The organism is Methylobacterium sp. EM32 (genome assembly GCF_040593685.1).
GTDB lineage: Bacteria > Pseudomonadota > Alphaproteobacteria > Rhizobiales > Beijerinckiaceae > Methylobacterium.
This window is the reverse complement of sequence record NZ_JBEXZS010000072.1, coordinates 1-54,209: the sequence shown is the minus strand read 5'-3', so window position 1 is coordinate 54,209 and position 54,209 is coordinate 1. Positions and strand designations below refer to the sequence as shown.

The 54,209-nt window shown below is 71.1% G+C and carries 54 protein-coding genes and 2 pseudogenes (1 of these 56 running past the window's edge); 29 read left to right on the top strand and 27 right to left on the bottom strand.

What is annotated here, in order from left to right:
- From cobN to cobJ, 6 genes and pseudogenes are all read left to right on the top strand, one after another.
- Positions 1-1,974: the 3' portion of a cobaltochelatase subunit CobN gene (cobN, locus tag ABZT49_RS10755; RefSeq protein ID WP_355286051.1), read on the top strand. 1,302 nt of this gene lie to the left of the window's left edge; 1,974 of the gene's 3,276 nt are visible here — the last part of the coding sequence; its start codon lies off the left edge, out of view; the stop codon is at positions 1,972-1,974.
- A pseudogene (locus tag ABZT49_RS34270) lies at positions 1,971-2,231 on the top strand (precorrin-3B synthase); the annotation flags it as partial. The gene cobN and the pseudogene ABZT49_RS34270, both read left to right, overlap by 4 nt.
- Positions 2,232-2,744: 513 nt before the next feature.
- Positions 2,745-3,539: a hypothetical protein gene (locus ABZT49_RS34265; protein ID WP_407943485.1), complete on the top strand. Its 795-nt coding sequence runs from the start codon at positions 2,745-2,747 to the stop codon at positions 3,537-3,539.
- Positions 3,536-4,168, top strand: coding sequence for a precorrin-8X methylmutase (locus ABZT49_RS10745; RefSeq protein ID WP_355286049.1), 633 nt, complete (start codon positions 3,536-3,538; stop codon positions 4,166-4,168). The genes ABZT49_RS34265 and ABZT49_RS10745 overlap by 4 nt, the downstream gene beginning before the upstream one ends.
- Positions 4,168-4,959: a precorrin-2 C(20)-methyltransferase gene (locus tag ABZT49_RS10740; RefSeq protein ID WP_355286047.1), complete on the top strand. Its 792-nt coding sequence runs from the start codon at positions 4,168-4,170 to the stop codon at positions 4,957-4,959. The genes ABZT49_RS10745 and ABZT49_RS10740 overlap by 1 nt, the downstream gene beginning before the upstream one ends.
- The gene (gene cobJ / locus ABZT49_RS10735; RefSeq protein ID WP_355286045.1) at positions 4,956-5,711 is read left to right on the top strand and encodes a precorrin-3B C(17)-methyltransferase; all 756 of its coding nucleotides are present in this window, start codon (positions 4,956-4,958) and stop codon (positions 5,709-5,711) included. The genes ABZT49_RS10740 and cobJ overlap by 4 nt, the downstream gene beginning before the upstream one ends.
- Here cobJ and ABZT49_RS10730 read toward each other — a convergent pair.
- Complete coding sequence (locus ABZT49_RS10730) at positions 5,684-6,439, bottom strand: cobalt-precorrin-6A reductase (protein ID WP_355286043.1); 756 nt, start codon at positions 6,437-6,439, stop codon at positions 5,684-5,686. The genes cobJ and ABZT49_RS10730 overlap by 28 nt on opposite strands.
- Here ABZT49_RS10730 and cbiE point away from each other — a divergent pair.
- Genes cbiE through cobM form a run of 3 tightly spaced genes read left to right on the top strand, consistent with a single transcriptional unit; the run spans position 6,438 to position 8,967 of the window.
- Complete coding sequence (cbiE, locus tag ABZT49_RS10725; RefSeq protein ID WP_355286041.1) at positions 6,438-7,682, top strand: precorrin-6y C5,15-methyltransferase (decarboxylating) subunit CbiE; 1,245 nt, start codon at positions 6,438-6,440, stop codon at positions 7,680-7,682. The two genes, ABZT49_RS10730 and cbiE, sit on opposite strands and share 2 nt — an antisense overlap.
- Before the next feature lie 50 nt (positions 7,683-7,732).
- Positions 7,733-8,167: a cobalamin biosynthesis protein gene (locus tag ABZT49_RS10720; protein ID WP_355286079.1), complete on the top strand. Its 435-nt coding sequence runs from the start codon at positions 7,733-7,735 to the stop codon at positions 8,165-8,167.
- Positions 8,164-8,967, top strand: a complete 804-nt coding sequence (gene cobM / locus ABZT49_RS10715) for a precorrin-4 C(11)-methyltransferase (protein ID WP_355286039.1) — start codon at positions 8,164-8,166, stop codon at positions 8,965-8,967. Before ABZT49_RS10720 ends, cobM begins: the two co-directional genes overlap by 4 nt.
- Before the next feature lie 36 nt (positions 8,968-9,003).
- Here cobM and ABZT49_RS10710 read toward each other — a convergent pair whose 3' ends face one another.
- The gene (locus ABZT49_RS10710) at positions 9,004-9,822 is read right to left on the bottom strand and encodes a transglutaminase family protein (protein ID WP_355286038.1); all 819 of its coding nucleotides are present in this window, start codon (positions 9,820-9,822) and stop codon (positions 9,004-9,006) included.
- 230 nt (positions 9,823-10,052) lie between these two features.
- Complete coding sequence (locus ABZT49_RS10705; RefSeq protein ID WP_355286036.1) at positions 10,053-11,156, bottom strand: cobalt-precorrin-5B (C(1))-methyltransferase; 1,104 nt, start codon at positions 11,154-11,156, stop codon at positions 10,053-10,055.
- A 68-nt stretch (positions 11,157-11,224) separates the two neighbouring features.
- Between ABZT49_RS10705 and ABZT49_RS10700 the strand changes: the two genes are divergently transcribed.
- Complete coding sequence (locus ABZT49_RS10700) at positions 11,225-12,550, top strand: cobyrinate a,c-diamide synthase (RefSeq protein ID WP_355286035.1); 1,326 nt, start codon at positions 11,225-11,227, stop codon at positions 12,548-12,550.
- Between the two features lie 38 nt (positions 12,551-12,588).
- Here ABZT49_RS10700 and ABZT49_RS10695 read toward each other — a convergent pair whose 3' ends face one another.
- Complete coding sequence (locus ABZT49_RS10695; RefSeq protein ID WP_355286033.1) at positions 12,589-13,005, bottom strand: helix-turn-helix transcriptional regulator; 417 nt, start codon at positions 13,003-13,005, stop codon at positions 12,589-12,591.
- 658 nt (positions 13,006-13,663) lie between these two features.
- Between ABZT49_RS10695 and ABZT49_RS10690 the strand changes: the two genes are divergently transcribed.
- Positions 13,664-13,984 (top strand): antibiotic biosynthesis monooxygenase, encoded by a 321-nt coding sequence (locus ABZT49_RS10690; protein WP_355286031.1) that lies wholly within the window; start codon positions 13,664-13,666, stop codon positions 13,982-13,984.
- Between the two features lie 52 nt (positions 13,985-14,036).
- On the opposite strand, the gene ABZT49_RS10685 is transcribed toward ABZT49_RS10690, so the two are convergent.
- On the bottom strand, positions 14,037-15,314 hold the full coding sequence (locus ABZT49_RS10685; RefSeq protein ID WP_355286028.1) for an MFS transporter: 1,278 nt from the start codon (positions 15,312-15,314) through the stop codon (positions 14,037-14,039).
- Positions 15,315-15,596: 282 nt separating this feature from the next.
- Here ABZT49_RS10685 and ABZT49_RS10680 point away from each other — a divergent pair, with 282 nt between their 5' ends.
- Positions 15,597-17,108, top strand: a complete 1,512-nt coding sequence (locus tag ABZT49_RS10680; RefSeq protein WP_355286027.1) for an undecaprenyl-phosphate glucose phosphotransferase — start codon at positions 15,597-15,599, stop codon at positions 17,106-17,108.
- A gap of 412 nt (positions 17,109-17,520) precedes the next feature.
- On the opposite strand, the gene ABZT49_RS10675 is transcribed toward ABZT49_RS10680, so the two are convergent.
- Positions 17,521-18,048 (bottom strand): Fur family transcriptional regulator, encoded by a 528-nt coding sequence (locus ABZT49_RS10675; protein ID WP_355286026.1) that lies wholly within the window; start codon positions 18,046-18,048, stop codon positions 17,521-17,523.
- 167 nt (positions 18,049-18,215) lie between these two features.
- On the opposite strand from ABZT49_RS10675, the gene ABZT49_RS10670 reads away from it, so the two are divergent.
- The 3 genes from ABZT49_RS10670 to ABZT49_RS10660 are packed head-to-tail and all read left to right on the top strand — an operon-like array spanning position 18,216 to position 20,112.
- Positions 18,216-18,368: a hypothetical protein gene (locus ABZT49_RS10670; RefSeq protein WP_355286024.1), complete on the top strand. Its 153-nt coding sequence runs from the start codon at positions 18,216-18,218 to the stop codon at positions 18,366-18,368.
- A 35-nt stretch (positions 18,369-18,403) separates the two neighbouring features.
- On the top strand, positions 18,404-19,249 hold the full coding sequence (locus tag ABZT49_RS10665) for an ABC transporter ATP-binding protein (RefSeq protein ID WP_355286078.1): 846 nt from the start codon (positions 18,404-18,406) through the stop codon (positions 19,247-19,249).
- A gap of 38 nt (positions 19,250-19,287) precedes the next feature.
- Positions 19,288-20,112 carry a metal ABC transporter permease gene (locus ABZT49_RS10660; protein WP_355286077.1) on the top strand — a complete coding sequence of 275 codons (825 nt, stop codon included), beginning with the start codon at positions 19,288-19,290 and terminating at the stop codon, positions 20,110-20,112.
- A 1-nt stretch (position 20,113) separates the two neighbouring features.
- Here the strand turns inward: ABZT49_RS10660 and ABZT49_RS10655 are convergent, their stop codons facing one another.
- A complete protein-coding gene (locus tag ABZT49_RS10655; RefSeq protein WP_355286022.1) occupies positions 20,114-20,299 on the bottom strand; it encodes a DUF2256 domain-containing protein in 186 nt (61 codons plus the stop codon).
- 4 nt (positions 20,300-20,303) lie between these two features.
- Positions 20,304-21,170, bottom strand: a complete 867-nt coding sequence (locus ABZT49_RS10650) for a formyltransferase family protein (RefSeq protein ID WP_355286020.1) — start codon at positions 21,168-21,170, stop codon at positions 20,304-20,306.
- A 172-nt stretch (positions 21,171-21,342) separates the two neighbouring features.
- On the opposite strand from ABZT49_RS10650, the gene ABZT49_RS10645 reads away from it, so the two are divergent.
- Positions 21,343-22,875, top strand: a complete 1,533-nt coding sequence (locus tag ABZT49_RS10645; protein WP_355286018.1) for a cryptochrome/photolyase family protein — start codon at positions 21,343-21,345, stop codon at positions 22,873-22,875.
- Here ABZT49_RS10645 and bcsS read toward each other — a convergent pair.
- Positions 22,864-23,643: a cellulose biosynthesis protein BcsS gene (gene bcsS, locus ABZT49_RS10640; protein ID WP_355286017.1), complete on the bottom strand. Its 780-nt coding sequence runs from the start codon at positions 23,641-23,643 to the stop codon at positions 22,864-22,866. The genes ABZT49_RS10645 and bcsS overlap by 12 nt on opposite strands.
- Before the next feature lie 300 nt (positions 23,644-23,943).
- On the opposite strand from bcsS, the gene ABZT49_RS10635 reads away from it, so the two are divergent.
- Both ABZT49_RS10635 and ABZT49_RS10630 read left to right on the top strand, forming a co-directional pair.
- The gene (locus ABZT49_RS10635; RefSeq protein ID WP_355286015.1) at positions 23,944-24,213 is read left to right on the top strand and encodes an usg protein; all 270 of its coding nucleotides are present in this window, start codon (positions 23,944-23,946) and stop codon (positions 24,211-24,213) included.
- 374 nt (positions 24,214-24,587) lie between these two features.
- Complete coding sequence (locus ABZT49_RS10630; RefSeq protein WP_093569551.1) at positions 24,588-25,211, top strand: exopolysaccharide biosynthesis protein; 624 nt, start codon at positions 24,588-24,590, stop codon at positions 25,209-25,211.
- A gap of 176 nt (positions 25,212-25,387) precedes the next feature.
- On the opposite strand, the gene ABZT49_RS10625 is transcribed toward ABZT49_RS10630, so the two are convergent.
- The 10 genes from ABZT49_RS10625 to ABZT49_RS10580 form a co-directional block, all read right to left on the bottom strand.
- Positions 25,388-25,984, bottom strand: a complete 597-nt coding sequence (locus tag ABZT49_RS10625) for a nucleotidyltransferase family protein (RefSeq protein ID WP_355286013.1) — start codon at positions 25,982-25,984, stop codon at positions 25,388-25,390.
- The gene (locus tag ABZT49_RS10620; protein ID WP_355286011.1) at positions 25,974-27,008 is read right to left on the bottom strand and encodes a molybdopterin-binding protein; all 1,035 of its coding nucleotides are present in this window, start codon (positions 27,006-27,008) and stop codon (positions 25,974-25,976) included. The genes ABZT49_RS10625 and ABZT49_RS10620 overlap by 11 nt, the downstream gene beginning before the upstream one ends.
- Complete coding sequence (locus ABZT49_RS10615; protein ID WP_355286009.1) at positions 27,005-27,703, bottom strand: XdhC family protein; 699 nt, start codon at positions 27,701-27,703, stop codon at positions 27,005-27,007. Before ABZT49_RS10615 ends, ABZT49_RS10620 begins: the two co-directional genes overlap by 4 nt.
- On the bottom strand, positions 27,700-28,023 hold the full coding sequence (locus ABZT49_RS10610) for an XdhC family protein (protein ID WP_355286007.1): 324 nt from the start codon (positions 28,021-28,023) through the stop codon (positions 27,700-27,702). Before ABZT49_RS10610 ends, ABZT49_RS10615 begins: the two co-directional genes overlap by 4 nt.
- Positions 28,024-28,069: 46 nt before the next feature.
- A complete protein-coding gene (locus tag ABZT49_RS10605) occupies positions 28,070-29,278 on the bottom strand; it encodes a VWA domain-containing protein (protein ID WP_355286005.1) in 1,209 nt (402 codons plus the stop codon).
- Entirely contained in the window at positions 29,275-30,177 is a 903-nt protein-coding gene (locus tag ABZT49_RS10600) for a MoxR family ATPase (RefSeq protein ID WP_355286003.1), read from the bottom strand. The genes ABZT49_RS10605 and ABZT49_RS10600 overlap by 4 nt, the downstream gene beginning before the upstream one ends.
- A gap of 282 nt (positions 30,178-30,459) precedes the next feature.
- Positions 30,460-31,260 (bottom strand): xanthine dehydrogenase family protein subunit M, encoded by an 801-nt coding sequence (locus ABZT49_RS10595; RefSeq protein WP_093569558.1) that lies wholly within the window; start codon positions 31,258-31,260, stop codon positions 30,460-30,462.
- Between the two features lie 20 nt (positions 31,261-31,280).
- The gene (locus tag ABZT49_RS10590) at positions 31,281-33,650 is read right to left on the bottom strand and encodes a xanthine dehydrogenase family protein molybdopterin-binding subunit (RefSeq protein WP_355286002.1); all 2,370 of its coding nucleotides are present in this window, start codon (positions 33,648-33,650) and stop codon (positions 31,281-31,283) included.
- A 297-nt stretch (positions 33,651-33,947) separates the two neighbouring features.
- Positions 33,948-34,442: a (2Fe-2S)-binding protein gene (locus ABZT49_RS10585; RefSeq protein ID WP_355286000.1), complete on the bottom strand. Its 495-nt coding sequence runs from the start codon at positions 34,440-34,442 to the stop codon at positions 33,948-33,950.
- 242 nt (positions 34,443-34,684) lie between these two features.
- A complete protein-coding gene (locus ABZT49_RS10580; RefSeq protein ID WP_093569561.1) occupies positions 34,685-35,164 on the bottom strand; it encodes a CoxG family protein in 480 nt (159 codons plus the stop codon).
- Positions 35,165-35,393: 229 nt separating this feature from the next.
- Here ABZT49_RS10580 and ABZT49_RS10575 point away from each other — a divergent pair, with 229 nt between their 5' ends.
- From ABZT49_RS10575 to ABZT49_RS10530, 10 genes and pseudogenes are all read left to right on the top strand, one after another.
- Positions 35,394-36,314, top strand: coding sequence for a branched-chain amino acid ABC transporter permease (locus ABZT49_RS10575; RefSeq protein WP_093569562.1), 921 nt, complete (start codon positions 35,394-35,396; stop codon positions 36,312-36,314).
- The gene (livM, locus tag ABZT49_RS10570) at positions 36,314-37,732 is read left to right on the top strand and encodes a high-affinity branched-chain amino acid ABC transporter permease LivM (RefSeq protein ID WP_355285998.1); all 1,419 of its coding nucleotides are present in this window, start codon (positions 36,314-36,316) and stop codon (positions 37,730-37,732) included. The genes ABZT49_RS10575 and livM overlap by 1 nt, the downstream gene beginning before the upstream one ends.
- Positions 37,732-38,592 carry an ABC transporter ATP-binding protein gene (locus tag ABZT49_RS10565; protein WP_355285997.1) on the top strand — a complete coding sequence of 287 codons (861 nt, stop codon included), beginning with the start codon at positions 37,732-37,734 and terminating at the stop codon, positions 38,590-38,592. Before livM ends, ABZT49_RS10565 begins: the two co-directional genes overlap by 1 nt.
- Positions 38,589-39,371 (top strand): ABC transporter ATP-binding protein, encoded by a 783-nt coding sequence (locus tag ABZT49_RS10560; RefSeq protein WP_355285995.1) that lies wholly within the window; start codon positions 38,589-38,591, stop codon positions 39,369-39,371. The genes ABZT49_RS10565 and ABZT49_RS10560 overlap by 4 nt, the downstream gene beginning before the upstream one ends.
- Positions 39,371-39,718 (top strand): DUF6867 family protein, encoded by a 348-nt coding sequence (locus ABZT49_RS10555; protein ID WP_355285993.1) that lies wholly within the window; start codon positions 39,371-39,373, stop codon positions 39,716-39,718. Before ABZT49_RS10560 ends, ABZT49_RS10555 begins: the two co-directional genes overlap by 1 nt.
- 160 nt (positions 39,719-39,878) lie before the next feature.
- Positions 39,879-41,006 (top strand): branched-chain amino acid ABC transporter substrate-binding protein, encoded by a 1,128-nt coding sequence (locus tag ABZT49_RS10550; RefSeq protein WP_355285991.1) that lies wholly within the window; start codon positions 39,879-39,881, stop codon positions 41,004-41,006.
- 255 nt (positions 41,007-41,261) lie between these two features.
- On the top strand, positions 41,262-41,540 hold the full coding sequence (gene infA, locus ABZT49_RS10545; protein WP_048429304.1) for a translation initiation factor IF-1: 279 nt from the start codon (positions 41,262-41,264) through the stop codon (positions 41,538-41,540).
- A gap of 80 nt (positions 41,541-41,620) precedes the next feature.
- Entirely contained in the window at positions 41,621-42,304 is a 684-nt protein-coding gene (gene rpe / locus ABZT49_RS10540; protein ID WP_355285989.1) for a ribulose-phosphate 3-epimerase, read from the top strand.
- Between the two features lie 48 nt (positions 42,305-42,352).
- The gene (locus ABZT49_RS10535) at positions 42,353-42,760 is read left to right on the top strand and encodes a hypothetical protein (protein ID WP_355285987.1); all 408 of its coding nucleotides are present in this window, start codon (positions 42,353-42,355) and stop codon (positions 42,758-42,760) included.
- Between the two features lie 88 nt (positions 42,761-42,848).
- A pseudogene (locus ABZT49_RS10530) lies at positions 42,849-43,052 on the top strand (hypothetical protein); the annotation flags it as partial.
- Positions 43,053-43,369: 317 nt separating this feature from the next.
- Here ABZT49_RS10530 and ABZT49_RS10525 read toward each other — a convergent pair.
- The 7 genes from ABZT49_RS10525 to ABZT49_RS10495 all read right to left on the bottom strand — a co-directional run bounded on the left by ABZT49_RS10525 (position 43,370) and on the right by ABZT49_RS10495 (position 50,727).
- A complete protein-coding gene (locus tag ABZT49_RS10525) occupies positions 43,370-43,567 on the bottom strand; it encodes a hypothetical protein (RefSeq protein ID WP_355285985.1) in 198 nt (65 codons plus the stop codon).
- The gene (locus ABZT49_RS10520; protein WP_355285983.1) at positions 43,564-43,854 is read right to left on the bottom strand and encodes a hypothetical protein; all 291 of its coding nucleotides are present in this window, start codon (positions 43,852-43,854) and stop codon (positions 43,564-43,566) included. The genes ABZT49_RS10525 and ABZT49_RS10520 overlap by 4 nt, the downstream gene beginning before the upstream one ends.
- 18 nt (positions 43,855-43,872) lie before the next feature.
- Entirely contained in the window at positions 43,873-46,119 is a 2,247-nt protein-coding gene (gene parC / locus ABZT49_RS10515) for a DNA topoisomerase IV subunit A (RefSeq protein WP_355285981.1), read from the bottom strand.
- Between the two features lie 205 nt (positions 46,120-46,324).
- On the bottom strand, positions 46,325-47,065 hold the full coding sequence (gene recO, locus ABZT49_RS10510; RefSeq protein ID WP_355285979.1) for a DNA repair protein RecO: 741 nt from the start codon (positions 47,063-47,065) through the stop codon (positions 46,325-46,327).
- Between the two features lie 136 nt (positions 47,066-47,201).
- On the bottom strand, positions 47,202-47,852 hold the full coding sequence (locus tag ABZT49_RS10505) for a DUF2867 domain-containing protein (protein ID WP_355285977.1): 651 nt from the start codon (positions 47,850-47,852) through the stop codon (positions 47,202-47,204).
- A gap of 209 nt (positions 47,853-48,061) precedes the next feature.
- Positions 48,062-49,630: an ATP-binding protein gene (locus ABZT49_RS10500; RefSeq protein ID WP_355285975.1), complete on the bottom strand. Its 1,569-nt coding sequence runs from the start codon at positions 49,628-49,630 to the stop codon at positions 48,062-48,064.
- Between the two features lie 386 nt (positions 49,631-50,016).
- A complete protein-coding gene (locus ABZT49_RS10495; protein WP_355285973.1) occupies positions 50,017-50,727 on the bottom strand; it encodes an SGNH/GDSL hydrolase family protein in 711 nt (236 codons plus the stop codon).
- A 217-nt stretch (positions 50,728-50,944) separates the two neighbouring features.
- Here ABZT49_RS10495 and ABZT49_RS10490 point away from each other — a divergent pair, with 217 nt between their 5' ends.
- Positions 50,945-51,970 (top strand): chemotaxis protein CheA, encoded by a 1,026-nt coding sequence (locus ABZT49_RS10490; RefSeq protein ID WP_355285972.1) that lies wholly within the window; start codon positions 50,945-50,947, stop codon positions 51,968-51,970.
- Positions 51,971-52,096: 126 nt separating this feature from the next.
- Here ABZT49_RS10490 and ABZT49_RS10485 read toward each other — a convergent pair whose 3' ends face one another.
- Entirely contained in the window at positions 52,097-53,833 is a 1,737-nt protein-coding gene (locus ABZT49_RS10485) for a calcineurin-like phosphoesterase family protein (RefSeq protein WP_355285971.1), read from the bottom strand.
- Between the last annotated feature and the right edge of the window lie 376 nt (positions 53,834-54,209).

Genomic DNA, 54,209 nt, shown 5'->3' with positions numbered 1-54,209 from the left:
CTTTCGGCCTACGAGGCCTGGCGCGCCCAGCTGCCGGCGGAGGCCCGCGCGGCTCTCGCGGCCGAATGGGGCGAGCCCGCCGACGATCCGGCCGTGCAGGATGGGGCCTTCCGGTTCCGTGCCGTGCAGGTCGGCTCCGTGCTGGTGGCGCTCCAGCCGGATCGCGGCCACAAGGGCGACCGCAAGGCGGGCTATCACGATCCCGACGCGGTGCCCTGCCACGCCTCCCTCGCCTTCCACCTGGCGTTGCGCGAGGGTTACGATGCGCTGATCCATCTCGGCACCCACGGCACCACCGAGTGGCTGCCCGGCAAGGCGGTGGCGCTCTCCCCCGCCTGCTGGCCGGCGCTCGCGATCGGGCCGCTGCCGGTGATCTATCCCTTCATCGTCGACGATCCCGGCGAGGCGGCACCGGCCAAGCGCCGGATCGGCGCCGTCACGATCGGGCACCTGCCGCCGGAGACCGCCGCGGCCGGCCTCGATCCGGAGGCCGCGACCTTGCGCGAGCTGGTGGAGGAATATTCCGCCGCGACCGTGCTCGATCCCCGCCGGGCGACGCTCATCGCCCGGGGTATCCTGGAGCGGGCGGAGGATGCCGGCCTCCTCGCGGCCGCCGGAATCGACCGCGCGACGCCGATGCCGGACGCGCTCGCCGCCCTCGACGCGCATCTGTGCGACCTCGGCGAGGTGACGATGCGCGACGGGCTGCACGTCTTCGGCGAGGCACCGGACGCCCATCCCGCCTGCGGCCCGGCCGAGCGGGCGGGGCTGCTGAAGGGCCTCGACGGCCGCTTCGTCGAGCCCGGCCCCGCCGGCTCGCCGGCCCGCGGCCGGGCCGACGTGCTGCCGACGGGGCGCAACCTCGCCACCCTCGATCCCCGGGCGCTCCCGACCCGGGCCGCCGCGATGCTGGGCGAAAAAGCCGCCGCCGAGGTGGTGCGCCGCTACCTCCAGGACGAGGGCGAGTATCCCGCTCGCCTCGTCATGGATCTCTGGGCCTCGCCCACCTTGCGCACCGGCGGCGAGGACGTGGCGCAGGCCCTCGCGCTGATGGGCGTGCGCCCGGTCTGGGACCATGCCTCGACCCGAGTGACCGGCTTCGAGGTGCTGCCCCTCGCCCTTCTCGACCGGCCGCGGATCGACGTGACCGTCCGGGTCTCCGGCGCCTTCCGCGATACCTTCCCGGAGACGCTGGCCCTCCTCGACCGCGCCGCCCGGGCGGTCGCGGCGCGGGAGGAGGAGGATGCCGACAACCCGCTCGCCGCCGCCCGCCGCCGGGGCGAGGCGCCGGCGCGGGTGTTCGGGGCGGCGCCCGGCCGCTACGGCGCCGGCACCGCGGCGCTCGCCCTCGACGGCGCGTGGACCGGGCGCGGCGACCTCGCCCGAGCCTATCTCGACGCCACCGCGGAGGCGACGGGAGCGGCGAGTGCCTCGGACGCCGATTTCGCCGCCCGGGTCGCGGCGGCGGACGCCTATCTTCACGCCTTCGACGTCGCCGAGCGCGACCTCCTCGACGGCGACGCCGCCGCCGACGCGATGGGGGGGTTCTCCGCCGCCGCCGCGTCCCTGGGCGCGGCGCCCATCCTCTACAGCCTCGATACCAGCCGCCCCGAGGCGCCCCGCGCCCGCACCGCCCGCGAGGACGTCGCCCGGCTGGTGCGCGGCCGCCTCGCCCATCCGCGCTGGATCGCCGCGCAGCTGCGCCACGGCTGGCGCGGGGCGCAGGAGCTGGCGCAGGGGCTGGATGCGGTGTTCGTCATGGCGGCTGCCACCGACGCGGTCGCGGATGCCGACATCGACCGGCTCTACGACGCATATCTCGGCGATCCGGACGTGCTCGCGGCGATCGAAGCGGCCAATCCGGGCGTCGCGCAGGCCTTGCGCGACCGCTTCGCCGCCTTGCGCGACCGCGGCCTGTGGCGCAGCCGGCGCAACTCCCTCGCCGCCCTCGACGCACGCGAGGCCGCCGAATGAGCCCCGCTCCCGTCGACCCGGCGCCCGTGAATCCCGCCCCTCGCCGCGGCTGGTGCCCGGGCCTCGCCCGGCCGATGCCGACCGGCGACGGCCTCCTCGTGCGGCTCCACCCGGTCGCCGGACGGCTCGGCGCCGATCAGGCACGTGCGGCGGCGCAGGCCGCTCGGGAGGGCGGCAACGGCCTCCTCGACGTGACGGCCCGGGGCAACCTGCAGATCCGCGGGGTGACGGCGGAGAGCCACGGGCGCGTCGTCGCGATCCTGGGCGAGGCGGGCTTGGGGGATGTGCGCCGTGATGGCGGGCCGCAACGATTGACCTTGAATGCGCCGCTCGCCGGGGCGGATGGGCTCAGGCTCGTCGCGGCGGTGGAGGCGATTGGGTGGGAGATCGCGGGGCTGCCGGCGAAGACGCTGGTGGCGGTGGAGGATGCAGCGGGCGGGCTTGGGCCGGTCGAGGCGGATGTCTGGGTGCGGTTGACTTCCAGCGTGGGGAGCAGTTTCGCCCGCACTTCGCCTAGCAAGGCGCGGATCTTCTCCTCTCCCCGCGGGCGGGGAGAGGGCTTCACCCCCCTTGTCGGGGGTGAAGCGAGCGGAGGCGGAGCCGAAGCGAGGGTGAGGGGGTCTCGACGCGTGAGACTCCTCCGGACATACCCCCTCACCTTCGGCTGCCGCCTCGCTTCGTCGACGACAAGGTCGCCGAAGCCCTCTCCCCGCCCGCGGGGAGAGGAAACGCGCACATTGCGGCATACGAACTTGGACGGTGCACCAGGAGTGCAGCAGTCTATCCTCCAGCTCGCCATCGCCACCCCCGACGACCCGCTCTGGCTCGCACCCTCCCCCGCTCCCGCGGCCCTCGCCAACCTGCGCACCCTCCTCCACGGCCTCGCCGCCTCCGGCGCCCGCCGCATGCGTGCGCTCGCACCGCCGCAGCGCGACGCCCTCCTCAACGGGCTGACGCTGGGCGAAGCTCCCTCAGCAACCACCGTCCTCCCCGCCGGCCTTCACGGCCGCGCCCTCCTCGCCGAATTCCCCTTCGGCCGCTGCGACGCCGCCCTGCTCGACCGCATCGCCGGCTGGAGCGAGGCGCATGGCGACGGCCACCTCGCCCTCACGCCGGGCCGCGGCATCGCGCTCATCGTCCGCGACGAATCCGCCGCCAAAACCCTGCGCGAGGAGGCCGAGGCCGCCGGCCTGATCGTCGATCCCGCCGATCCGCGCCGGGCCGTCGCCGCCTGTCCGGGTGCGCCGGCCTGCGCCTCCGGCGGCACGCCGGCGCAAGCCGATGCCCATCGCCTCGCCGCCGCCTTCGCGCCTCTCGCGGGGCTCGGCGCCACCGCCCATGTCTCCGGATGCCCGAAGGGCTGCGCCCTGCCCGGTCCCGCCACCCTCACGCTGGTCGGCCGGGCGGATGGCCGCTACGGGGTGGTGCTGGAGGGCAACGCCGGCACCGCGACCGACCTCGTCCTCACTTTCGGTGCCGTGCTGGAGCGGCTAGAGAGCGTGCGAGTCCGACCTGCCCCTGATGTCGCTTCGGACCTGAGAGACGCATTCCGGGAGCCCGCATGAACCCGCGCCTCGACTATATCCGCGACGGCGCCGCCATCTACGCGCGCTCCTTCGCGATGATCCGCGCCGAATCCGACCTCGCACGCTTCCACGGCGCCGCCGAGCGGGTGGCGGTGCGGATGATCCACGCCTGCGGCATGACCGACCTGCCCGCCGACATCGACCTGTCGCCGGATTTCGCCGAAGCGGCGGAAAGCGCGCTGCGCCGCGGCGCCCCGATCCTGTGCGACGCCCGCATGGTCGCCGACGGCGTCACCCGGGCGCGGCTGCCGGCCGGCAACGAGGTGATCTGCACCCTCTCCGACCCCCGCGTGCTGGAACTGGCGAAGACCCTCGACACCACCCGTACCGCCGCCGCGATGGAATTTTGGCGCGACCGGCTCGCCGGGTCGGTGGTGGCCGTCGGCAACGCGCCGACCGCCCTGTTCCGCCTGCTCGAGATGCTGGACGAGGGCGTGGCGCCGCCCGCCGCCGTGATCGGCGTGCCGGTCGGCTTCGTCGGCGCGGCCGAATCGAAGGACGCCCTCGCCGCTGACGGAAGGGTGCCGTTCCTGGTGGTGCGCGGCCGGCGCGGCGGCAGCGCCATGGCGGCGGCGGCCGTCAACGCCCTCGCCAACGAGGTCGAGTGATGGACGGTCCTTCCGGCTTCCCGCCTCCCGAGGCCACTGAGACCCCGTCCGCCCCGGTCGCGGCCGTCACGGGCACGCTCTATGGCGTCGGCATGGGGCCGGGCGACCCGGATTACCTCACCGTGCGGGCGGTGCGGGTGCTGGAGCGCGCCCACCACCTCGTGCATTTCTGTAAGTCGGGCAAGCGCGGCAACGCGCGCACCATCGCCGATGCGGTGGTGCAGGATCCGGCCCGGGAATGGCCGCTGCCCTACCCCTACACCACCGAACTGCACCCCGAGGATCCGGCCTACGTGGCGGCGCTCGCCGCCTTCTACGACGAGGCCGCCGCGCGCCTCGCCGAGGTGCTGGAGGCCGGCCGCGACGTGGCGATCCTGTCGGAGGGCGATCCGTTCTTCTACGGCTCGTTCATGCATCTGTGGCGCCGCCTGAAGGACCGCTTCCCGGTCGAGGTGGTGCCGGGCGTCACCGGCATGTCGGGCTGCTGGACCCGGGCCAACACCCCGATCACCTGGGGCGACGACGTGCTGACGGTGTTGCCTGCCACCCTCCCGCACGCGACGCTCGTCGCGCGCCTCAAAACGACCGACGCCGCCGTGGTGATGAAGCTCGGCCGCCACCTCCCGAAGGTCCGCGCCGCGCTGACCGAGGCCGGGCTGATCGGCCGCGCCGTCTATGTCGAGCGCGGCACCATGGCGGGCGAGAGCGTGACGCCGCTCGGCGAGAAGCCGGACGACCGCGCGCCCTACTTCTCGATGGTGCTGGTGCCGGGCGAGGGCCGCCGGCCGTGAGCGGATCGGTCACGGTGATCGGCCTCGGGCCCGGCGACCCGCGCTACCTGACGCCGGCCGCCTCCGCGGCGCTCGACGCGGCGCAGGACCTGATCGGCTACTTTCCCTACGTCGCCCGGGTGCCGGAGCGGCCGGACCTTGTGCGCCACGCCAGCGACAACCGGGTCGAGGTCGATCGTGCCCGCCATGCCCTGGAACTCGCAGCCAGCGGCCGCCGGGTCGCGGTGGTGTCGGGGGGCGATCCGGGCGTCTTCGCCATGGCGGCGGCGCTCTTCGAGGCGCTGGAGGCGGGCGACCCGGCTTGGCTTTCGCTTCCCATCACGGTCGAGCCCGGCATCACCGCGATGCTCGCCGCGGCGGCCCGGGTCGGCGCGCCGCTCGGCGGGGATTTCTGCGCGATCTCGCTCTCGGACAACCTGAAGCCCTGGGACATCATCACCGCCCGGCTGAACGCCGTCTTCGCCGCCGACCTCGTGGTGGCGCTCTACAACCCGATCTCCCGGGCGCGGCCCTGGCAGCTCGGCGCGGCGTTGGGCCTCGCGGCCGAGCACCGCGCGCCCGAGACCCCGGTGATCCTCGCCCGCGCCGTCGGCCGGTCCGACGAGGCGATCCGCATCCTGTCCCTGGCCGAGGCGCGCGGCGCCGAGGCCGACATGGCGACCCTGGTGATGATCGGGGCGAGCGCGACCCGGCTGATCCCGCGGGACGGCGGGGCGCCCATCGTCTACACGCCGCGATCGGTCGCCCGATGAGCCTCCAGCCAGGCCAGGGCGTCACGGGCCTCCGCCACCTGCGCGACATCCGGCAGGCGGGGTTGGCGCACGATCACCACCGGGACACCCAAGGCGCGCGCCGCCGCAATCTTGCCGTAGGTCGCCGCCCCGCCGGAATTCTTGGTCGCCAGCACCTCGACGCCGTGGCGGCGCATCAGTTCCTCCTCCTCCGCCGCGCCGAAGGGGCCGCGGGCCTCGATCGCCGTGACGTCGATCCCCGGCAGGGCGTCGCCAACCGGCTCGATGGTGCGCACGAGGTAGCGGTGGTGAGGCGCCGCCGCGAAGGCGGCCAGTTCGAGCCGGCCGACGGTCAGGAACACGCGGCGCGGAATCTCGCCGAGGGCCGGCACGGCGTCGGCCACGCTCTCGACCTCGCGCCAGTCGTCGCCGGGGACCTGATCCCAGGCCGGGCGCCGGACCGCGAGGAGCGGCACGCCCGTCTCCCGGCTTACGACGGCGGCGTTGCGGGAGATGATCCTGGCGAAGGGATGCGTGGCGTCGATCAGAGCCTCAACCGCGTTCTCGCGCAAGTAGGCCGCCAGGCCATCCGCCCCGCCGAAGCCGCCGATGTGGGTGCGCGCCGGCAGGGCGAGGGGCGCCGCCGTGCGCCCGGCGAGGGACAGGGTGACGTCGAAATCCGGCCGGCCGGCGAGCAGCCGGACCAGCCCCGCGGCCTCGGTGGTGCCGCCCAGGATGAGGATGCGCATGGCCGCCTTCTCGTCTGAAGCTCCACCGAAGTCGAGCGCGAGCCCCTGGCTGTTCATCGTCGGCATCGGCGAGGACGGGCGGGCCGGGCTGTCGCCGGCCGCGTCTGCCGCCCTCGATTGCGCCGGGCTGGTGATCGGCGGGCGCCGCCATCTCGCCCTCGCTCGCCCGCTCGCCGCCGAGACCCTGGCCTGGCCGAGCCCGCTCTCCGACGCCTACCCGGCGATCCTCGCCCGGCGCGGGCAGCCGACCTGCGTCCTCGCCACCGGCGATCCTTTTCATTACGGCGTCGGCGCCGAGCTGGCGCGGCTGGTGCCGGCAGACGAGATCGCCGCCTTTCCGCAGGCCTCCGCCTTCAGCCTCGCGGCCGCCCGCCTCGGCTGGCCGCTGGCCGAGACCGCTTGCCTGACGCTGCATGGGCGGGCGCTGGAGCGGGTGATCCCGCACCTCCAGCCCGGGGCCCGGCTCCTCGTCCTGTCCTGGGACGGGACGACACCAGAGAAGCTCGCTGTGCTGCTGACCGAGCGCGGCTTCCCGCGCTCGCGCCTGACCGTGCTCGAGGCGATGGGCGGTCCCCGCGAGCGCCGCCGCACCGGTCTCGCATCGGGCTTCTCGGAGAACGGGATCGACCCGCTCAACACGGTCGCGGTCGAGGTCGTGGCCGACGCCAGCGCGCGGGTGATCCCGCTCAGCCCCGGCCTCGACGATACCTGGTTCGAGCATGACGGCCAGCTCACCAAGGCCGAGATCCGCGCCGTCACCCTCGCGGCGTTACGCCCCCGCGCTGGCCAGCTCCTGTGGGATGTCGGCGCCGGCTCGGGATCGATCGGCATCGAGTGGTCCTTACGCCATCCAGCCAACCGCGCGGTCGCGGTCGAGGCGCGCGAGGAGCGCGCCGCCCGCATCCGCCGCAACGCGCTGAACCTCGGCGTACCGGACCTCCGGGTGGTCGTCGGGCGGGCTCCGAACAGCCTCGCCGAGCTGCCGGCGCCGGACGCGGCCTTCCTCGGCGGCGGCGTCTCCGACCCGGCCCTGGTCGCGGCGGTGCTGGAGGCCCTGCCGGTCGGCGGGCGCCTCGTCGCCAACGCGGTGACGCTGGAGAGCGAGGCGCTGCTGCTGCGCCTTCATGCCGAAAACGGCGGCAGCTTGCGGCGCCTCTCGGTCGCCCGGGCCGAACCCGTCGGCCACCTCACCGGCTGGCGCCCGGCGATGCCGGTGACGCAATGGGCGCTGACGAAGCCGTGACGCCCGCGATCATCCAGGCGCGGGTTCCGGGCGCGCCCCCACCACCGCTTCTGCACGGCCCCGCGCGCAACCCCGCCACCGAGGCGCCCCGCGCGCTGATCGCCGGCATCGGCTTCCGCCACGCCACCACGGCCGACGAGATCCTGGCGCTGGTGACCGACGCGTTGCGCCAGGCCGACATGCCGGGCGCGCAGCTCGCGGCCCTCGCCACCGCCGCGGACCGGGCCGGCGACCGGGCCATCGTCGCGGCGGCCGAGTCCCTGGGCGTGCCCCTCGCCGCCATCGGGGTCGAGGCCCTGCGCGAGGCCGGCCGCCGCGTCGTCACCCGCTCGGTCCGCATCGAGGCCCTGCGCGGCGTCGGGTCGCTGGCCGAAGCCGCCGCCCTCGCGGCCGCGGGGCCCGACGGCCGCCTCGTCCTGCCCCGCATCGCCTCGGCGGGCGCCACCTGCGCGCTCGCCGCCAGCGGAGACGCCCTTTCGTCATGATCCACTTCATCGGCGCCGGCCCCGGCGCGGCCGACCTCATTACCGTGCGCGGCCGCGACCTCATCGCCCGCTGCCCGGTCTGCCTCCATGCCGGCTCCCTCGTGGCGCCGGAGATCCTGTCCTGGTGCCCGGCCGGTGCGCGAATCGTCGACACCGCACCCCTCTCCCTCGATGCGATCGTCGCCGAGATGGCGGCGGCCCACGCGGCCGGCCTCGAGGTGGCGCGGCTGCATTCGGGCGATCTGTCGATCTGGAGCGCGGTCGCCGAGCAGACCCGCCGCCTCGACCGTCTCGGCATTCCCTACGATCTCACTCCTGGGGTCCCGTCCTTCGCCGCGGCCGCTGCCGTGCTCGGGCGCGAATTGACGGTGCCGGAGGTGGCGCAATCGGTGGTGCTCACCCGCACCAGCGGCCGCGCCTCGGCGATGCCGGAGACGGAGCGCCTCGCCGCCTTCGCGGCGACCCGGGCGACGCTCGCCGTGCACCTGTCGATCCACGTCATCGAGGCTGTGGTGGCCGAGCTGATCCCGCATTACGGCTCGGACTGCCCGGCCGCGGTGGTCTTCCGCGCCACCTGGCCGGACGAGCGGGTGTTGCGCGGGACCCTGGCCGATATCGGGGCTCAGGTCGCCGCGGCGGGGCTGGAGCGCACGGCGCTGATCCTGGTCGGCCCGGCGCTCGGCGCGACGACGTTTCGCGAGAGCGCGTTGTACGCGGCGGATTACGACCGGCGGTTCCGGCCGGGCGGGGCCGTGGCCGCTTCGACCAGCCCCAGGACATCTCCGGCCACGCGAGAATGAGCGCGTGGCCGGTCATGGGCCGCATTCCTGAGACCGTCACGCGGCGACCGGTTGCGCCTCCTCCGTCGTCACCTTGAACTCCACGAGGGTGTTCGGCCCGAAGGTGAGCGTCAGGGGGACGTCGGCCGCGTCACGCCCGTAGGCGATCAGGATCCGGCCGATGCGCGGGCTGTTGTTGCGCGGATCGAACGTGTGCCAGCGGCCGCCCAGATAGACTTCCATCCAGGCCGCGAAATCGCCCGGGGAATGCGGCAGCGGCAGGCCGATGTCGCTGATGTAGCCCGTGCAGTAGCGGGCCGGGATGTTGAGGCAGCGGCAGAAGGCGATCGCGAGGTGGGCGTAGTCGCGGCACACGCCGCGCCGCTCCTCGTAGGCGTCCAACGCCGTGCGCGTGGCTCGCGAATGCTCGTAGCCGAAGCCGATGCGGTCATGCACGTAGTCGCAGATCGCCTGCACCCGCGCCCATCCCGGCTCCGTGGTTCCGAACAGGTCCCAGGCGGTCTGCGACAGGCGATCGGTCTCGCAGTAACGGCTGCCGAGGAGGTAGAGCAGCGTCTCCGCGGGCAGGCTTTGCACGGCCTCCTGTCGCGCCGCCGTGTCGGTCATGTCCCAGTTGCCGTGGTCGCGCACGATCGTGTCCGTCCTGAGCGTGAAGCGCCCGGCCGGAGCGACGAAGCGGTTGCACCAGTTCCCGAACGTGTCGCGATAGCCTTCCAGGGGGACGGCCGGCACGGTGAGCAGGTAATCCGGTTTCTCGAGATCGGAGAACCGGGAGGCGTGGATGGTCAGCATCGCGACGACCGGCGTGTCGTGCGCGAAGTCGTAGGTCATTTCACAGCCGACATGGATGCGCATGAGGGTCCCCCGCGGAACCGGCCGGGCGCGCGCCCGCCCCGGCGGATGCAGGTCGGGTCACGCCGCCGGATCGCGTGGCCGCATTGGAACCGGGTATGGCATGAACCTGCGTTCTTTTGCAGCCCGATCAGGTTGACTTTGGGAACCGACGATCCTCATTTGGGCGCAGACTTGGGGGCTGTGACTGCGACAGGACGAGCGTCGGCCAGGTCGCAGCGGGCCGAAGCCGTTCACCCCACCGGATGAAACGGCGCCCGCCCGACGAGCCCGCCATCCCGATCGAACACCACCACCTCGAGCGAGCTGCCCGAACCCGAGAGCGCCTTCGCCGCCGTCGCCCAGGCGTAGCGGGCGACGAGGTCGGCGAGCGGCAGGTCGCTGCCTCGCGCCAGCTGCAGCACCTCCAGAGCCGTGTTCGCTCCCGCCGCCCGCCGGGCGAGGTCGGGCGCGCCGCCGGCCTCCACCACGCGCTCCGACAGCCAGGCGAGGTCGACGGGACCAGAACGGGAATGCAGGTCGAGGAGGCCGTGGCCGAGCTTCGCCATCTTGGCGATGCCGCCGGCCACCGTCACCCGCGGCACCGGATGCCGGCGCAGGTATTTCAGCATGCCGCCGGCGAAGTCGCCCATGTCGATCAGCGCCTGGGGCGGCAGATCGTAGAGGCGGGCCACCGCCTCCTCCGAGGTCGAGCCGGTGGCGCCCGCGACGTGGTCGAGGGCGCCGGCGCGAGCGACGTCGATGCCGCGATGGATGCTGTCGATCCAGGCGGCGCAGGAATAGGGCACCACCACCCCGGTCGTGCCGAGCACCGACAGGCCGCCGAGGATCCCGAGCCGCGGGTTCAGTGTTTTCCGGGCCAGCGCCTCGCCGCCGGGAATCGCGATCTCCACCACAACGTCCGGCGGACCGCCGAGGCCGGAAGCCGCCTCGGTGATCGCCGCCGCGATCATCCGCCGGGGCATCGGGTTGATCGCCGGCTCGCCGACCGGCAGCGGCAGCCCGGCCCGGGTCACGGTGCCGACGCCGGGCCCGGCCCGGAACGCGATGCCGGAGCCAGGCAGGCCGCGCCGGACGGTGGCGAGCACCAGGACCCCGTGGGTCACGTCCGGGTCGTCGCCGGCATCCTTCACCACCCCGGCCAGCGCCCCGTCCTCGACGAGGCCGGTCCGCGCCAGGGCGAAGGCCGGGCGGGCGCCGCTCGGCAGCGGGATCTCGACCGGATCCGGGAAGGCGCCGGTGACGAGGCCCGCATAGGCCGCCTTGGCGGCCGCCGCCGCGCAGGCGCCGGTGGTCCAGCCGCGGCGCAGGGTCTCCCGTGGTCGTGTCGCATCCATGCGGCGTGGTATCACCGCGGGCCGGCGCGGTGAATGCGCGCCGTTCGCGCGAGACAATGGAACCCATCGTGACCGCACGCCCCGCCCGCGGCCTCCTCGTCGCCGCCGCCCGTTCCGGCTCCGGCAAGACCACCGTGACCCTCGCCCTGCTGCGGGCCCTGCGCCGCCGGGGCCTCGCGGTCGCCGGGGCGAAGTGCGGGCCGGACTACATCGATCCGGCCTTCCACGCCGCCGCCACCGGCCGGCCGAGCTACAACCTCGACAGCTTCGCCATGGACGGCGCCCTCCTCGACGCAGTGGCGGGCCGGGCCGGCGCGGAAGCCGATCTCCTGATCGCCGAGGGCTCGATGGGCCTGTTCGACGGCGTCGTGGCGGAGGAGGGCCGCAGCGGCGCCAACGCCGACATCGCCGCCCGCTACGGCTGGCCGGTCGTGCTGGTGCTCGACATCTCGGGCGCGGCGCAATCGGCCGCCGCCACCGCCCTCGGGGTGCGGGCCTACGATCCGCGCCTGACGCTCGCCGGCGTGATCCTCAACAAGGTGGCGAGCCCGCGCCACCGCCGCCTCGTCGAGGTGGGGCTCGATCGGGTGGGGATCCCGGTGCTCGGTGCGGTGCCGCGGGAGGTCGCGCTCGTCCTCCCCGAGCGCCATCTCGGGCTGATCCAGGCCGGCGAGACCGCGGACCTCGATTTCCGCCTCGACCGCCTCGCCGATCTGGCGGAGGCCTCGATCGACCTCGATGCGGTGATGGCCGCCGCCGGCGGGCGTGTCCCCGCGCCCGGGATCGGGCATCTGCCGCCGCCGCCCGGGCAGCGCCTCGCGGTCGCACGCGACGCCGCGTTCTCGTTCGTCTACCCGCATCTCGAGGCCGGCTGGCGCGCCGCCGGGGCCGAGATCGTACCGTTCTCGCCGCTGGTCGACGAGGCGCCGCCGGCCGGTTGCGACGCCTGCTGGCTGCCCGGCGGCTATCCGGAGCTGCATGCCGGCCGGATCGCCGCCGCGTCGCGCTTCCTCGACGGGCTGCGCGCCTTCGCGGAGACGAGGCCCGTTCACGGCGAGTGCGGCGGCTACATGGTGCTGGGCGAGAGCCTGGAGGATGCCGAGGGGACGACCCACCGCATGGCCGGCCTGCTGCCGGTCGCGACCTCCTACGCGAAGCGCCGCCTGCATCTCGGCTACCGGATCGCGACGCTCGTCGGCGGCGGCGCGCTCGGGCCCGCCGGGCAGGGCCTGGTCGGCCACGAGTTCCACTACGCGAGCGAACTCACCCCGCCCCCGGGGCCGGACGAGGCCCTGGCCGAGGTGACCGACGCGGAAGGCCGCAGCCCGGGCCTCGCCGGGCACCGGCGCGGCCGGGTCAGCGGCAGCTTCTTCCACCTCGTCGGGCTGCGCTGAGCGCCGGCCCCGACACCGTCGATGCGTCGTCGCGATGCCTACTCGGCGGCGGCGCTGTCCTCGCCGTTCACTGCCGCTGCGTGGCGGCCGAGGCGGGCGGCGGAGCGGACGATCGTCAGCACCTCGCGGCGCAGCTGCTCGTCCTCGATCTGCACGTAGGCGCGCAGGAGCTCGATCGCGCCCTGCGCGCTCAGGAAGCCGAACACGTTGTCGTCGCCGGTCTCGCCGCCGGCCTGGTCCTCGAAGAAGGCCGAGACCGGCACTTCGAGCAACCGGGCGATCTCGCGCAGGCGGCCGGCGCCGACGCGGTTCTGCCCCTTCTCGTATTTCTGCACCTGCTGGAAGGTCACGCCGACGGCGTTGCCCAGGGCTGTCTGGCTCAGCCCCTTGGCCTTGCGCAGGGCCGTGATGCGGACTCCGACGAGACGGTCGACCTCAGTGGTTTGCTTGGGCATCGGTCCTCAACATCTTCGTGCTGGCTTGCCGGAAGCCCCCTCCCCAATTCCAGAGGGCCGCCGTCCCGCGTCGTCCATGCCCGCGCCGGCCAGCGCTCCCCGCTCCGGCCCCTCGCGGACGTTCGTCCCCGGGCCGGCGGCGAAGACGCCTCGCATCCGGCCCGCTCACTCCCCCGTTCGCCCGTCCCGATCCCGGCTCGCCCGCCCCGCCGGAGCGTTCGCTCCGAACCGGGCTTTAAGCGAAAACCACTCGTCCCCGTCCGCTCGAGGCCATCCTGTCGCCAGGCTGACGACGCGGATGCGGGTCTGCCATGCAACCCAACTCACGTCTACACGCTCCGAGCGAATTCCCCAAGGGAACAAAGGTGAAAAAAATACTGAGGAGGACCGTTCGCGCAGGTGGCCGTCCGGTGGGTTCCGCCCGCGCCCGACAGGTCACCTTGTCGATCGGGCAATGGTTCCCATCTCCCCGGCCGGGCCCGCAAGACCAGAGGTCGGTGTCAACGACCTGTGGTTCCATCCCCGCATTGTCGCCGATCCCGATCTCCCGGATGTTCGGGGCCGGCCTCGACGACGCCGAGTTGGTCCGACGGTCTGACGCGGGAGCATCCCGGGCCGTTAGTATGGGACCGTGAGAACGCCGAAAGGGACGCTCGTCATGTTCATCGCCATGAACCGGTTCAAGGTCTACAAGGACGCCACCCAGGACTTCGAGCAGGTCTGGCTCGGGCGCGACAGCCATCTGGGGGAGATGCCGGGCTTCGTCGAGTTCCATCTGCTGCGAGGGCCGGAAGCCGAGGACCACGTCCTCTACGCCTCGCACACGATCTGGTCCTCGAAGGCCGATTTCGAGGCCTGGACCCGCTCCGAGCAGTTCCGCAAGGCGCATAGCCGCGCCCCGGGGACGAAGCCGCTCTATCTCGGCCACCCGCAATTCGAGGGTTTCGAGACGATCCAGACCGTCGCCAAGGCCGGGTGACGAGCGCCGGCGGGGGCGGCCGACGCCGCCCCTGCCCGTGTCGCCGGCCCCCTCAGGCCGCCTTGGGCGCTTCGAGCCGCGGCAGGAACGCCGCGAGCAGGCCCACCGCCGGCAGGAAGGCGCAGATCTGGTAGACGAACTCGATGCTGGTATGGTCGGCGACCTCGCCCAGGACCGCGGCGCCCAAGCCCCCCATCCCGAAGGCGAAGCCGAAGAACAGGCCGCCCACCAGCCCGACCCGGCCGGGCAGGAGCTCCTGGGCGTAGACCAGGATCGCCGGCATCGCCGAGGCCAGGATCAGGCCGATCGGCACGGTCAGCGCCACGGTCCAGAACAGGTTGGCGTGCGGCAGCGCCAGGGTGAAGGGCAGGACGCCGAGGATCGAGCCCCAGATCACCACCTTGCGGCCGAATCGGTCGCCGATCGGCCCGCCCACCACCGTGCCGGCCGCGACCGCGCCGAGGAACACGAACAGGTAGAGCTGCGACTGCTGCACCGACACGCCGAAGCGGTGGATCAGGTAGAAGGTGAAGTACGAGCTGAGGCTCGCCATGTAGAAATACTTGGAGAAGATCAGCACCAGCAGCACCCCGATGGTGCCGACCACCTTCGCGCGCGGGAGCGCCCGGGCGCTGAGCGCCCCCTTCTTGCCCCGCGCCGCCCCGGCCCGGAGGCGGCCGCGGTACCAGCGCCCGACGAGGCTCAGCACCACGAACCCGGCGAGCGCCGCGACCGCGAACAGGGCCACGCTCGGCTGGCCGAGGGGCACCACGATGAAGGCGGCGAGCAGCGGCCCGAGCGCCGAGCCGGCATTGCCGCCGACCTGGAACACCGACTGGGCGAGGCCATAGCGCCCGCCCGAGGCGAGGCGGGCGACCCGCGAGGCCTCCGGGTGGAAGATCGCCGAGCCGAGCCCGACGAGGCAGGCGGCCATGACCAGCAGGCCGTACGAGCCGGCATGGGACAGGAGCAGCAATCCGCAGAGCGAGAGCAGCATGCCGGTGGCGAGCGAGAAAGGCATCGGCCGCTTGTCGGTGACCAGCCCGACCACCGGCTGCAGCAGCGAGGCGGTGAGCTGGAAGGCCAGGGTCAGGAAGCCGATCTGGCCGAAATCCAGGCTGTAGGCCTGCTTCAGGAGGGGGTAGATCGCCGGCAGCAGCGACTGGATCATGTCGTTGAGGAGGTGCGACAGGCTCAGGCCCCCGAGCACCACGGCCGCCGGACCCGCGGCGGCGGCGGCCGGCGGCACGGCCCTCGTCACGACCTCCACCGGCGGCCCGGTCACCGACGCTTCCACGGCCACGCCGCCCTCGCCCGCTCGCGCATCCATCGCCCGCTTCGCTCCCCTGGCGGTCCTCGCGCGGACCGCTCCCGCCGCGCGTCCCGTCGAGGATCCGCCAGTGACGATCCGGCGGGGGTGCAGCGAGCCTCCCATACACCCGCAGCTTCCGTCCGTCCCGTCCCTCCACCGCAGGGCTGGGATGCCTCCGGTCCCAGGCTTGCTGTCTCAGCGGCAACCAGCCGGCGACGGCCCGGGGGACGTGCGGAAACGGCACGGTCCCGCCCGGTCCGTCCCACGCCGGCACAGACAGGGGTTACGGGTCTTCTCGCCATGCGACACGAACGGTTCCCCGGGGACGGAGACGGCCACCTCGCGAACAGCCAGCTCGCCTCGTCGGAGGCGCGCGCGGTCTGGAACGCGCTCCTGCCGCGGCGCGGCCGGGCGGCCCTGCGCGTCGCGATCGCCGGCGGGGCGGCGCTCGCCGAACTCGCGGCGGTGGCCGTCACCGGGCTCGCCTGCGAGACGATCTACCACCTCGTTTCCTACGAGCGGGAACCCGATCTCGGCCCGGCACTGGCGGTGGGCCTGTTCCTCGGCCTGTTCGTGGTGCTGCCGAACGTCGCGCGGGGCGAGTACAGCATCGAGAACTACCTCGCCCGCGCGCCCCGGTTCCGCCGGACGGTCAGCCTGTGGCTCGGCGCCTGGGCGGTGGTGCTGGTCCTCGGCTTCCTCACCAAGACCACCGGCGACCATTCCCGCGTGGCGACGCTCACGACCTTCCTCCTCGGCCTGCCGGTCCTCGTCGCCACCCGCCTCGCCACCGTGGCCCTGGTGCGCCGCCTCATCACTCCCCGCTCCGATTCCGCCCGCCGCATCCACCTGATCGGCTACGAGGAGGACGTCGCGAGCTTCTACGCCACCCACGACACCGCGGCGCTCGGCCTGCGGGTGATCGGCGTCAGTACGCTCCGCAGCGCGGCCCCGGGCACCGAGCCGGAGGCGCGAAAGGCGCAACTCGCCGAGGACCTTGACCTGAGCGTGTCGGTCGTGCGCTTCCTGCGGCCCGACGACGTGTTCGTGCTGGTGCCCTGGGCCGAGGTCGAGGATCTCGAGGCCTGCGTCGACGCCTTCCTGCGGGTGCCGGTCGCCCTGCACCTGCGCCCGGGCCGGGTGATGGACCGCTTCAGCGACGTGCGCCTCGGCCGGGTCGGCCTGCTCACCGGCATCAATGTCGGGCGCGCGCCCCTCACGGCGTTTGAGATCGCCGCCAAGCGCATCTTCGACCTCGTGGTGGCGTCGCTGGCCCTTGTCGCGCTCTCGCCGCTGCTGCTCCTGATCGCGATCCTGATCCGGCTCGACAGCCGCGGCCCGAGCCTGTTTCGCCAGAAGCGCTACGGCTTCAACCAGGAGGCGTTCTCCGTATTCAAGTTCCGCAGCATGCGCCAGGAGGCCGGCGCCGCCTTCCGCCAGGCGACCCGGGACGACGACCGCATCACCCGCATCGGCCGCTTCCTGCGCCGCACCAACCTCGACGAATTGCCCCAGCTCCTCAACGTGATCCGGGGCGACATGTCGCTGGTCGGCCCCCGGCCCCATGCGGTCGCCCACGACCGCAGCTTCGAGCGGCGCATCGCGCTCTATGCCCGACGCCACAACGTGCGGCCGGGGATCACCGGCTGGGCGCAGGTGAACGGCTTGCGAGGCGAGACCCTAACCGATGCCGACATGCAGCGCAGGGTGGAGCACGACCTGTTCTACATCGACAATTGGTCGTTGTGGTTCGACCTGCGAATTCTGGTGATGACGGTGGTGGCCAGGAGTGCGTTCCGGAACGCGTATTAGTCGAGCGGTTCAAGAGGGTGCCGTTGCGACGTCCTTTCCCGGAGCCTGCTCGACTTGCGAGGACAGCGTCGCGAGACACCCTTCCATCCCAAACATCACCTCAGAGCCTGTTCGAGCGGTTTCGCCGAACGATTTGCACACAGGTTGACATCTCTCTACGTCATCCCGGGGCTCGCCGAAGGCGAGAATCCGGGATCCATAACCGCTGACGGTGCAGGGTGAAGCGGACCGCGTTCCGACGTCTTCTGCATCGTCAGTGGTTATGGATCCCGGGTTCCGCTCCGCGGCCCCGGGATGACATCGAGGGTTCCGATGCGGTCGGCCAACTCAAACAGGCTCTCAGGATGAGATCGTTGGCAGGATAAAATCTACCTGTCAGCCAAACCGGTTCTGATACCCGGACCAACCGGCTTCACTCACCCTGCCGCCCCTGGCACGCCCCGCACTCCCCCTCGATCTCGACGATCCGGCTCGCCGGCTTGAACCCAGCCTGGGCCAGGGTCCGGTCCAGGCTGCGCTCGATCTCGGCGGAGATGGTCTCGTCGACGCTGCCGCAGCTGCGGCAGATGAGGAAGACCGCGCTCTCGCCGGCGCCGTGGCCGTGCTCGCAGGGGACGAAGGCGTTGCGGCTGGCGATGCGGTGGACGAGGCCGTGCTCGGTCAGGAAGTCGAGGGCGCGGTAGACCGAGACCGCGGCGACGCGCTTGCCCGGGGCACTCAGGCGCTCGGCGATGTCGTAGGCGCCGAGCGGGCGCCCCTCCTCGGCCACCACCTCCAGGGTGCGGCGGCGGAGCGTCGTGAATTGCAACCCGAGATCCTGCGCCAGCCGCTCGGCCCGCGCGACGAGGTCGGCCGTCCGGGCGGGGCCGTGGGACTCGTGTCCATGGGCGTGCGAGTCCTGCCCATGCCCGTGGTGCCCACAGGTTCCGTGCTCGTCCATCCGCCACCCTCCCGGTGCCGTCCTACCCCAACCAGGCGGCGGTTGACAGGCCCTGCCTGTTACAGTGTAACGATCCGCGTCGGGGCAGCAGCCGGCCGCCCCTCATATGGGGTTCGTGCGCTTGCCCGCCGAGGGCGCGAGCCGGACCCCGAGCGAACGATTCGCCGATGCCGCATTTCCACGCCCCGCGGGCCGACGCCGCTCCGCGCGCCCAGGCCGCGCCGTTCTCCCTGCTGCGGGTCGGGGTCGGGCCGCGCCTCGCCGTGGCCGCGCTCCTGGCATCGGCCGTGTGGGCCCTGATCGGCTGGGCCATGGCGTGACGGCACCGGTCAAGCATCCCACGCCCCGCGGCGCCATGCCCGGCGGCGCCTTGGCCTTTCGCGGCCTCACCCTCGGCTATGCCCGCCATCCGGCGGTCCACCACCTCGACGGCACGATCCTCCCGGGATCGCTCACCGCGGTGGTCGGGCCGAACGGCGCCGGCAAGTCGACGCTGCTCAAGGGCATCATGGGCGAGATCGCGCCGCTGGAGGGCGAGGTCGCCCGCGTAGGCCTGGCGCGGCAGGACATCGCCTACCTGCCGCAGGCCGCCGAGATCGACCGGGCCTTCCCCATCGGCGTGTTCGACCTCGTGGCGATGGGTCTGTGGCGCCGGGTCGGGCCGTGGCGCGCCCTGAAGCCGCACCGGGGCGCCGTCGCGGCGGCGCTCGCGGCGGTGGGGCTCACCGGCTTCGAGCGCCGGCCGATCGGCACGCTCTCGGGCGGGCAGCTGCGCCGGGCCCTGTTCGCCCGCGTCCTGCTCCAGGATGCGCGGGTGATCCTGCTCGACGAGCCCTTCGCGGCAATCGACGCCCGCACCACCGACGAGCTGCTGGGGCTGGTCCACGGCTGGCACGCGGAAGGGCGCACCGTGGTGGCGGTGCTGCACGACCTCGACCAGGTCGCCCGGCACTTCCCCTCGACCCTGCTCCTCGCCCGCGAGGCGGTGGCCTGGGGTGCGACGCACGAGGTGCTGACCGCCGACAACCTGCGCCGCGCCCGCCGGCTCTGCGAGGCCTGGGACGAGGATGCGCCGGTGTGCCGCGCCGCGGCCGACCAGGACCATCAGCCCCACGATCCTGCCTCGCACGACCAGCAGCCTCACGACCACGGGTCGCGCGACCACGCGCGCCACGACCGCACCCACGGGCACGCCGCGTGATCGACTTCCTGACGGCGCCCTTCGTCGAGTTCTCGTTCATGCGCCGGGCGCTCGCCGGCTGCGTCGCCCTGTCGGTCGGCGCCGCCCCGGTCGGCGTCTTCCTCACCTTGCGCCGCATGAGCCTAATGAGCGAGGCGATGAGCCATGCCATCCTGCCCGGCGCGGCGGTCGGCTTCCTGTGGGCCGGGCTGTCGCTGCCGGCGATGACGCTCGGCGGCCTCGTCGCCGGGCTCGCGGTGGCGCTCCTGTCGGGCCTCATCGCCCGCTCGACGGTTTTGCGCGAGGATGCGAGCCTGGCGGCGTTCTACCTGATCTCGCTCGCCGCCGGCGTGCTGCTGATCTCGGCCCGGGGCTCGTCGATCGACCTGCTGCACATCCTGTTCGGGACGGTGCTGGCGCTGGACGACGACGCCCTTGTTCTGCTCGGCGGCATCGCCACCGTGACGCTCGCGGGCCTCGCCGTCGCCTACCGGCCGCTGGTGATGGAATGCGTCGATCCGCTGTTCCTGCGCTCGGTCGGTCGGGCGAGCGGGCCGGTGCATTACGCCTTCCTGGCCCTGGTGGTGCTCAACCTCGTCGGCGGGTTCGCGGCGCTCGGCACCCTGCTCGCCGTCGGGCTGATGCTGCTGCCGGCGATCACCGCCCGGTTCTGGGCCCTCGATCTCAGCGGCCTGATGCCGGCAGCGGTGATCCTGGCGCTCGTCGCGAGCGTGGCAGGGCTGCTCGTCTCGTACTATGCCAGCCTGCCGACGGGTCCGGCGATCGTGCTCGCCGCCGGCACCCTCTACGTGGCCTCGATGCTGTTCGGGCCCCGCGGCGGGCTGGTCTGGCGGCTGATCCCGGCCCGTCACCTCGAGGCGTAGGCTACCGAGACGGGTGCGAGTCAGGCGCCCGCGCCGGCTCGCCCCGGTGCGCCGCCCGCCGGCAGGCATCCGAGCAGTAGCGCACCTCGTCCCAGACCCGCTCCCACTTCTTGCGCCAGGCGAAGGGCCGGCCGCACTGGACGCAGGTCTTCTGCGGCAGGTCGCCCTTGCGGCGCATCTTCGGCATCGCGTCAGCGCCCCGTCTTGCCTACATCCGCCAGCGGGATGCTGCTCCAGCGGGTGATCTGCACGTAGCCGTCCCGGACCGCCACCAGGATCTGGCGGCGATAGGCATGGACCACCGCGCCGGGGGCGTGGCGGTGGGCCTCCGTCCAGCCATGGGCCTCCTGCACGAAGATGCGGTTGTCGTTGACCCGCGCCAGGGTCTCGATCGACCCGAAGGCCCGGACCCGGCGCAGGATCGCCGCGACCGGCTGGCGGAAATCGAGGGTGCGGTCGAGATCGGTGACCCGCGGCCAGTAGGCGCCGTCGCCCTGCGGCTCTGCCTTGCGCCACAGGGCGGGCAGGTCGCGGGCGATCGGCCCGCGGGCGAGCCGCGCCGCCGCCATCTGGCAGCGGGCGAGCAGGGTCTCGTGCGTCTCCGCGTCGGAGATCGGAAAAATGTCCTGCGCCAGGATGTCGCCGGTATCGAACCCCTCCTCGGCGAGGACGTGGGCGGTCACGCCCCAGCTCTCGTAGGAATCGAGGACGGCGCGGAACAGCGGGTAGGGCCCGCGCCCGTCCGGCAGCGGCGAAGGGTGGATGTTGAGGGCGTAGCGCACCCGGCCCGGCCAACCGGTGACGAGCCACGGATAGCCCGCCACCACCAGCGCCCAGTCGCGCCCGTGCTCGGCCGAGAGCGCCTCGATGTCGGCGACGCGGATGCGCGAGAGCTGGATCGGCACCCGGTGCCGCCGGGCCAGCGCCACCACCGTCTCGTTCTGGTCGTAGATCCCGTCGCAGGGGCGGGAGAACAGCTTGATCGGTTGCCAGCCCGACGCGACCAGGCCCTCGAACACACCGCCCAGGAAATCGATTCCCGCGAAGGCGAATTTCACGACGCGACTCCTTACCCGCCGAGCCTCGGCCCCTGCGTCGGTTCGGCCCGGCGCGACTCGCGCGCCGGCGCCTCCGATCGCTCTAGCTAGCGTTATGGGCAGCCGGAGGGGAGCCGCAATGGCGGGAGTGTTAATCAACGTTTCGCAAGCCCGGACGAGAGGCTGAGCACGCATGCGCACGCTGCGCCTCGTCCTCGGCGACCAGCTCCATCCGCGGCTCGCCACCCTCACCGACCTCGATCCCGACGCCGACACGGTGCTGATGGTCGAGGTCGCCGAGGAGGCGACCTATGTCCGCCACCACAAGCAGAAGCTGGTGCTGGTCTTCTCAGGGATGCGCCACTTCGCGGCCGAGTTGCGGGAGCGCGGCATCCCGGTCGACTACGTCGCCCTCGACGATCCCCACAATGCCGGCTCGTTCACCGGCGAGGTCGAGCGCGCCATCGAGCGCCACCGGCCCGACCGGATCGTCGTGACGGAGCCCGGCGAGTGGCGGGTCGAGGCGATGATGGAAAAGTGGGAGGAGCGGTTCGGGCTGCCGGTCGAGATCCGGGACGATACCCGCTTCCTGTGCCCGCGCCCGGTCTTCGCCCGCTGGGCGGAGGGGCGCGAGAGGATCCGGATGGAGACCTTCTACCGAGCCATGCGTCGGCGCACCGGCTTCCTGATGGAGGGGCGCGAGCCGGTGGGCGGACAGTGGAACTTCGACCACGACAACCGCCGCCGCCTGCCCGCGAGCCACGCCGTGCCGGAGCGTCGGCGCTTCCCGCCCGACGCGGTGACGCGGGAGGTGATGGACCTCGTCGCTCGCCACTTCCCCGACCATTTCGGCGACCTCGACGGCTTCGCCTGGCCGGTGACCCGCGCCGAGGCGCTTGAAGCCCTGCGCCACTTCCTCGACGAGTGCCTGCCCTGGTTCGGCGACTTCCAGGACGCGATGCGGTCCGGCACGCCGTTCCTCTATCACGGGTTGATCGCGCCGGCCCTCAATCTCGGCCTCCTCGACGCCGAGGAGGTGTGCCGGGCGGCCGAGGAACGATGGCGCGAGGGCGCGGCCCCCCTCAACGCGGTCGAGGGCTTCATCCGCCAGATCCTCGGCTGGCGCGAATACGTGCGCGGCCTCTACTGGGCGCGGATGCCCGACTATCCCGAGACCAACGCTCTCAACGCCACCCGCGACCTGCCGTGGTTCTACTGGTCGGGCGAGACCGCCATGGCCTGCCTCGCCGAATGCGTGCGCGACACCAAGGCCCACGCGCATGCGCACCACATCCAGCGCCTGATGGTGCTGGGCAACTTCGCGCTCCTCGCCGGCCTCGCGCCGCGCCAGGTCGAGGAATGGTTCCTCGTCGTCTATGCCGACGCCTACGAGTGGGTGGAACTGCCCAACGTCCACGGCATGGCGCTCTGGGCCGATGGCGGGCTCCTCGGCTCGAAGCCCTACGCCTCGTCCGGCGCCTATATCGACCGGATGTCGGATTACTGCCGCGGCTGCACGTACGACGTGAAGGCGAAGACCGGCGCGACCGCCTGCCCGTTCAACTACCTGTACTGGAACTTCCTGATCGGGAACGCGGACACCCTGCGCGGCAACCCGCGCCTCGCCATGCCCTACCGCACCCTCGACAAGATGGCGCCGGCGCGCCGCGACACGATCGTGGCGGATGCCGCCCGCTTTCTCGATGCGCTCTCCTCAGAGGGGTAGCCAGGCGGTGAGCGTGCCGTAGCCGCCCGGACGCCGGATCTGCTCCTCGTAGACCCAGCCGGCCGAGATCCGAAAGCTCACCCGCGCCACCGCGACATCGGTGGCGTGGAGGCCGATGCTCCATTTCCGGTAGCCGGTCCGGTCGGCGTAGAGCGCGGCCTCCGGCCCGAAATAGGCCGCGGTCAGGTCCGGGAACCGCATGCCCCAGGACACCCGGCCCCAGGCGCTCCAGCGCGCCGTCCCGCCGATCAGCGTCCCGGTCACGAGCGTCGCCTCGCTCGGCCGCGCCCACAGCTCTCCCTGCACCCGCACCCCGAGGCGGGGCGTCGGCAGCCGCCGCGTGCCGGGACTGTCCAGCACCTCGAAGGCGAGTTCCGGTCCGGCGAACAGGGCGGCGACGCCCCAGCCGCGCACCCATTGCCAGCCGGCCAGCGCCCCGCCCTGCACCGTGTGGCGCAGGGTGCGCGGCGGGGCGATGCCGGCCTTCGCCCGCGGATCACCCCACCAGTCCCGCTCCGGCCGGACTCCGTAGCCGAGGGTCGCGAGGGTCACGACGCCGTCCCGGGCGATCCCGCCCGGCGCCACCTTGGCCCCGGCGCTGACGAAGGTCGAGCGGCCGGCATCGAGGCTGCCGAACAGCACGGTCCGCACATCGTCCCGCTCGTCGGCCGACGCCACATCCGGGCAGGCCAGGCTGGTGGCCGCATAGAGCAGGACGGATCGAGCCGGGAAAAGGGGCACGGGATCCTGGCCTGACGTTGCGTTCATGGAAATATCTTTTCCATCAAACGCAGCGTCAAGCGGAGACATCGACGACGCCACAGGCGACCGGCCGCACCGGCGCACTCGCCCGACGCCATGGGCGGGACCGGGTCGGACCGCCCCCCGCGCCCGATCGACGCCCCAAGACTGTCAGCACTCGCCCGAGTAGGCTGCTATTTCCTGAAGAATCAACGTATTAGCCGCTGTTTTTGCTTGAGCGTAACCATTGGTTAACCGCATCATCGGACGCTTGGTCGGCAAAGCGCTACGCACCCGCGAAGGATCCACAACCCATCAGGAGGTGTCATGGTCTCCAAGGAGTTTCGGCAGCAGATCGAGGGATACGGCCTGACCACGGCCCATATCCTCTACCGCATCCCCGACCATCCCGGCGTGCTGCAGACCTATATCTGGCAGGAATACGACCTTGCCCCGCGCTTCCCCGTGCTCACCGGCTTCCTGGATTTCTGGAAGCGCGAGCTGGAGGGGCCGTTGCACTCGGTCCGGGTGGCTCATTCGCAGCTGATCAAGCCGGCGGAGTTCCGCGCCGTGAACGGTGTGCTGACGCTGCACTGAATTCGGGCGCCGGCCGTTTTTTGGGGTCTCTGCCCTACGATTGCCCGGTTGGCCGTGTGAGAGGCCCGTCACGGCCGCGCTCTCAAGCAGCGCGGCGCTCACGTCGGTGAACCATGCACAGGCGCTTCCTCTTCGCGGCCGGGCCGCTTCGACGGCGGCTCGGCCCCCTTCCCGCCGCCGGGCCCGTCCGCGCCGATCTCGGCGCGGGCACCACCCATGCGCGCGGGTTGGCCCGGGCGGCGGAGTGGGCTAGAGGGGGCCGGGCGACCCCGGCCCGGGGCGCCGCGACCCCGCCGGCGAGCGTCGCCCCCGCTTTCGAGGGCGCCGCGATCCCGCCAGGGGGCGCCTCCCCGGCACCGGACGGCGAGAGCCCCGTGACGCAATTCGCCCGCACTTCCGAGGTCCTGACCGTCCTCGCCGCCCAGGAGACCGAGCGGCTGACCGTCGGCGACATCGTGGCGGTCCTGCGCGACCGGGCCTTCGCCCTCCTCGTCGTGCTGCTCGGCCTGCCGAACTGTCTGCCGATGCCGCCGCCGATCCCGCTGATCTGCGGCTTGCTCCTGGCGCTCGTGGCGGCGCAGATCGCCGCCGGCATGTCGGCGCCGTGGCTGCCGCGCGCGCTGCTCGGCCGCTCGATCGCCCGCTCCGACCTGCAGCGGGCCGTCTCCCGCGCGGTGCCCCTCCTGCGCCGCCTGGAGCGCTGGTCGCGGCCGCGGCTGCGGGTGTTCGAGAACGACATCGGCATGCGCGCCATGGGCCTGCTGATCCTGGCGCTGTCCCTGGTGCTGATCGTCGCCGCCCCGCTCGTCGGCCAGATCCCGCTCGGCCTCGCGGTCACCCTCGTCGGCCTCGGCCTCGTCGAGCGCGACGGCGTCGTGGTGGCGGCGGGCCTCGGGATCGGGGTGCTCGGCGTGCTCCTGAACCTCGGCTTCGTCTACGCGGTATTCACTGCCGTGATGGGGCTGCTAAACCTTGGGGCTGCGGCGGCCGGGGCGTGAGACCGGCACGGCTCGCTGCTCTCGAGACTGCTCGGTCTCATCGCCATCGTTGACATCCACCGCGTCATTCCGGGGCCGCGCAGCGGAGCCCGGAATGACCCGGAGGGTATGAAAATCGACAAAGGCCAATCGAGCGGGCTCTCAGCGCAACCTCCATGGCGGTTCTGACCAACGGCTCAGGACAGCCCCGCCAGGGCCGCCGGCGTGTCCACGTCGACCAGCACGCCCGGATCGTCCACCGGCAGTTCGAGCACGTCGTCGAGCCGCGCCAGCAGCAGCCCGGCGCCGCGGTCGCCGGTGAGGCCGGCGAGGCCCTCCGCGAGGAGACGGCGGTTCAGCAGCACCGGGTTGCCGCGATGCCCGCCCTGCACCGGGACCACGGCCGACGGCGCGACCGCCGCCCCGCGGAACGCCTCGGCGAGGCGCACCAGCAGGCCGGGCCCGACCCGCGGCATGTCGCCCAGCAGAACGAGCGCCGCCGGGACGGTCTCCGGCAGGGCGCCGAGCCCGGCGCGCAGCGAGGTCGACAGACCCTCGGCATAAGCGGGATTCTCGACCAGCGTCAGCGGCAGCCCGGCGAGCGCCGCGCGGACCTCGTCGCCGGCATGGCCGAGCACAGCGACCACCGGCCCGAGCTCCGCCGCCACCGCGGCTTCGGCCGCGTGGCGCACCAGCGGCTTGCCGTCGAGGCGGCTCAGGAGTTTCGGGCTCGCGCCGAAGCGGGTGCCGCGGCCGGCGGCGAGCAGCACCGTGCCGACCGGCTCACGATTCATCCGCGCTCTCCCCGCCGTCCCGGGGCTGGGGCCGCGACACGATCTCCATCAAGAGCCCGCCGACCCCGAACCCGACGATGTCGTCGCGGGTGACGGGCAGGCCGGCGAGGAGGCGCTGCAGCACCCAGTCGAAGCCGTTCTCCTTCGGCGAGCGGGCGCAGCCGGGGGCGCCGATCACCGGCACCGGATGCGGCGAATCCTGGCGCAGGCGTCCGAGCAGCAGCAGGTTGCCGGGATCGACCGGCATGCCGAGATGGTCGACCACGCCGCCGGCGGCCTCGATCCCGGCCGGGATCACGTCGCGCCGGTCGGCGATCGCCGAGGCGCCGAACACCACCGCCAGTTCCGCGCCGTCCCGCTCGATCGCGTCGCGCAGGGCCCGCGCCACGGCGCCGGCCTCGTGCGGCACCCGCGCCTCGCCGACGATCCGCCCACCGGCGGGGCCAAGGCGAGCCTCCAGCGTGCGCAGGGTCTTGTCGACGACGCTAGATTTGAGGCCGGGCAGCAGGGTCGAGATCGCCGCGACCCGGCTCAGGCGGTAGGGCGCGATCCGGATCGCCGGCGCGGCCGCGGCGAGGGCCCGGTCGAGCACCACCCCCGGCACCGCATAGGGAATGATCTTGACGGTGGCCACCATCTCGCCGGGCACGACCGGCTTGAACGGCACCAGGGTTGCGAGGGTCACCGCCTCGTCGACGCGGTTGACGCCGGCGATGACCGCCTCGTCGAGGACGAGCAGGCCTCCTTGCGCCGCGTGCAGGTTCGACCGGCCGGTGAAGGGCGGCTCGACCGTGACGCCCGGGCCCGCCACCGCGGCGGCGAGCGTTTCGGCCGCCGCGTCCTCGCCGACATCGCCCGGTTCGAGGGTCACCGCCACCACCTCGGCGATGCCGGCCGCTGCGAGCCGGGCCGCGTCCTCGGCGCCGATCGGCCGGCCCTTCTTCACCATCGCCTCGCCGGCGCGGACCGAGTGGGCGGCGATCAGCCCGGCGGCCTCTCCGATCGGAACCGGGCCGAACCTCATGCGGGCGCCCGGCGCCGGTCCTGGCGCAACGCCGCGATCACCTGGGCCAGCACCGAAACGGCGATCTCGGCCGGGCTGACGGCACCGATATCGAGACCGATCGGCGCGGCGATGCGGCCGATCTGGTCTTCGCTCAAGCCAGCGGCGGTCAGGCGCTCGACGCGCCGGCCGTGGGTCTTCCGCGAGCCGAGCGCCCCGACATAGAAGCACTCGGCCTTGAGCGCCGCGACGAGGGCGGGATCGTCGATCTTCGGGTCGTGGGTCAGGGCGGCGACCGCCGTGTAGCGGTCGAGGGGCGGCAGCTGCGCCAGCGCGTCGTCCGGCCAGAGCGCCAGCAGGGTGACGTCCGGAAAGCGCTCCGGCGTCGCGAAGGCGGTGCGCGGGTCGATGATGGTCACGTCGAGTTCGGTCAGGCGCGCCATCGGGGCGAGCGCCTGGCTGATATGGACCGCGCCGATCACCACGAGGCGCGGCGGCGGCACCTGGACGGTGAGGAACAGCGAGCGGCCCTCGGCCTCGACGATCCCGCTCTTGCCCGAGCGGAACCGCGCCGACAGCTCGGAGGCCAGCGGATCGGACTCGGCGTCCGCCTCGCGCACCAGGCGCTGGGTGCCGTCGGCGGTGTCGGTGACCAGGATGACGGCGCGGCGGGCGGCGCGCTCCCAGTTCATCTCCCGCAGGATGTCGAGCCTCACGCGACCGGCTCGACCAGCACGCGGATGCGCCCGCCGCAGGACAGGCCGACCCGCCAGGCGGTCTCGTCGGCGACGCCGAATTCAAGCACCCGGGGTTGGCCGTCCTCGATCACGTCGGCGGCCTCGGCGATGACGGCGCCCTCGACGCAGCCGCCCGAGACCGAGCCGAGAAAGTTTCCCTCTTGGTCGATGATCAGATGCGAGCCGACCGGGCGCGGGGCCGAGCCCCAGGTCTCGATCACGGTGGCGAGCGCCACGCCGCGGCCGGCCTCGCGCCAGGATTCGGCGGTGGCGAGGATGTCGGTGTCTGTCGACAGCATGGAAACGATCTCCGGGACGGCTGAGCCCCGTTGCAAGAGTTAGGTGTCAGCCGGCCTCGCGCAACCACGCCTTCGGCGCGCGGGCGCGCGGCTGGTGCGCGCCGAGCGCGCGGCAGAGGTCGGCCATCGCCGACAGGCTGTGGATCGGCCGGAAATCGTCGACATGGGGCAGCATTGCCCGGATGCCGCTGGCGCGGGCGGAAAAACCCTCGAAGCGCAAGAGCGGGTTGAGCCAGACGAGGCGCCGGCACGAGCGGCGCAGGCGGTCCATCTCGTGGGTCAGTTCCGGCGTCACCTCGCGCTCGAGCCCGTCGGTGAACAGCAGCACCACGGCGCCGCCGCCGAGCACCCGGCGCGACCAGTGCCGGTTGAACAGGTGCAGGGCCTCGGCGATGCGGGTGCCGCCCTCCCAGTCCTGCGCCCGGGCGCTGGCGCGGGCCAGCGCCTCGTCGGGGTCACGGCGGGTCAGTTCCCGGGTGATGTTGGTGAGCCGGGTCGCGAAGACGAAGCTTTGCACCCGGCGCTGCTCGGAGAGGGCGTGCAGGAAGTGCAGGAACAGCCGCGAATACTCCGCCATCGAGCCGGAGATGTCGCACAAAGCGACGATCGGCGGCGGCCGCTCCCGCGGTGCCCGGAAGGCGAGATCGATGGCGCCGCCGGCCCGCACCGTGCGCTGGAAGCTGCGGCGCGGATCGATGCGCCCGCGCGGGCGCGCCTCGAACCGTCGGGTCCGGGTCGCGTCGTCAGGGAGCCGGAGTGAGCCGATGAGGCGGCGGGCCTGCGCCACCTCGTCGGCGCTCATCTGGGCGAAGTCCTTGCCCTTCAGCACCTCGGCCTGCGACACCGACAGGGTCACGGTGGTGAGGTCTTCCTCCGTCACCTTGGGCTTCGGCCGCTCGGTCTTCGGCGACAGCGCCTCCTGCACCCTGAGCGCCCCGGCATTCGGGGGCTTGGGCAGCGCCTTGTCGGGGGCGACCGGCGACATCTGGGCGATCATCTTCTCGATGAGGTCGCGTCGGCGCCAGAACAGCCGGAAGGCCTCGGCGAACAGGGCCGAGTGCTCGTGCCGGCGCACCAGCACGGCGTGCAGCGTCCAGAAAAAGTCCTCGCGGCTGCCGATGGCGGCGGCCTCCACCGCCTCGACGGCGTCGATCACGTCGCCGGGGCCGACCGGCACGCCGGCGGCGCGGAGCGCCCGCGCGAAATACGCGATGTTGTCGGGGAGCCGGCCGGTGCCCGCGGGAGCGTCGCTCATCCGCCGGACGATCTCACCTCGTCGAGCAGCGCCTTGGCGCGTCCGCCCTGCATCGCCTGGATGTCGTCCTGGTACTTCAGCAGCACGCCGAGCGTGTCGATGACGAGGGTCGGATCGAGGGCGATGGCATCGAGTTCGACGAGGGCGGTGGCCCAGTCCAGGGTCTCGGCGACGCCGGGCGCCTTGAACAGGTCCTCCTTGCGGATCGCCTGCACGAACCCGACGACCTGGCGCGACAGGGCCTCGGGGGCGTCCGGCAGCCGGGTGCGCAGGATCTGCAGCTCGCGCTCCGCGTCCGGATAATCGACCCAGTGATAGAGGCAGCGGCGCTTGAGGGCGTCGTGGATCTCGCGGGTGCGGTTCGAGGTCAGGATCACCAGCGGCGGCTCGGGCGCGCGCACGGTGCCGAGTTCGGGAATCGTCACCTGGAAGTCGGACAGCACTTCGAGCAGGAAGGCCTCGAAGGCCTCGTCGGTGCGGTCGAGTTCGTCGATCAGCAGCACCGGCGCCCCACCCTCCCCCGGCTCCAGCGCCTGGAGCAGCGGCCGGCGGATCAGGTAGCGCTCAGAGAAGAGTTCGGATTCGAGCCGCTCGCGGTCGACGGCGCCGCCGGCCTCGGCGAGCCGGATCGCCATCATCTGGCCGGCATAGTTCCACTCGTAGACGGCGGCCGCGACGTCGAGCCCCTCGTAGCATTGCAGCCGGATCAGCGGCCGCCCGAGGGATTTTGCGAGCACCTTGGCGATCTCGGTCTTGCCGACCCCGGCCTCGCCTTCGAGGAAGAGCGGGCGCTTCAGCTTCAGCGACAGGAAGACGACGGTGGAGAGCGCCCGGTCGGCGACGTAGCCGGCGGAGGAGAGCAGCGCCTGGGTGGCGTCGATGGAGGTGGGGAGGGTCATTCGGCGGAGCGGGCTTCTCGCAGGGCGGTAGGCTTCCGCCGGGTGTCGTAAAGGCGATGATTATCTGGAGCGGAACGCCGCCGAGCAAACCCTCCCCCCTCTGCGGGGGAGGGTGGCCCCCGCGTCAGCGGGGGTCGGGAGAGGGGACGCCGGTTCCGGAGAGGTCGCGCGCTTCATGAGGGGCGCCACGTTCAGCACCGTCGCGCTGCCCCTCTCCCGGCTCACTCCGTTCGCCACCCTCCCCCGCAGAGGGGGGAGGGTTTTCGCTGCGCCCGTCGCGCCTTACCGATCCGCCGCCTTCTGCACCGCGCGGCGTGCCATCACGCCGATCAGGTGAGCGCGATACGCCGCATCTGCGTGGATGTCGCTGTTGAGCCCGCTCGCCGACGGCGACATCCCCTCCAGCGACTTCGCGGCGAAGCGCTTGCCCAGCGCCTCCTCGGCCTCGGTCCAGCGGAACACGCCGTTGGAGCCGGAGCCGGTCACCGTGACGCGGATGTCGCTCGGGCGCTTGGCGACGAACACCCCGACGAGGGCGTAGCGCGAGGCCGGGTTGCGGAATTTCTCGTAGGCCGCCTTGTGGGGAATCGGGAACGAGACGCCGGTGACGATCTCGCCCTCCTCCAGAGCCGTCTCGAACAGCCCGGTGAAGAATTCTTCCGCCGTGAGCTTGCGCTTGTTGGTGCTGATCGTGGCGCCGAGCGCGAGGCAGGCCGCCGGATAGTCCGCCGCCGGATCGTTGTTGGCGACCGAGCCGCCGATGGTTCCGCGGTGGCGCACCGCCGGGTCGCCGATCAGCGCAGCCAGCTCGGCCAGGGCGGGAATCGCTTCCTTGACGTCGTTCGACTCGGCGACTGCGCCGTGGGTGGTCATGGCGCCGATGGTGATCGAGCGCGGGCTGCGCTCGATGCCGACGAGGTCCGGCACCTTGCCGAGGTCGATCAGCGTGCCGGGGGCGGCGAGGCGCTGCTTCATCGTCGGGATCAGGGTGTGGCCGCCGGCGACGAGCTTGGCGTCCTCGCCGGAAAGCAGGCTCACGGCCTCCTTGAGGCTGGTCGGCTGGTGATAGGCGAAAGCGTACATGATGCTCTCCAGACTTGATCTTATTCCGCCGCTTCCGGGCGCAGGTGGGGGCTCGCCTGCGCCGCCCGCCACACCGCCAAGGGCGTGGCCGGCATCGCGATGTTCTCGTGGCCGAGGGCGTCGGTCAGCGCGTTCATGACGGCGGCCGGGGCGGCGATGGCGCCGGCCTCGCCGCAGCCCTTGATGCCGAGCGGGTTCGACGGGCACGGCGTCACCGTCATGCCGACCTCGAACGACGGCAGGTCGGCCGCCCGAGGCATGCGGTAATCCATGAAGCTCGCGGTGACGAGCTGGCCGTCCGAATCGTAGAGCGCGCCCTCGAACAGGGCTTGGCCGACGCCCTGCGCGATGCCGCCATGGACCTGGCCCTCGACGATCATCGGGTTGATGACGTTGCCGAAATCGTCGACCGCCGTGAACTTCTCGATGGTGACGACACCCGTATCGGGATCGACCTCGAGCTCGCAGATATGCATGCCGGCCGGGAAGGTGAAGTTGGTGGGATCGTAGAACGCCCCCTCCTTCAGGCCGGGCTCGAGCTGGGCGCCGCTGAACTTGTGGGCGACGTAGGCTTGCAACGCCACCTCGCCGAAAGCCAGCGACTTGTCGGTGCCGGCGACCGAGAAGCGGCCGTCCTTGAACTCGATGTCGTCCTCGCCGGCCTCCATCGCGTAGGCCGCAACCTTGCGACCCTTGGCCACCACCTTGTCGATCGCCTTGGCGATGGCCGACATGCCGACCGCGCCGGAGCGCGAGCCGTAGGTGCCCATGCCGAACTGTACCTTGTCGGTGTCGCCGTGCACGATGGTGACGCTCTCGATCGGCACGCCGAGCCGGTCGGAGACGAGCTGGGCGAAGGTGGTCTCGTGGCCCTGGCCGTGGCTGTGCGAGCCGGTCAGCACCTCGATCGACCCGGTCGGGTTCACCCGCACCTCGGCCGATTCCCACAGGCCCACGCCGGCGCCGAGCGACCCCACCGCCTGCGAGGGCGCGATGCCGCAAGCCTCGATGTAGGACGAGAAGCCGATGCCGCGAAGCTTGCCGTTGCGGGCGCTCTCGCGCCGGCGGCGGGGAAAACCCTTATGGTCAGCGATCTCCAGCGCCTTGTCGAGGGAGGCGGAGTAATCGCCACCGTCATACATCATGATGACGGGCGTCTGGTGCGGGAAGCTCTTGACGTAGTTCTTGCGCCGGAACTTCGCCGGCTCCTGGTTCAGCTCGCGCGCCGCGACCTCGACCAGGCGCTCGATGACGAAGGTCGCCTCCGGCCTCCCGGCGCCGCGATAGGCGTCGACCGGTGCGGTGTTGGTGTAGACCCCGTCGACCTCGCAGTAGATCGCCGGGATATTGTACTGCCCCGACAGCAGAGGCGCGTAGAGGTAGGTCGGCACCGACGACGAGAAGGTCGACAGGTAGGCGCCGAGATTGGCGATGGTGTGGACCTTGAGGCCTAAAATCTTGCCGCCCTCGTCCATCGCGAGTTCGGCGTGGGTGACGTGGTCGCGGCCGTGGGCATCGCACAGGAACGCCTCGGTGCGGTCGCTGGTCCATTTCACCGGCCGGCCGACCTTCTTCGCCGCCCAGACGCAGACCGTCTCCTCGGCATAGATGAAGATCTTCGACCCGAACCCGCCGCCGACATCCGGTGCGACCACCCGGAGCTTGTTCTCCGGCGCGATGCCGATGAAGGCCGAGAGCACGAGGCGGGCGACGTGCGGATTCTGGCTCGTCGTGTAGAGGGTGAAGGCTTCCTCGGCCTCGTCGTACTCGCCGACGGCGGCTCGGGGCTCGATCGGGTTCGGCACCAGCCGGTTGTTGACGATGTCGAGCTTCGTCACGTGCGCCGCGCGGGCGAAGGCCGCTTCGACGTCGGCCTGGTTGCCGAGATGCCAATTGAAGACGGTGTTGTCGGGGGCGACGTCGTGCACCACCGTGCCGGCGCCCGCCGCCTTCGCGGTCTCGACCACAGCCGGGAGCACGTCGTAATCGACCGAGATCGCCTCGGCGGCGTCCTTGGCCTGGGCCAGGGTCTCGGCAATGACGACCGCGACGTGGTCGCCGACATAGCGCACCTTGCCCTGGGCGAGCGCCGGGTGGGCGCCAGCCTTCATCGGCGTGCCGTCCTTGGAGTGGATCATCCAGCCGCAGATCAGCCCGCCGACCTTGTCGGCGGCGAGATCCGCGCCGGTCAGGATCCCGACCACGCCCGGCATCGCGGCCGCCGCCGCCGTGTCGATGCCGCGGATCTCGGCATGGGCATGGGGCGAGCGCAGGAAATAGGCGTAGGCCTGGCCCGGACGGTTGTAATCGTCGACGTAGCGGCCCTTGCCGGTGATGAAGCGCTGGTCTTCCTTGCGGCGCACCGAGGCGCCGATACCCGTGGCGGTCATGGGCGTGTCTCTCCCGGATCTGGCCTCGCGGGCCGGCGTCGCGGGCCGGCCTCGGTCTTTTGTGGTGTTTCTTGTTGGTCCGGATGGCGCGGACATTTCTCGTAGGGCGCGGCGCCCAACCCTCCCCCCTCTGCGGGGGAGGGTGGCGAGCGGAGCGAGCCGGGAGAGGGGCAGCGCGACGCCGACCTAGGGGGCGCCTCTCACAACGGATCAGTCTCTTCCGGAAACGTGGTTCCCCTCTCCCGCCCCACTCCGTGGGGCACCCTCCCCCGCAGAGGGGGGAGGGTTAGGAGCAGTTCACTCCGCAGCGACCTTCTGCGGCTCCGACGCCATGCCCTCGGCGCCCGCCGCGATGGCCTTCACGATGTTGTGGTAGCCGGTGCAGCGGCAGATGTTGCCCTCGAGCTCGTGCCGGATGGTCTGCTCGTCGAGGGCGTTGCCCTTGCGGCGCACCAGATCCACCGCGGTCATGATCATGCCGGGGGTGCAGTAGCCGCACTGGAGGCCGTGATGCTCGCGGAAGGCCGCCTGCATCGGGTGGAGTTCGCCGCCCGACGCCAGGCCCTCGATGGTGGTGACGGAGCGTCCGTCGCACTGCACCGCCAGGACGGTGCAGGCCTTGATCGCCTCGCCGTCGAGATGGACGACGCAGGCGCCGCACTGCGAGGTGTCGCAGCCGACATGGGTGCCGGTGAGACGGAGAGTGTCGCGCAGGTACTGCACCAGCAGCGTGCGCGGATCGATGTCGGCGGTCACGGCCTTGCCGTTCACCGTCAGGCTGACAGCGCTCATGGGTGACGTCCTCCTCTGGCCGAAAGCCCGCGGGTCCTGTCTGTCGGACCCTGTCGCTCGTGGTGGCCGGGCCGGCCGTGCCTCTCTGGAATCGCTCGAATTCGAGTGTCAACCGGGCGGAAGCGCCGGTCAAGGCGCCGCGCCTCGGCTTTTTGGCGCGAAAAGCCGCCGATTTCGCCCGGTTTCCGGCAACCTGCCCATTCGCCTCGCAACAAGTTGATCGCGGGCGATCGAAAACGGGCTCAGGCCGCCGAGGTCTCGCCGGCGACCGCGCCGCCCTGGACCTCCTTGGCGAACGTGTCGAAGAAGTTGTCGGCGTACTTCTTGGCGACGCCGTTGATCAGGCGGCCGCCGAGCTGGGCGATCTTGCCGCCGACGCTGGCCTCGACGTCGTAGGTCATCTTGGTCTGGCCGCCCTCGGCCGGCTCCAGGCGCACCACCGCCCCGCCCTTGGCGAAGCCGGCCACGCCGCCCTGCCCTTCGCCGGTGATGCGGTAGCCGTTCGGCGGGTCGATGTCGGTCAGCGTCACTTTGCCCTTGAAGGTCGCCTTCACGGGGCCGACCGCGATCTTGGCCGAGGCCTGCAGCTCGTTGTCCCCAACCTTCTCGAGGGTTTCACAACCTGGGATGCAGCGCTTGAGCACCTCCGGATCGTTCAGCTTCTCCCACACGGTCTGCTGGTCGGCCGGCAGCAGAACCTCGCCGGTCATCGTCATCGCCATGGCGGCGCTCCCCCCAATCGTCGTGGTCAAACGGGCTTGGCCGGGAGGGTAGCGGAGCCGTAGCGTCAGGGCCAGCCGGCCTTTCGCACACCCGACCGGCAACCCCGGATTGTCGAGTGGTGCGGTGCTTGCTAAGCCTCACGCCAAGGGACGGCCGTGACACCCGGATGACAGGGCGCGGCCAGGGAGGCCCGGGCTCGAACCGCCCGCGAACGGAGAACGTGACCGCATGGAGGTCTTCGCGCAGCAGCTCATCAACGGGCTGACGCTGGGGTCGATCTACGGCCTCATCGCCATCGGCTACACGATGGTGTTCGGCATCATCGGCATGATCAACTTCGCCCATGGCGACGTGTTCATGCTCTCGGCCTTCATCGCGCTGATCACCTTCCTGATCGTCACGACCTGGCTCGGCATCTCGTCGATCGCGCTGGCACTCCTCATCGTGCTGATCTGCGCGATGGTGCTCACCGCCCTGTGGGGCTGGTCGATCGAGCGCATCGCCTACCGGCCGTTGCGCGGCTCGTTCCGCCTGGCGCCGCTGATCTCGGCGATCGGCGTCTCGATCTTCCTGTCGAACTTCGTCCAGGTGGTGCAGGGCGCCCGCAACAAGCCGACGCCGCCGATGATGCGCGACGTGATCACGCTGTGGACCGGCGATAACGGTTACGCGGTGGCGCTCTCCTACAAGCAGATCATCATCATGCTGACCACGGTCGTGCTGCTCGCCGGGTTCTGGTACCTGGTGCAGAAGACGCCGCTCGGTCGGGCGCAACGCGCCTGCGAGCAGGACCGCAAGATGGCCGCGCTGCTGGGCATCGACGTCGACCGCACCATCTCGCTGACCTTCGTGCTCGGTGCGGCCCTCGCGGCGGTCGCCGGCACGATGTACCTCCTCTATTACGGCGTCGTGTCCTTCGCCGACGGCTTCACCCCCGGCGTCAAGGCCTTCACGGCGGCGGTGCTCGGCGGCATCGGCAGCCTGCCGGGCGCGGTGCTCGGGGGGCTCCTCATCGGCCTCGTCGAGACCTTCTGGTCGGCGTATTTCTCCATCGAGTACAAGGACGTGGCGGCGTTCTCGATCCTCGCCATCGTGCTCATCTTCATGCCGTCCGGCATCCTCGGCCGGCCCGAGGTCGAGAAGGTCTGATGGCGAACCCGCCCACCACCCTGGCGGCGGCCTCCGCCGCCGACCGCGCCGCCACCGACATGGCGGCGATCGTCAAGGACGCGGCGCTCTTCGCGCTCGTCACCCTCGGCCTCTGCGTGCCGATCATCGCCTTCCGCACCGATCTCAGCCAGACCTCGTCCCTCGACCTCGTGCCGCGCTGGGGCCTCGTGGCGATCCTGTGCGGCATCGTCTTCGTCGCGCGTCTGGCCCAGCGCCTGGTCCTCGCCAACCGCGATGCCCGCCGGGCGCTCACCCCGTCGCCGGCCCAGGCGACCGAGGCGGTCCACGCCGAGCCGAACGCCTCGCAGAAGCTCTCGTCCTACGCCCTGCCGGCCTTCCTCGGGGTGACCCTCGCCTTTCCCCTCCTGGTGGTGCTCGGCACCGGGGGCCTCGGCGAGTCGCGCTACTGGATCGACCTCGGCATCCTGATCCTCACCTACGTGATGCTGGGCTGGGGCCTCAACATCGTGGTCGGCCTCGCGGGCCTCCTCGATCTCGGCTACGTCGCCTTCTACGCGGTCGGCGCCTATTCCTACGCGCTGCTCTCGACTGTGTTCGGCCTGTCGTTCTGGGTCTGCCTGCCGCTCGCCGGCCTGTTCGCGGGCCTGTGGGGCATGATGCTGGGCTTCCCCGTCCTGCGGCTTCGCGGCGACTACCTCGCCATCGTGACCCTCGCCTTCGGCGAGATCATCCGCCTGGTGCTGATCAACTGGACCGACTTCTCTGGCGGCGCCGCCGGCATCTCGTCGATCCCGCGCGCCACCTTCTTCGGCGTTCCGTTCACGGCGGACGAGGACGGGTTTGCGGCGAAGTTCGGGCTCGATTTCAGCCCGATGCACCGGGTGATCTTCCTCTACTACCTGATCCTGGCGCTGGCGCTGATCACCAACGGCGTGACCTTGCGCCTGCGGCGCCTGCCGATCGGCCGGGCCTGGGAGGCGCTGCGCGAGGACGAGATCGCCTGCCGCTCCCTCGGCATCAACACCACCAATACCAAGCTCACGGCCTTCGCGCTCGGCGCGATGTTCGGCGGGTTCGCCGGGTCGTTCTTCGCCGTGCGTCAGGGCTTCGTCAGCCCGGAGAGCTTCAACTTCCTCGAGAGCGCGATCATCCTGGCGATCGTGGTGCTGGGCGGCATGGGCTCGCAGATCGGCGTCGCCATCGCGGCGGTCGCGATGGTCGGCGGGCCGGAGCTGCTGCGCAACCTCGGCTTCCTCAAGGCGGTGTTCGGCGAGGGCTTCGATCCGAGCGAGTACCGCCTGCTGCTGTTCGGCCTCGCCATGGTGATCATGATGATCTGGCGCCCCCGCGGCCTGATCTCGGAGCGCGCGCCCTCGATCGTGCTGAAGGAGCGCAAGCGCATCTCGGGCTCGCTCGTGAAGGAGGGCCACGGCTGATGGCCGATACGCTCGCCTCCCCCCGCATGGCCGATCCGGTCCTCGCGGTCGACCACGTCACCATGCGCTTCGGCGGCCTCGTCGCCGTCAACGACCTGTCGTTCCGGGTCGGCCGCGGCGACATCACGGCGCTGATCGGGCCGAACGGCGCCGGCAAGACCACGGTCTTCAACTGCATCACCGGCTTCTACAAGCCGACCGAGGGCATGATGACCCTGCGCCACCGCGACGGCGCGGAGTTCCTGCTGGAGCAGCTGCCCGGCTACGCGGTGAACCGCAATGCGCGGGTCGCCCGCACGTTCCAGAACATCCGCCTGTTCACCGGCATGACGGTGCTGGAGAACCTGCTGGTGGCCCAGCACAACCCGCTGATGCTGGCCTCCGGCTTCACCATCGCGGGGCTGCTCGGCCTGCCCGCATACCGGCGGGCCGAGGCGGCCGCGGTCGAGAAGGCGAAGGAGTGGCTGGAACGCATCCACCTGATGCACCGCGCCGACGATCCGGCCGGTGCCCTGCCCTACGGCGACCAGCGCCGGCTCGAGATCGCTCGCGCCATGTGCACCGATCCGGTCCTGCTCTGCCTCGACGAGCCGGCCGCAGGCCTCAACCCGCGGGAATCGCTGCTGCTCAATGATCTCCTGCGGGCGATCCGCGACGACCACGACACCTCGGTGCTCCTCATCGAGCACGACATGTCGGTGGTGATGGAGATCTCCGACCATGTCGTGGTGCTCGATTACGGCACCAAGATCGCCGACGGCACGCCGGCGGAGATCCAGAGCGACCAGAGCGTGATCGCCGCCTATCTCGGCGTCGAGGACGACGAGGTGGAGCAGGTCGAGGCGGAGGTGGGGGTATGAGCGTCGCCGGCATCAACGTCCTGGTCGACGAGACCCGCGCCCGGGAGGCCGGCGCCCGGGCCCCGCTCCTGACCGTCCGCGGGGTCAAGACCTATTACGGCAACATCATCGCGCTCAAGGGTGTCGATCTCGACGTCAACGAGGGCGAGATCGTCACGCTGATCGGCGCCAACGGCGCCGGCAAGTCGACCCTGATGATGACGATCTTCGGCAGCCCGAGGGCGCGCGAGGGCACCATCACCTATGCGGGCCGGGACATCACCAAGATGCCGACCCATGAGATCGCCCGCCTCAACCTGGCGCAATCGCCGGAAGGGCGGCGGATCTTTCCGCGGATGACCGTTTACGAGAACCTGCAGATGGGGGCGCAGGTCAATGGCGGTGCCCATTTCGAGCAGGACCTGGAGCGGGTCTGCGCGATGTTCCCCCGGCTCAAGGAGCGGCTCTACCAGCGCGGCGGCACGATGTCGGGCGGCGAGCAGCAGATGCTGGCGATCGCCCGCGCCCTGATGAGCCGCCCGCGGCTCCTGATGCTCGACGAGCCGTCGCTGGGTCTCGCCCCGCTCATCGTCAAGCAGATCTTCTCCGCCATCAAGGAGCTCAACGAGCGCGACGGCATGACGGTGTTCCTCGTCGAGCAGAATGCCTACCACGCCCTGAAGCTCGCCCATCGCGGCTACGTCATGGTGACGGGGACGATCACCATGTCGGGCACCGGCAAGCAGCTCCTCGACGACCCGTCGGTGAAGGCCGCCTATCTCGAGGGAGGACGGCACTGATGCAGGGGATCCTCTACGAGGAGAGCACGATCTGGCTCTTCCTGCTCGTCACGGTGGTGATGGGCGGCTGGATGGCCTGGATGATCGGGCGCGGCATCGCGCTCGGCTGGAAGCCGTACTGGCAGGCGATCGTCTCGCTCCTGCTGCTCGGCATCGCCGTGCGCTTCATCCACCACGCCCTGTTCGAGGGCAGCTTCCTGTCGCCGCACTACTACGTCGTCGACACGATCGTGCTGCTCGTCATCGGCTCGGCCGGCTACCGCGCCACCCGCGCGCGGCAGATGACGACCCAGTACCGCTGGCTCTACGAGCGCAGCGGCCCGCTCTCCTGGCGGGCGAAGGCTTAAACGCCCGCCCCCTGCCCCGCGCCCTCCGGCGCGAGGGCTGCCACCGATCCGGGGTCTTTTCAGCCCCGGTGCACCGAATCCGGGGTCCCCACGCCCCGGTCTCCCGGCCGAAAGGGCCCGCGAGCCCGACGTTTCCCGTCGATCCCAGAGGAGTACAGAGATGAAGCGCACGCTACTGGCCGGCTTCGCCCTCGCGGCCGGCCTCGCCTGGGCCGGATCGGCGCAGGCTCAGATCAAGCTCGGCGTGGCCGGCCCGATCACCGGTGCCAACGCCGCCTTCGGCGCCCAGCTCAAGAACGGCGCCGAGCAGGCCGTGACCGACATCAACAAGGCCGGTGGCATCAACGGCCAGAAGATCGTCCTGGTCATCGGCGACGACGCCTCGGATCCGAAGCAGGGCGTCTCGGTCGCCAACAAGTTCGCCGCCGAGGGCGTGAAGGCCGTGGTCGGCCACTTCAACTCGGGCGTCTCGATCCCGGCCTCCGACGTCTACGCCGAATCCGGCATCGTCGAGATCACCCCGGCCTCGACCAACCCGAAATACACCGACCGCAAGCTGTGGAACACCTTCCGCACCTGCGGCCGCGACGACCAGCAAGGCGCGGTCGCCGGCACCTGGCTGGCGGACAAGTTCAAGGGCAAGAACATCGCCTTCGTGCACGACAAGACGCCCTACGGCCGCGGCCTCGCCGACGAGACCCTGAAGACCCTGAAGTCCAAGGGCGGCAAGGACGTGCTGTTCGAGGGCATCAACCCGGGCGAGAAGGATTATTCCGCGCTCGTCTCGAAGCTGAAGCAGGCCAAGGCCGACGTGGTCTATTACGGCGGCCTGCACACCGAGGCCGGCCTGATCGTGCGCCAGATGCGCGACCAGGGCCTCAACGCCCCGCTGATGAGCGGCGACGGCATCACCGACAAGGAATTCGCGCAGATCGCCGGCCCGGGCGCCGACGGCACGCTGATGACCTTCTCGCCGGATGCCCGCAAGAACGCCAACGCCAAGGACGTGGTCGCGGCCTTCAAGGCCCGCAACATCGATCCCGAGGCCTACACCCTGTATTCCTACGCCGCGGTGCAAATCCTGAAGGCCGCGATGGAGGCCACCAAGTCGACCGATGGCAAGAAGGTCGCGGCCTACATGGCCGAGGGCAAGCCGTTCAAGACCGTGATCGGCGACATCTCCTACGACAAGAAGGGTGACATCACCCGTCCCGACTATGTGATGTACATGTGGAAGAAGGGCGGCGACGGCCGGATCGACTATACCGGCAACGAGCTGACCCAGTAACGATCACGAGCCTTCGGGCCGGTCCGGCGCTCCCCGAGCGCCGGGCCGTTTTCCGTTGACGAAGCCGTGCGTGCGTCACACGCGCGGCTTGCGCGTCCCTTCGCCTCACCTTACATGCACAGCGAGCGTTACAAGGCCATCAGCGCGCCCGGCATCTCGGCCGAGCACCCGTACGGCCGGCCGCGTCGCGATCGAATTCCGAAGATGTGCTCCCGGCGGCGCCGACCGCGACGGCGACCCGGGTGGAGAGTGTGAATGGCGAAAGAAGAGTTGATGCAGTTCGACGGTCTCGTGCTCGAGATCCTGCCGGACGCGCGTTACCGCGTGCAGCTCGACCAGGGCCACGAGATCGTGGCCTACACGGCCGGCAAGATGAAGAAGAACCGCATCAAGACTCTGGCCGGCGACCGGGTCACCGTCGAGATGTCGCCCTACGACCTGGAGAAGGGTCGCCTGGTGTTCCGTCACAAGGACGAGCGCTCCTCGGGCCCGCGCCCGCCGTTCCGCGGCGGCAGCCAGTTCCGCCGGCGCTGATCCGTCCTCCACAAGACCTGTGTCTGCGCGGGGCTGGGGTGAGAACCCTGGCCTTTTGCGCGTCTTAGAGAGGCTCTGCCATGACCCGTCCCCTGGTGATCGCCCCCTCGATCCTGTCGGCCGATTTCGCCCGGCTCGGCGACGAAGTCCGCGACGTGGTCGCGGCCGGGGCCGACTGGGTCCATATCGACGTGATGGACGGCCACTTCGTGCCGAACCTCACCTTCGGCCCCGTCGTGGTGAAGGCGTTGCGCCCGCACACGAGCGCGGTGTTCGACGTCCACCTGATGATCGCTCCCGCCGATCCCTACCTCGCGGCCTTCGCGGAGGCCGGTGCCGACATCATCACGGTCCATGCCGAGGCGGGTCCCCACCTGCACCGCTCGCTCCAGACCATCCGGGCGCTCGGCAAGAAGGCCGGTGTCGCGATCAACCCAGGCTCGCCGGCGAGCCTGGTCGAGCCGGTGCTCGACATGGTCGACCTCGTGCTGTGCATGACGGTCAATCCGGGCTTCGGCGGCCAGAGCTTCATCGGCTCGGTCTGCGAGACGGTGTCGCGGGTGCGCGCCATGACCGCCGGCCGCGACATCGACATCGAGGTCGATGGCGGCGTGACGCCGGAGACGGCGCCGGCGGTGGTGCGGGCCGGGGCGAACGCCCTCGTCGCGGGCTCGGCCACCTTCAAGGGCGGGCGCGAGGCCTATGCCGACAACATCGCGGCGATCCGCCGGGCGGCGGAGGGGGCTGCGGGGCAGTGGGTGTGATTACATGTTACTTGTTTCTAATTCATCGAATTTCGGGCCTAGAATAATATGATAGATTTAATTCAAAATAAAGAATTAATCGCTGCCTTCGTGGGCGCCGTGGCGACATTATTTGCGGTATTTTTAGCTGCAAGTTTAAGTGTAAAATATCTTCGAGTTTCTGAATTGAAGAGATTGCGAATAAAATGTGTCGTCGATTTGATTTCATATCGGTTCGTAATTTCTGGAAATAGCACGTCCGATGCGAAGGTCGTTTTTTTTGCTGCGTTGAACGCTATTCCTAGTTTGTTCGGCGACGATCATACGATAATGCGGCATCTGCGCGATTTTCGTGAACATGATAGCAGCAAAAAGAATGATTCTCTTCTTAGCTTGATAAAAATTACGGCCGAAAAATCAGGGGTTTCTTTGCTTAATGTATCAGATGTTGATTTACTAAAACCATTTTCTATGTGAATTATTCGCAAAGTATCATAAAAAAATAAATGCAAACATGTAATTCGCGGGCCGATTCGAGAAGTAGTTCCACACCGCGTACAATCATGGCCGCTGGTTCTACAGTGATCGCTCTGACCCGGCATGGCCCTGGAGCGGTGGCTACTCGCTCGGCTACGAGCTTGTGCGTCGGTACCACGCGGCGACGGGCACGACGGCGTCGAAGGACGCAACGCTATCAGCGGAGGACGCTTGGCCGGTACTCTCCCAGATTCTCGCAACTCTGGTCGTTGAACAGGCGGGCACAGCCTGAGAGCCAGTTTGAGTGGCTGTTAAAGAATTGACACTCTCCGGGTCATTCCGGGGCCGCGCAGCGGAGCCCGGAATCCAGACACCCAGGTAGTCGAGAACAAGGCGGAACATCGCCCGCTTTATCCTGAACCATTCGCGGTTCTGGATTCCGGGCTCCGCTGCGCGGCCCCGGAATGACCCGGAGGGAATCAAGACTGTCGGGCGAATTAAAACAGGTTCTGAATCGGACGGAGCGGCACCATCCGCTCCAGTCACCGCACTGTGGCCGTCTCCCACGATCTGGCAATGGTGGCGGAGAGCAGCGGGCCGTGTGTCGGATCAGCGCCCGGCCGCGCGCCGGACGGCCCGGGGGCGGTACTCGCGGGGATGGCGTGGCGGCACCGTATCCGCTGCGATCCGCGCCGCCCGCCGGTCGAGCCGGGCGGCCGACCGGCGCAGACCGACCACGCCGAGCGCCGCCGCGCCTCCCACGAGACAGGGCACCAGAACCAGGGCGTAGGTCGTCAGGCTCATCATCGCAGGTTGGTCAACGTCAGCCTCGCACCGAAGTGTAGACCAACGCCGAGCACGAACCAAACGGCCATCAGCGCGAGGGCGGGCGCAGTGACGCGGCCCGTCGTCGCCATGGCGGCGGTGAGCGGGGCGACGATGCCCGTGATGGTGAAACCGGCCGCGCCGATATTCATCAGGTTCGCGGTCAGCTTCACCTGCTCGTTGTGGACGAGGATGTCGCGGGCGAGCCGTAAACGCTCCTCGTCGGCTTCGTCCTCACCCGTTCCCTCGGGTTGCAGCCCGCCCGCCATGCGCGATCCGGGCCCGGGTCACGGGCGATTGGCTTTAGGATAGCCCCGCGGCGCCATCGCGCCGGCGCCGCCGCGATGGCCGACCCACTTCGCCAGCTCCTCGCCGGCCTCCGAGCGGGTGCGCCCGGCGCTGTCGGGCCAGGTCAGGCCGTCGGCGAGGCGGAAGATCACCACCGAGTCGAGCGTGCCGTCTCGATACTTCTGCAGCCGCACGCCCTTGCCGCGGACCATCTCGGGGATCTCCGCGAGGGGGAAGACCGTCAGCAGGCGGTTGGTGCCGCAGACCGCGACGTGGTCGCCCTCCCCCACTTCGAGAACGAGGCTGGCGGTGGCCGGCTCGTCGAGCCCGATCACCTGCTTACCCTTCCGGGTATTGGCCACGAGCCCATCGGCCGGGGTGACGAAGCCGCGCCCGTCGGTGGTGGCGAGCAGCAGCTTCACGCCGGGCTTGTGCGCCCAGACGGTGACGATCTCGGACCCCTCGTCCATGTCGACCATCAGGCGGATTGGATCGCCGAAGCCGCGCCCGCCGGGGAGCTTCGCCGCCTCCAGGGTGAAGACCTTGCCGTTCGAGGCCAGCACCAGGATCTTGGCGGTCGTCTCGGTCGGGAAGCTCACCTTGAGCGTGTCGTCGCCCTTGAACTGGACACCCGAAAGGTCGGCGACGTGGCCCTTGAGCGCCCGGATCCAGCCCTTCTGCGAGACGATCACGGTGATCGGCTCGCGCTCGACCATCGCCTCCGAAAAATCGATGCCGGAGGTGTCGGGCGGGTTCTCGAGCGTGGTGCGGCGGCGGCCGAGCGGGGTCTCGGGACCGTAGGTCTTGCGCACGGCCCGGATCTGGGTCGCGATCGACTTCCACTGCTTCTCGTCGGAGCCCATCAGCCCGTCGAGATCGGCCTTCTCCTTGGTCAGCGCGTCGTGCTCGCGCTTCAGCTCCATCTCCTCCAGCTTCCGCAAGGAGCGCAGCCGCGTGTCGAGGATGGCGTTGGCCTGCAACTCGGTCAGCTCGAAGACCCGCATCAGCTCGGCTTTCGGCTCGTCCTCCTCGCGGATGATCTGGATCACCCGGTCGAGGTCGAGATAGACGATGAGCAGGCCGCCGAGGATCTCGAGCCGGCGCTCGATCTGGGCGAGGCGGTGGCGCGAGCGGCGCTGGAGCACGACCCGGCGGTGGTCGAGCCATTCGCGCAGGGCCTCGGCGAGGCCGATCACCCGGGGCACCGTGCCGCCGACCAGCACGTTCATGTTCAGCGAGATGCGGCTCTCCAGCTCGGTGAGCCGGAACAGCGATTCCATCAGCACCACGGGATCGACGGTCCGCGAGCGCGGCTCCAGCACCACCCGCACGTCCTCGGCCGATTCGTCGCGCACGTCGGCGAGCAGCGGCAGCTTCTTCTCCTGGAGAAGCTCGGCCATCTTCTCGATCAGCCGCGCCTTCGGCACGCCGTAGGGGATCTCGGTGACGACCACCGCCCAGGTGCCGCGGCCGAGATCCTCCTTCTGCCAGCGCGCCCGCACCCGGAAGCCGCCGCGCCCGGTGCGGTAGGCCTCGGCGATCGAGGCCGCGGAATCGATCACGATGCCGCCGGTCGGGAAGTCGGGTCCCTTGACGAAGGTGGTCAGCTGCTCGGAGGTCGCGGCCGGGTGGGTGATGAGGTAGAGCGCGGCCTCGCACAGTTCCGCCACGTTGTGCGGCGGGATCGAGGTCGCCATGCCGACGGCGATGCCCTGGGAGCCGTTGGCCAAGAGGTTCGGGAAGGCCGCCGGCAGGACGACCGGCTCCTCTTCCTGCCCGTCGTAGTTCGGGCGGAAATCGACCGCGTCCTCGTCCATCCCCTCGAGGAGGAGGCGGGCGACCTCCGTCATCCGGCACTCGGTGTACCGCTGCGCCGCCGGGTTGTCGCCGTCGATGTTGCCGAAATTGCCCTGGCCGTCGACCAGCGGATAGCGCTGGGCGAAGTCCTGCGCGAGGCGCACGAGCGCATCGTAGACCGCGACGTCGCCGTGCGGGTGATACTTGCCGATCACGTCGCCGACGACGCGGGCGCACTTCTTGTAGGCGCTGCCGGGATCGAGGCGGAGCAGCCGCATCGCGTGCAAGATACGCCGGTGCACCGGCTTGAGGCCGTCGCGGGCATCGGGCAGCGCCCGGTGCATGATCGTCGAGAGCGCGTAGGCGAGATAGCGCTCCTCAAGCGCCGCCTTCAGGTCGACGTTCTCGATCCCGTCGCGGTCGGAGGGTGGCTCGAAGGGCTTTCCCATGGGCGGACGTCAACTCACGGTTTCGGCGGTCTCAAGATGAGAACATAACACGAACATATGCCGATTGCCAGGAAGGCGAGACAACCCCTCCTTGCGCTCGATTGGTGCCTTCGCCTGCGCGAAGGCGTCCGGCGCATCAGCGCCGGCGCCCGTTCGGGCTTGCCTCCGCTCCGGCGAACGCTCTGCATTCGCCGGAGCGGAGGAATCACGTGGACCCGGCTGTGCCGAGGGCGACGAACCGCACCCTCTCCTCGGGCTCGGCGAGGTCGCGTGGGCCCCAGATGTGCTGGTCGAGGAAATAACCCGTTAAGGTAAATCCTTGCTTGATGTCCCGCGCCGTCGGCACGTTGAGGCCGCGTCGGTCGGGGCGGTCGACCAGGAAGTCGGGCAGCGCGAGCAGCCGGTCGCGCCAGGGCTCGCCGGCGGCCGCACTCACCGCCCGCCCGCTCTTCGGCGAAACATAAGCCAAGTACTCGTTGGTGCCGGTGGCGGCGCAGGCCGAGAGGTCGAGGCCGAAGCCGAGTTCGGCGAGCATCGCGAGCTCGAACCGCACCATCAGGGCGGGGGCGATCTCGGGCTCGTGCAGGTGCTCGATCAGCACGGTTGCTGCCGCGTACAGCGCGGGATGCGGATCGCGCTCGGGCAGCAGCCGCAGCAGGCCTGCGGCGTAGCCGATGCCGTAGAGCGCGAGGCGCGAGCCGATCAGCCGGGCGCTGGCGCTCACGATCGGCTCGACGGCGTAGGAGCCCAGCCCCTCGTCGAGCCGCGCCCTCCACACCGCCCGCAAGAGGTTGCCGGGCTGGAGCACCGGCTGCATCCGGCGCGAGCGCCCGCCATGGACGAGGCCGAGATGCCGGCCGTGCTCGGCCGTCATCAGTTCGAGGACGACGCCGGTCTCGCCGTGCCGCCGCGCCCCGAGAACCAGCCCGTCATCCGTCCATTGCATAGGACGGTCCATAGCTGGTCGGGGGCCGGAACTGAACCGGGTTTCGGGAGCGAAACCGGATCGGCTCGGCTGTGCCGCAGCGCCGTTTTCGACCCGTTGCCATCCCCCGGACGATCCTAATTGACTGCAAGGTCCATCATGCAACGACCCTGCCCGGCTGGAATGCCGCGGCCCGTTGCAGGACGGAGCGGACGACAAGGACGTGCCCGGGCATGATGGCTGCGAGATAGGCGCGGCCGAGCCGGTTGTGGCAGCGCACGACCGTGGTGGCGACGAGGTCCGTCTGCCCGTCCAGGCGTCGGCTGAGACGAAGCGACAGGCGAAAATCGAGATGGCGGTCGTCCTCTCCCAGGACGATCTCGCGCTCGGACCGAGAGAGGACCGGGAAGAAGTCGATCCGGTCCCGGCCGTCGGCCTTCAGACGGGCCCTCATCTCACCCGACGTCCGAACGCCGAAGAGGCGCACGGCCGCGTCGCGCAGCGCCATGGCTGCGGTGATCCAGGGCGCCGGGTTCGAGAGCCCGTCCTGCGCCAGCCGCGATAGGTCGTGCGGTCCCGGCCCGGGCAGCGTCACCGCGAAGGCGTCGACGAGGTCCGCGCCCGGATACCAGGAGGCGACCGCACAATCGGTCGGCGGAATCATCGTCCGGATCTGGGACAAGCGCTCAGCCATGCTCACGGCTCCGGACTCCGACTTCGGGAATCGGAGCTTATCGCAGCTGCTCGCCTCGCTCACCTGACTGTTGATCCGCCCGTGCCCGTCCGAAGTGAAGACGGTGACGGTCAACGCGGTGCCGGATGCGGAACGTCCGCTCGCGAGCGGTTGGTCACCTCCCGTATCCCATCCTCATCAGCCCATCGAACCGCCACGCCGAGAGGTCCGAGCGCGCGCCGGAACCGGCCTCCCAAGCAGAGTTGTCCTGGGCAACTCTGCTTGGTTTCTTGTTTTTGCATTATTTTCGCCGCCGAACCGGCGACCGCTTCGGCGAATGGTGCTCAGGCCGGGGGCAGCAGCACGGAGAACCACATCCGGGTCCCGCGCCCCGGCTCGCTCGTGACGCCGATCTGCCCGCCCATCAGCTCGACGAGGTGGCGGCAGATGACGAGGCCGAGCCCGCTGCCGCCGAAGCGGCGCCGGATCGATTCGTCGCCCTGGCCGAAGGGCACGAACAGCCGTTCCTGCTGCGCCGCCGACATGCCGATGCCGGTGTCGCTCACCGTGAAGAGCAGCCGCCCTTCCCCGCCCCGCGCGGTGTCGGGGCTCACCGCCAGGACCACCCGGCCCGCCGGGGTGAACTTCACCGCGTTGGTCAGGAGGTTGAGCAGCACCTGCCGCAGGCGTCCGACATCGCCGAGCACCAGGGTCGGGGTGGCGGGGTCGCGCAGCACCTCCACCGCCACGCCCTTGCGCGAGGCCGCGCCCCGGGCGACGGCGGCGGTGCCCTCCATCAGGTCGGCGAGGAGGAAGGATTCGGGATCGAGGGCGACCTGGCCGGCCTCGATCTGCGCCACGTCGAGCACGTCGTCGACGACCCGGATCAGGATCTCGCCGGCCTCCTGGACGGCGGCGAGGTGGCGCAGGGTCTCGGGCTCGCGCGAGCGGCTGAGCATGTGCTCGGTGTAGCCCAGGACCGCGTTGAGCGGGTTGCGGATCTCGTGGCTCATCATCGCCAAAAAATCCGACTTGGCGCGGTTGGCCTGCTCGGCGCCCTCCTTGGCGTGGGACAGGGCCTGCTCGGCGCGCTTGCGGGCGGTGATGTCGAGGGTCAGGCCGACGATGCGCCCGCTCAACCCGTGGGCGTCGTCGAGGACGCGGCCGAGGCTCTGGATCCAGCGGGTGCCGCCGTGCTCGGCCGTCACCCGCACGTCGACGGAGAACGGCGTGCGGGTGGTGACCGCCTTGGTGACCGCGTCCCACAGCATGGCGCGATCGTCGGCATGGACTAGCCCGGTCCAGGCCGAGGAGGTGATGATGCAGGCCTGCGCCGAGAGGCCGTGCAGGCGCGCGCCCTCCGCCGAGAGCGAGAGCGCGCCGGTGCGCATGTTCCAGTCCCACAGGCCGACGCCGGCGGCCTTGTGGGTGAGGAGCAGCAGGTTGGTGGTGGCCTCCAGCGCCTGATTGTCGGCCACGACGTCGTCGACATCGGCGGCGGTCATCATCCAGCCGGTGATGCCGGCGCCCTCGCGGATCGGCACCACGTCGGTCTGGTGCCAGTGCCAGCGCCCGCTGGTGTCGCGCAGGCGGATCGTGAGGTCATAGGGCTGGCCGGAGCGGATGGCGGAGCTGCGCGCCGCCGCGGCGCGGTTGCGGTCCTTCGGGTGAATCACGCTGTCCCAGCCGTCGGGCTCGCCCAGGCTGGAGCCGATCTCCCGTGCCGACCGGTTGGCGAAGCGGACCGCCCCGTCGCGGTCGAGCATCCAGATCTTCTGCGGCAACGCGTCGAGGATCAGGCGCGACGGCAGCCCGCTCATCCCCGGCTCGCTCTCCGGAAGCGCACGGCCGAGGGCATCGCCCGGTCTGTCGACCGGGATGCCCGCGATCGGGTGCGCGGTCCGCGCCGTCATCAACTCTCCTACGCCATCGCGTCGAGCGTGAGGTGGCCGGCACCCGCGTGACGCCCGGGCGCGACCTCGGTCACGCCGCGGGCGCCGCCCGCGCCCAGCCGAATCGGGTAAATCCCGAATCCTGCTTCTGCTAACCCAAGGACGCGTTTTGTCCAAGAGCCTGATGCCGACTCCAAAAGCTTTCCTGGGCAAAATCGCCACCGGACCATGATCTGCCAGAGCAGCATCGAAATCATTTCGGCACTTGCCGCTGCGCGACGTCGAATAGGGTGGCGCTCCGAATGGAGGTGCGGTTGCACAGTCCTAGGTGGTAGGAGGGTGGACGAGAGCACCCTCAAGGCAAGTAAATCTTAACCATTGTCGTCCGGCAGCACCCCGGAACCGCGTCAGCGCGACTGGGCGGCAGGATCAGGGCAGGCCACCTCCTCCAGGCGCGCGGCGATGCGGTCCCGCGCGGCGGAGTCGAGGCCGAGATGGACCCCGTCCGGCGACCGGCCCGTGCCGGCCGCGTCGCGCAGGTCCGCGAAGGCGTCGACGAAGCGGCAGCCGGCGCGGGCGCATTCCTCCGACAGGATCGCCGAATAGGCCGGCGCGGCGGCGACGTCGTAGAACTTCCCGACCCCGGGCCGTGCGGCATCGAAGGGCGGCACCGCGGTGGCAACGACGCGCCGGGCGCGGGGCACGAGGTCGGCGAACAGCGCCCTCGCCTCCCCCCGGAACTGCTCGGCCGCCGTGTCCCGTCCGGAGCGCTGGCGCTGGGTGAGGTCGTTGGTGCCGATGGTCACCACGACCACCTCCGGCGGCCGGGGCAGCGCGATCCAGTCCGCCACCGCCCGCAGGCCGGAGATCCGCGTACCGGCGATGGCGGCGTTGACGGCGGGATGCCCGCACAGGGTCGGCAGGTGGAGGCGCTCCATCTGCGAATCGCCGAGGAGCAGCCCGTAGGGGCCGTCGATCTGCTTGAGCTCGCTCGAGACCGCGAAGGCCCGGGCCTCCCGGAAGGCCGCTACGCCCTGCCCGCCGCCGGCCCGGTGCCGGGCCACCAGGAATGCGGTGGTTCCCGCCACCAAGACGGCCGCGATCAGGCCGATCGCCATCTTCGTTCTCGTCTGCACCCGTCCTCGCGTCCGATCCCGACGCCCCCTCGAAGCCGTAGAAGCGCCCGCGCCTGCCGCGAGTCAATCGTGGATCGCCCCGACGTCTCGCGGGATTTCGCGAGGTTATCCACAGGACGCGTGTTTTCCACCGACATCTTCACGCCTGATTCGGTGGTTCTGATCATGGTTGAGGGCAGGTCATCGGAGAGCCCGTGCCATGATGCCAGTGGAGATCGACCCGTCGGAGGTGCGCCAGCCGCGCCGGGACCCGCACGAGAGCGTTCGCGCGCGCCTCGGCCGTCCGGCGATACTGGCGGCCCTGGCCGTGGTCGGGATCGGCGGCTGCGCCGGCCTCGCCGCGGCGGCCTATCCGACGATCAGCGACCTGCTGCGGCCGCGCCCCCCGGAGGTGCATTTCGGCCGCGTCGCCGAGATGCCGGAGATCAAGGACGGCATCCCGGCCCTGCGGACGAATCCGGTGCGCCAGGTTCCCATCGTTCAGGCATCCACCGTTCAGGTACCGGTCCCCCCGCCGGCGAGCGGTCAAGGGCCGACGGCGTCGGCGGTCCCCGCCGCCCTGCTCGATCCGGCCTCGACCGTGGCGACGGCGCCGCCGCAGAGCGCTCCCGTGCCGGGATCGCTGGCACAGACCTCGCCAATGCGGGGCTCCTGGTCGCCGGCCTCCGACGTGGCCGCGACCGGCACTGCCGCCGCGTTCCAACCCGTGCCCGCCACCTCGAAGGCGCCGGAGACGCCCCGGCCGGCCCCGGTCCGCGAAGCCAAGGCAGCCGGCGAGGCCGCAATGCCCCGCGCCGTCCCGGCGCCGCGCGAGCCCGCACCGCTGCCGCCGGCCCGGGCGGTGCAGGCCAAGGTGGAGCCCAAGGTCGACCCCAAACCCGTCGCCCCGCCGCCCGCGGCGAAGGCCGAGCCGAAGGCGACGCCGAGACCCGCGCCGGCCCGGGAGGCCAAGGCGGAGCCGGCAAAGCCCGCCCCGGCGAAGCACGCCGCCGAGAAGGCGGCCGCAGAGAAGGTCGCGGCCGAGAAGCGCCCGGCCGAGAAGCCGGTCGCCCGGCGCGAGAAGCCCGACGCGCATCAGCGCAGCGCCGCCGCCCAGCCGGCCGCGGCGCCGGCAGCAGAGGAGCCGACCCGCTTCCTCGGCGTGCCGATGCCCGATTTCGCCCCGGCCGGCCGCGCCATCAAGGAGACGGTCGACGCGGTGATCTCCCTGCCCAGCCGGCTGTGACCGCGAGAGCATCGTCCGACGACGTGGATGCCGGTTCGTCACAGGACATGCGGCAAAATCAATGAGCGAGAGAGCGTCGCGATGGCAGCGCGATCGTGACGCTCCCTCGCCGGCGCGGGCCGGCCGTCAGCCGGCCCTGCCCGCCCCGTCCAGCACCTCGAGCACCAGCGCGTCGCGGTGCGGGCGGCCGTACTCGTCGGTCGCCTCGACGGTGAGGCGGTGGGTGCCGGCCCTCAGGTCCCGCGGCAGGCGCGCGACCCAGAGATGCGAGCACGGCTCGGCCTTCACCCAGGACTTCTTCGTGGCGGCGTTGCGGGCGTAGAGCGCGGCGACGAACGGGTCGGGCCGGCGCGTCCGGGTCATCGCCACGAGCGGCCCGTCGCCGATGCGGAACGACGCCCGGCTGCGCGGCCCGCCGTCGAACAGGTTGACCACCACGTTGGTGCCGCCCGCGCTCTCGGCCGTGATGGTGGCGCCGAGCAGCTCGTAGAGCCGCGTGTCGGGCAGGCGGGCGAGGTCGTCGGCGTGGAACTGGCTCTCCAGCACGATCCGCATCTGTCGTCCCGCATCGTCGCTCGCCGGGACGTAGCGGGTGGTGATGGACCGTCCGCCGGTGACGCTGAGCAGGTGGAAGCCGTGCGGCGTGCCGTCGCGGCTGTCGGCGGTGGCGATGCCGCGCCGGTCCGGCGGGCCGCTCCACCACGAGCCCGAGACGGCGGTGAGCACGTGGTGGTGGTGGGCGTCCTCGCCGGTCGCTCCCGGTCGCCCGTCGGGGCCGAGATAATGGTGCTCGGTGGTGTGGGTGTGGCCGGAGACGCTGAGGGACGGGCGTCCGGCGAGGAGCCGCAGCAGCGGCACCCGGTCGGCGGTGCTGATGCCGGGATCGTCCGGCCCGAGATCGCTGGCGAGCGGTATGTGCATCGCCGCCACCACCGGGCGGTCGGTGGGAACCTGCTTCAGCAGGTTCTCGACGAAGGCGAGCTGGCGCTCGCCGATCCGGCCCTCGTAGCGCCCGCCCCGGGTCCCCGTGGCGGTGTGGGCGCCGAGGTAATGGACGTTGTCGAGCATCAGGAACAATACGCCGCCGTATTCCAGCGCGTAGTACGGCGCCCCAAAGCTGCGCTTGAAGGTCTCGCGGGAGTGGCGAGCGTCCGGCGCCTCGAAGTTGAGGTCGTGGTTGCCGCCGATGTGGAACCACGGCAGGCCCATCTGGGCGACGAGGCGATTCTGGCGCGGATAGAGCGAGAGATCGTCGAACAGCACGTCGCCGGTGGTCATGCCGAAGGCGATCTTGTTCGAGCCGTCCCGCATCCCGAGCACCCGGGCGATGGCGGTCTCGCGCACGAAGGTCAGTTCGGCGTGGCTCTCGGGCTGCGGATCGGTGAACAGCACCACGTCGAAGTCGCCGCTCTCCGGGCGTCGCACCAGGCCGAAATCGACGGAGGCCGGCAGCGGCCCGGTCGGCGCGATGCCGGGATAGCGCAGGGCCAGGTCCGGCGGCGTGCCGGCCGGCTGGTGGATGGTGGAGAAACGCGGCAGGCCGTCGGGCCCGGGCGGCAGGCCGAAGCCCGTCGGCTTGATCACGAAGATCACCGCCTCGTCGCCGACCGGCAGGGTGTAGCGCCCGTCCGCGCCGGTGCGGACCACCTCGCGGCCGTTCGAGACCAGCACGTCGGGCAGGCCCGGATCGTCGGGTCCGCGCCGTCCCTTGCCGCCCCGGTCCTCGTAGACGAGGCCGGTGACCTGTCCGGCTCCCTGACCCGTCCCCGGCGCGCCCTGCGCCCGCGCCGCGAGGGGCGCGAGCGCCAGGGCCGTGGCGCCAGCCAGGGTGGTGCGGCGGGTCAGGGTGTGGTGGTCCGTCATCGCGGTCTCGTCCTCCCGGCAGCCTCGCCGGGACGGACCGGGGCTGCACGCTGGTTCGCCCCGAGGCAATCACGGCTCCTTGACGGTTCAGTGACGGCCGGGCCCGTGCGGATCGCAGGAACGCGGCAAGCGCTGCGCGGGTGCCTTCGTCTTCGCGGCAATCTTGCGCGGATGGGGCCGTTCCCATCTCGGCGGAAAGCCACTCCTCCCGTCTCCACTTGGTCTGTTCCGAAACAAGTCAAGCGCGGGATCCCCTCTCCCGTGTGGGAGAGGGGTAGGGGTGAGGGTGACACGCTGCCGAATAAGACGCAGTGCGTCACGCTGCCAGCACGACGGTCATAGCTTCACACTGAAGCGTGTCACCCTCACCCCCGGC

What these genes read in the sequence shown, in the direction of transcription:
- ABZT49_RS10745 (WP_355286049.1), top strand. Translation starts at nt 3,536, where the DNA reads ATGAACCCGCGCCTCGACTATATCCGCGACGGCGCCGCCATCTACGCG.
- ABZT49_RS10740 (WP_355286047.1), top strand. Translation starts at nt 4,168, where the DNA reads ATGGACGGTCCTTCCGGCTTCCCGCCTCCCGAGGCCACTGAGACCCCG.
- cbiE (WP_355286041.1), top strand. Translation starts at nt 6,438, where the DNA reads ATGGCCGCCTTCTCGTCTGAAGCTCCACCGAAGTCGAGCGCGAGCCCC.
- ABZT49_RS10730 (WP_355286043.1), bottom strand. Translation starts at nt 6,439, where the DNA reads ATGCGCATCCTCATCCTGGGCGGCACCACCGAGGCCGCGGGGCTGGTC.
- cobM (WP_355286039.1), top strand. Translation starts at nt 8,164, where the DNA reads ATGATCCACTTCATCGGCGCCGGCCCCGGCGCGGCCGACCTCATTACC.
- ABZT49_RS10710 (WP_355286038.1), bottom strand. Translation starts at nt 9,822, where the DNA reads ATGCGCATCCATGTCGGCTGTGAAATGACCTACGACTTCGCGCACGAC.
- ABZT49_RS10705 (WP_355286036.1), bottom strand. Translation starts at nt 11,156, where the DNA reads ATGGATGCGACACGACCACGGGAGACCCTGCGCCGCGGCTGGACCACC.
- ABZT49_RS10695 (WP_355286033.1), bottom strand. Translation starts at nt 13,005, where the DNA reads ATGCCCAAGCAAACCACTGAGGTCGACCGTCTCGTCGGAGTCCGCATC.
- ABZT49_RS10690 (WP_355286031.1), top strand. Translation starts at nt 13,664, where the DNA reads ATGTTCATCGCCATGAACCGGTTCAAGGTCTACAAGGACGCCACCCAG.
- ABZT49_RS10685 (WP_355286028.1), bottom strand. Translation starts at nt 15,314, where the DNA reads ATGGATGCGCGAGCGGGCGAGGGCGGCGTGGCCGTGGAAGCGTCGGTG.
- ABZT49_RS10680 (WP_355286027.1), top strand. Translation starts at nt 15,597, where the DNA reads ATGCGACACGAACGGTTCCCCGGGGACGGAGACGGCCACCTCGCGAAC.
- ABZT49_RS10675 (WP_355286026.1), bottom strand. Translation starts at nt 18,048, where the DNA reads ATGGACGAGCACGGAACCTGTGGGCACCACGGGCATGGGCAGGACTCG.
- ABZT49_RS10670 (WP_355286024.1), top strand. Translation starts at nt 18,216, where the DNA reads ATGCCGCATTTCCACGCCCCGCGGGCCGACGCCGCTCCGCGCGCCCAG.
- ABZT49_RS10665 (WP_355286078.1), top strand. Translation starts at nt 18,404, where the DNA reads ATGCCCGGCGGCGCCTTGGCCTTTCGCGGCCTCACCCTCGGCTATGCC.
- ABZT49_RS10660 (WP_355286077.1), top strand. Translation starts at nt 19,288, where the DNA reads ATGCGCCGGGCGCTCGCCGGCTGCGTCGCCCTGTCGGTCGGCGCCGCC.
- ABZT49_RS10655 (WP_355286022.1), bottom strand. Translation starts at nt 20,299, where the DNA reads ATGCCGAAGATGCGCCGCAAGGGCGACCTGCCGCAGAAGACCTGCGTC.
- ABZT49_RS10645 (WP_355286018.1), top strand. Translation starts at nt 21,343, where the DNA reads ATGCGCACGCTGCGCCTCGTCCTCGGCGACCAGCTCCATCCGCGGCTC.
- bcsS (WP_355286017.1), bottom strand. Translation starts at nt 23,643, where the DNA reads ATGAACGCAACGTCAGGCCAGGATCCCGTGCCCCTTTTCCCGGCTCGA.
- ABZT49_RS10635 (WP_355286015.1), top strand. Translation starts at nt 23,944, where the DNA reads ATGGTCTCCAAGGAGTTTCGGCAGCAGATCGAGGGATACGGCCTGACC.
- ABZT49_RS10625 (WP_355286013.1), bottom strand. Translation starts at nt 25,984, where the DNA reads ATGAATCGTGAGCCGGTCGGCACGGTGCTGCTCGCCGCCGGCCGCGGC.
- ABZT49_RS10620 (WP_355286011.1), bottom strand. Translation starts at nt 27,008, where the DNA reads ATGAGGTTCGGCCCGGTTCCGATCGGAGAGGCCGCCGGGCTGATCGCC.
- ABZT49_RS10610 (WP_355286007.1), bottom strand. Translation starts at nt 28,023, where the DNA reads ATGCTGTCGACAGACACCGACATCCTCGCCACCGCCGAATCCTGGCGC.
- ABZT49_RS10605 (WP_355286005.1), bottom strand. Translation starts at nt 29,278, where the DNA reads ATGAGCGACGCTCCCGCGGGCACCGGCCGGCTCCCCGACAACATCGCG.
- ABZT49_RS10600 (WP_355286003.1), bottom strand. Translation starts at nt 30,177, where the DNA reads ATGACCCTCCCCACCTCCATCGACGCCACCCAGGCGCTGCTCTCCTCC.
- ABZT49_RS10595 (WP_093569558.1), bottom strand. Translation starts at nt 31,260, where the DNA reads ATGTACGCTTTCGCCTATCACCAGCCGACCAGCCTCAAGGAGGCCGTG.
- ABZT49_RS10590 (WP_355286002.1), bottom strand. Translation starts at nt 33,650, where the DNA reads ATGACCGCCACGGGTATCGGCGCCTCGGTGCGCCGCAAGGAAGACCAG.
- ABZT49_RS10585 (WP_355286000.1), bottom strand. Translation starts at nt 34,442, where the DNA reads ATGAGCGCTGTCAGCCTGACGGTGAACGGCAAGGCCGTGACCGCCGAC.
- ABZT49_RS10580 (WP_093569561.1), bottom strand. Translation starts at nt 35,164, where the DNA reads ATGGCGATGACGATGACCGGCGAGGTTCTGCTGCCGGCCGACCAGCAG.
- ABZT49_RS10575 (WP_093569562.1), top strand. Translation starts at nt 35,394, where the DNA reads ATGGAGGTCTTCGCGCAGCAGCTCATCAACGGGCTGACGCTGGGGTCG.
- livM (WP_355285998.1), top strand. Translation starts at nt 36,314, where the DNA reads ATGGCGAACCCGCCCACCACCCTGGCGGCGGCCTCCGCCGCCGACCGC.
- ABZT49_RS10565 (WP_355285997.1), top strand. Translation starts at nt 37,732, where the DNA reads ATGGCCGATACGCTCGCCTCCCCCCGCATGGCCGATCCGGTCCTCGCG.
- ABZT49_RS10560 (WP_355285995.1), top strand. Translation starts at nt 38,589, where the DNA reads ATGAGCGTCGCCGGCATCAACGTCCTGGTCGACGAGACCCGCGCCCGG.
- ABZT49_RS10555 (WP_355285993.1), top strand. Translation starts at nt 39,371, where the DNA reads ATGCAGGGGATCCTCTACGAGGAGAGCACGATCTGGCTCTTCCTGCTC.
- ABZT49_RS10550 (WP_355285991.1), top strand. Translation starts at nt 39,879, where the DNA reads ATGAAGCGCACGCTACTGGCCGGCTTCGCCCTCGCGGCCGGCCTCGCC.
- infA (WP_048429304.1), top strand. Translation starts at nt 41,262, where the DNA reads ATGGCGAAAGAAGAGTTGATGCAGTTCGACGGTCTCGTGCTCGAGATC.
- rpe (WP_355285989.1), top strand. Translation starts at nt 41,621, where the DNA reads ATGACCCGTCCCCTGGTGATCGCCCCCTCGATCCTGTCGGCCGATTTC.
- ABZT49_RS10535 (WP_355285987.1), top strand. Translation starts at nt 42,353, where the DNA reads ATGATAGATTTAATTCAAAATAAAGAATTAATCGCTGCCTTCGTGGGC.
- ABZT49_RS10525 (WP_355285985.1), bottom strand. Translation starts at nt 43,567, where the DNA reads ATGATGAGCCTGACGACCTACGCCCTGGTTCTGGTGCCCTGTCTCGTG.
- ABZT49_RS10520 (WP_355285983.1), bottom strand. Translation starts at nt 43,854, where the DNA reads ATGGCGGGCGGGCTGCAACCCGAGGGAACGGGTGAGGACGAAGCCGAC.
- parC (WP_355285981.1), bottom strand. Translation starts at nt 46,119, where the DNA reads ATGGGAAAGCCCTTCGAGCCACCCTCCGACCGCGACGGGATCGAGAAC.
- recO (WP_355285979.1), bottom strand. Translation starts at nt 47,065, where the DNA reads ATGCAATGGACGGATGACGGGCTGGTTCTCGGGGCGCGGCGGCACGGC.
- ABZT49_RS10500 (WP_355285975.1), bottom strand. Translation starts at nt 49,630, where the DNA reads ATGACGGCGCGGACCGCGCACCCGATCGCGGGCATCCCGGTCGACAGA.
- ABZT49_RS10495 (WP_355285973.1), bottom strand. Translation starts at nt 50,727, where the DNA reads ATGGCGATCGGCCTGATCGCGGCCGTCTTGGTGGCGGGAACCACCGCA.
- ABZT49_RS10490 (WP_355285972.1), top strand. Translation starts at nt 50,945, where the DNA reads ATGATGCCAGTGGAGATCGACCCGTCGGAGGTGCGCCAGCCGCGCCGG.
- ABZT49_RS10485 (WP_355285971.1), bottom strand. Translation starts at nt 53,833, where the DNA reads ATGACGGACCACCACACCCTGACCCGCCGCACCACCCTGGCTGGCGCC.